At 66.1% G+C, this 57,277-nt stretch carries 50 protein-coding genes and 1 pseudogene (1 of these 51 cut by a window edge); 16 read left to right on the plus strand and 35 right to left on the minus strand.

Annotation, left to right across the window (positions count from 1 at the left end):
* The 3 genes and pseudogenes from EN857_RS35840 to EN857_RS24865 form a co-directional block, all read right to left on the minus strand.
* A pseudogene (locus tag EN857_RS35840) lies at positions 1-117 on the minus strand (cobalamin-binding protein); the annotation flags it as partial.
* Positions 118-214: 97 nt separating this feature from the next.
* A complete protein-coding gene (locus EN857_RS24860; protein ID WP_128346880.1) occupies positions 215-1,864 on the minus strand; it encodes an ABC transporter substrate-binding protein in 1,650 nt (549 codons plus the stop codon).
* Between the two features lie 41 nt (positions 1,865-1,905).
* Positions 1,906-3,456, minus strand: a complete 1,551-nt coding sequence (locus EN857_RS24865) for a trimethylamine methyltransferase family protein (RefSeq protein ID WP_127391777.1) — start codon at positions 3,454-3,456, stop codon at positions 1,906-1,908.
* 91 nt (positions 3,457-3,547) lie between these two features.
* Between EN857_RS24865 and EN857_RS24870 the strand changes: the two genes are divergently transcribed.
* Positions 3,548-4,450: a LysR substrate-binding domain-containing protein gene (locus EN857_RS24870; protein ID WP_127391776.1), complete on the plus strand. Its 903-nt coding sequence runs from the start codon at positions 3,548-3,550 to the stop codon at positions 4,448-4,450.
* A 110-nt stretch (positions 4,451-4,560) separates the two neighbouring features.
* Entirely contained in the window at positions 4,561-6,429 is a 1,869-nt protein-coding gene (mutL, locus tag EN857_RS24875) for a DNA mismatch repair endonuclease MutL (protein ID WP_127391775.1), read from the plus strand.
* Between the two features lie 172 nt (positions 6,430-6,601).
* On the opposite strand, the gene EN857_RS24880 is transcribed toward mutL, so the two are convergent.
* A complete protein-coding gene (locus tag EN857_RS24880) occupies positions 6,602-7,495 on the minus strand; it encodes a DMT family transporter (RefSeq protein ID WP_127391774.1) in 894 nt (297 codons plus the stop codon).
* 90 nt (positions 7,496-7,585) lie between these two features.
* Here EN857_RS24880 and EN857_RS24885 point away from each other — a divergent pair, with 90 nt between their 5' ends.
* Complete coding sequence (locus tag EN857_RS24885) at positions 7,586-8,512, plus strand: LysR family transcriptional regulator (RefSeq protein WP_135859292.1); 927 nt, start codon at positions 7,586-7,588, stop codon at positions 8,510-8,512.
* A gap of 16 nt (positions 8,513-8,528) precedes the next feature.
* On the opposite strand, the gene EN857_RS24890 is transcribed toward EN857_RS24885, so the two are convergent.
* A complete protein-coding gene (locus tag EN857_RS24890; protein ID WP_127391772.1) occupies positions 8,529-9,119 on the minus strand; it encodes a hypothetical protein in 591 nt (196 codons plus the stop codon).
* 114 nt (positions 9,120-9,233) lie between these two features.
* Between EN857_RS24890 and EN857_RS24895 the strand changes: the two genes are divergently transcribed.
* A complete protein-coding gene (locus tag EN857_RS24895; RefSeq protein WP_127285849.1) occupies positions 9,234-9,467 on the plus strand; it encodes a DUF2093 domain-containing protein in 234 nt (77 codons plus the stop codon).
* Between the two features lie 6 nt (positions 9,468-9,473).
* On the opposite strand, the gene lpxK is transcribed toward EN857_RS24895, so the two are convergent.
* The 6 genes from lpxK to EN857_RS24925 all read right to left on the minus strand — a co-directional run bounded on the left by lpxK (position 9,474) and on the right by EN857_RS24925 (position 15,049).
* Entirely contained in the window at positions 9,474-10,499 is a 1,026-nt protein-coding gene (lpxK, locus tag EN857_RS24900) for a tetraacyldisaccharide 4'-kinase (protein ID WP_127391771.1), read from the minus strand.
* A 1-nt stretch (position 10,500) separates the two neighbouring features.
* The gene (gene waaA, locus EN857_RS24905) at positions 10,501-11,817 is read right to left on the minus strand and encodes a lipid IV(A) 3-deoxy-D-manno-octulosonic acid transferase (protein WP_127391770.1); all 1,317 of its coding nucleotides are present in this window, start codon (positions 11,815-11,817) and stop codon (positions 10,501-10,503) included.
* Complete coding sequence (locus EN857_RS24910) at positions 11,814-12,572, minus strand: lysophospholipid acyltransferase family protein (RefSeq protein ID WP_245478410.1); 759 nt, start codon at positions 12,570-12,572, stop codon at positions 11,814-11,816. The genes waaA and EN857_RS24910 overlap by 4 nt, the downstream gene beginning before the upstream one ends.
* Positions 12,573-12,592: 20 nt before the next feature.
* Entirely contained in the window at positions 12,593-12,838 is a 246-nt protein-coding gene (locus EN857_RS24915; protein ID WP_127285845.1) for a DUF4170 domain-containing protein, read from the minus strand.
* A gap of 74 nt (positions 12,839-12,912) precedes the next feature.
* On the minus strand, positions 12,913-13,719 hold the full coding sequence (locus tag EN857_RS24920) for a 3'(2'),5'-bisphosphate nucleotidase CysQ (RefSeq protein ID WP_127391768.1): 807 nt from the start codon (positions 13,717-13,719) through the stop codon (positions 12,913-12,915).
* Positions 13,706-15,049, minus strand: coding sequence for a TldD/PmbA family protein (locus EN857_RS24925; RefSeq protein WP_127391767.1), 1,344 nt, complete (start codon positions 15,047-15,049; stop codon positions 13,706-13,708). The genes EN857_RS24920 and EN857_RS24925 overlap by 14 nt, the downstream gene beginning before the upstream one ends.
* 168 nt (positions 15,050-15,217) lie before the next feature.
* Between EN857_RS24925 and EN857_RS24930 the strand changes: the two genes are divergently transcribed.
* A complete protein-coding gene (locus tag EN857_RS24930; RefSeq protein ID WP_127391766.1) occupies positions 15,218-15,634 on the plus strand; it encodes a VOC family protein in 417 nt (138 codons plus the stop codon).
* A 35-nt stretch (positions 15,635-15,669) separates the two neighbouring features.
* On the opposite strand, the gene EN857_RS24935 is transcribed toward EN857_RS24930, so the two are convergent.
* From EN857_RS24935 to EN857_RS24950, 4 genes are all read right to left on the minus strand, one after another.
* Positions 15,670-17,091, minus strand: a complete 1,422-nt coding sequence (locus tag EN857_RS24935; protein ID WP_127391765.1) for a hypothetical protein — start codon at positions 17,089-17,091, stop codon at positions 15,670-15,672.
* Positions 17,088-18,755 (minus strand): CHAT domain-containing protein, encoded by a 1,668-nt coding sequence (locus EN857_RS24940; RefSeq protein ID WP_128346640.1) that lies wholly within the window; start codon positions 18,753-18,755, stop codon positions 17,088-17,090. The genes EN857_RS24935 and EN857_RS24940 overlap by 4 nt, the downstream gene beginning before the upstream one ends.
* A 117-nt stretch (positions 18,756-18,872) precedes the next feature.
* A complete protein-coding gene (locus EN857_RS24945; RefSeq protein WP_135859293.1) occupies positions 18,873-20,123 on the minus strand; it encodes an FAD-dependent oxidoreductase in 1,251 nt (416 codons plus the stop codon).
* A gap of 7 nt (positions 20,124-20,130) precedes the next feature.
* The gene (locus EN857_RS24950; protein ID WP_127394258.1) at positions 20,131-21,519 is read right to left on the minus strand and encodes a PLP-dependent aminotransferase family protein; all 1,389 of its coding nucleotides are present in this window, start codon (positions 21,517-21,519) and stop codon (positions 20,131-20,133) included.
* Between the two features lie 286 nt (positions 21,520-21,805).
* On the opposite strand from EN857_RS24950, the gene EN857_RS24955 reads away from it, so the two are divergent.
* Genes EN857_RS24955 through EN857_RS24970 form a run of 4 tightly spaced genes read left to right on the plus strand, consistent with a single transcriptional unit; the run spans position 21,806 to position 26,155 of the window.
* A complete protein-coding gene (locus EN857_RS24955; RefSeq protein WP_135859294.1) occupies positions 21,806-22,987 on the plus strand; it encodes an ABC transporter ATP-binding protein in 1,182 nt (393 codons plus the stop codon).
* A 5-nt stretch (positions 22,988-22,992) separates the two neighbouring features.
* A complete protein-coding gene (locus EN857_RS24960; RefSeq protein ID WP_187331445.1) occupies positions 22,993-24,036 on the plus strand; it encodes an ABC transporter substrate-binding protein in 1,044 nt (347 codons plus the stop codon).
* A gap of 7 nt (positions 24,037-24,043) precedes the next feature.
* Complete coding sequence (locus EN857_RS24965; RefSeq protein ID WP_127393393.1) at positions 24,044-25,324, plus strand: ABC transporter permease; 1,281 nt, start codon at positions 24,044-24,046, stop codon at positions 25,322-25,324.
* A 3-nt stretch (positions 25,325-25,327) separates the two neighbouring features.
* Positions 25,328-26,155, plus strand: a complete 828-nt coding sequence (locus EN857_RS24970) for an ABC transporter permease (protein ID WP_127284937.1) — start codon at positions 25,328-25,330, stop codon at positions 26,153-26,155.
* Here the strand turns inward: EN857_RS24970 and epmA are convergent.
* A complete protein-coding gene (gene epmA, locus EN857_RS24975; RefSeq protein WP_127284936.1) occupies positions 26,152-27,204 on the minus strand; it encodes an EF-P lysine aminoacylase EpmA in 1,053 nt (350 codons plus the stop codon). The genes EN857_RS24970 and epmA overlap by 4 nt on opposite strands.
* A 129-nt stretch (positions 27,205-27,333) precedes the next feature.
* On the opposite strand from epmA, the gene efp reads away from it, so the two are divergent.
* Positions 27,334-27,903 (plus strand): elongation factor P, encoded by a 570-nt coding sequence (gene efp / locus EN857_RS24980; RefSeq protein ID WP_127284938.1) that lies wholly within the window; start codon positions 27,334-27,336, stop codon positions 27,901-27,903.
* Positions 27,904-27,922: 19 nt separating this feature from the next.
* Here the strand turns inward: efp and EN857_RS24985 are convergent, their stop codons facing one another.
* The 3 genes from EN857_RS24985 to EN857_RS24995 all read right to left on the minus strand — a co-directional run bounded on the left by EN857_RS24985 (position 27,923) and on the right by EN857_RS24995 (position 31,074).
* The gene (locus EN857_RS24985; RefSeq protein WP_187331446.1) at positions 27,923-29,023 is read right to left on the minus strand and encodes a glycosyltransferase family 4 protein; all 1,101 of its coding nucleotides are present in this window, start codon (positions 29,021-29,023) and stop codon (positions 27,923-27,925) included.
* A gap of 118 nt (positions 29,024-29,141) precedes the next feature.
* A complete protein-coding gene (locus tag EN857_RS24990; RefSeq protein WP_127284934.1) occupies positions 29,142-29,798 on the minus strand; it encodes a glutamine cyclotransferase in 657 nt (218 codons plus the stop codon).
* Between the two features lie 37 nt (positions 29,799-29,835).
* Positions 29,836-31,074 carry a helix-turn-helix domain-containing protein gene (locus tag EN857_RS24995; RefSeq protein ID WP_127393507.1) on the minus strand — a complete coding sequence of 413 codons (1,239 nt, stop codon included), beginning with the start codon at positions 31,072-31,074 and terminating at the stop codon, positions 29,836-29,838.
* Positions 31,075-31,185: 111 nt separating this feature from the next.
* Here EN857_RS24995 and EN857_RS25000 point away from each other — a divergent pair, with 111 nt between their 5' ends.
* From EN857_RS25000 to EN857_RS25015, 4 genes are all read left to right on the plus strand, one after another.
* The gene (locus EN857_RS25000) at positions 31,186-31,935 is read left to right on the plus strand and encodes a DUF899 family protein (RefSeq protein ID WP_127393508.1); all 750 of its coding nucleotides are present in this window, start codon (positions 31,186-31,188) and stop codon (positions 31,933-31,935) included.
* Between the two features lie 91 nt (positions 31,936-32,026).
* The gene (locus EN857_RS25005; RefSeq protein WP_245493417.1) at positions 32,027-32,296 is read left to right on the plus strand and encodes a hypothetical protein; all 270 of its coding nucleotides are present in this window, start codon (positions 32,027-32,029) and stop codon (positions 32,294-32,296) included.
* Positions 32,297-32,476: 180 nt separating this feature from the next.
* A complete protein-coding gene (locus EN857_RS25010) occupies positions 32,477-33,937 on the plus strand; it encodes a phospholipase D-like domain-containing protein (protein ID WP_127393509.1) in 1,461 nt (486 codons plus the stop codon).
* Between the two features lie 24 nt (positions 33,938-33,961).
* Positions 33,962-34,762: an endonuclease/exonuclease/phosphatase family protein gene (locus EN857_RS25015; protein ID WP_127284925.1), complete on the plus strand. Its 801-nt coding sequence runs from the start codon at positions 33,962-33,964 to the stop codon at positions 34,760-34,762.
* Positions 34,763-34,771: 9 nt separating this feature from the next.
* Here the strand turns inward: EN857_RS25015 and EN857_RS25020 are convergent, their stop codons facing one another.
* The 7 genes from EN857_RS25020 to EN857_RS25050 form a co-directional block, all read right to left on the minus strand.
* A complete protein-coding gene (locus EN857_RS25020) occupies positions 34,772-36,739 on the minus strand; it encodes a glycoside hydrolase family 127 protein (protein WP_135859295.1) in 1,968 nt (655 codons plus the stop codon).
* Between the two features lie 28 nt (positions 36,740-36,767).
* Positions 36,768-37,625 carry a carbohydrate ABC transporter permease gene (locus EN857_RS25025; protein ID WP_127287052.1) on the minus strand — a complete coding sequence of 286 codons (858 nt, stop codon included), beginning with the start codon at positions 37,623-37,625 and terminating at the stop codon, positions 36,768-36,770.
* A complete protein-coding gene (locus EN857_RS25030) occupies positions 37,625-38,554 on the minus strand; it encodes a sugar ABC transporter permease (protein ID WP_127394074.1) in 930 nt (309 codons plus the stop codon). Before EN857_RS25030 ends, EN857_RS25025 begins: the two co-directional genes overlap by 1 nt.
* 394 nt (positions 38,555-38,948) lie before the next feature.
* Positions 38,949-40,190 (minus strand): sugar ABC transporter substrate-binding protein, encoded by a 1,242-nt coding sequence (locus EN857_RS25035; protein WP_127310637.1) that lies wholly within the window; start codon positions 40,188-40,190, stop codon positions 38,949-38,951.
* A gap of 65 nt (positions 40,191-40,255) precedes the next feature.
* Positions 40,256-41,299: a LacI family DNA-binding transcriptional regulator gene (locus EN857_RS25040; protein ID WP_127285823.1), complete on the minus strand. Its 1,044-nt coding sequence runs from the start codon at positions 41,297-41,299 to the stop codon at positions 40,256-40,258.
* Between the two features lie 343 nt (positions 41,300-41,642).
* Positions 41,643-41,930, minus strand: a complete 288-nt coding sequence (locus EN857_RS25045; RefSeq protein WP_127285822.1) for a hypothetical protein — start codon at positions 41,928-41,930, stop codon at positions 41,643-41,645.
* Between the two features lie 162 nt (positions 41,931-42,092).
* The gene (locus tag EN857_RS25050; RefSeq protein ID WP_127394144.1) at positions 42,093-42,986 is read right to left on the minus strand and encodes an NAD(P)/FAD-dependent oxidoreductase; all 894 of its coding nucleotides are present in this window, start codon (positions 42,984-42,986) and stop codon (positions 42,093-42,095) included.
* A 200-nt stretch (positions 42,987-43,186) separates the two neighbouring features.
* On the opposite strand from EN857_RS25050, the gene EN857_RS25060 reads away from it, so the two are divergent.
* Positions 43,187-43,834, plus strand: coding sequence for a TetR/AcrR family transcriptional regulator (locus tag EN857_RS25060; protein WP_127394145.1), 648 nt, complete (start codon positions 43,187-43,189; stop codon positions 43,832-43,834).
* A 116-nt stretch (positions 43,835-43,950) separates the two neighbouring features.
* Here EN857_RS25060 and EN857_RS25065 read toward each other — a convergent pair whose 3' ends face one another.
* Positions 43,951-47,310, minus strand: coding sequence for an AAA family ATPase (locus EN857_RS25065; RefSeq protein WP_135859296.1), 3,360 nt, complete (start codon positions 47,308-47,310; stop codon positions 43,951-43,953).
* Between the two features lie 275 nt (positions 47,311-47,585).
* On the opposite strand from EN857_RS25065, the gene EN857_RS25070 reads away from it, so the two are divergent.
* Complete coding sequence (locus tag EN857_RS25070; RefSeq protein WP_245478322.1) at positions 47,586-47,798, plus strand: Hpt domain-containing protein; 213 nt, start codon at positions 47,586-47,588, stop codon at positions 47,796-47,798.
* A 26-nt stretch (positions 47,799-47,824) separates the two neighbouring features.
* Here the strand turns inward: EN857_RS25070 and EN857_RS25075 are convergent, their stop codons facing one another.
* The 8 genes from EN857_RS25075 to EN857_RS25110 form a co-directional block, all read right to left on the minus strand.
* On the minus strand, positions 47,825-49,252 hold the full coding sequence (locus EN857_RS25075; protein WP_187331447.1) for a glycosyltransferase: 1,428 nt from the start codon (positions 49,250-49,252) through the stop codon (positions 47,825-47,827).
* Entirely contained in the window at positions 49,249-50,286 is a 1,038-nt protein-coding gene (locus tag EN857_RS25080; RefSeq protein WP_127311022.1) for a HEAT repeat domain-containing protein, read from the minus strand. Before EN857_RS25080 ends, EN857_RS25075 begins: the two co-directional genes overlap by 4 nt.
* A 2-nt stretch (positions 50,287-50,288) precedes the next feature.
* Positions 50,289-52,043 carry a YaiO family outer membrane beta-barrel protein gene (locus EN857_RS25085; RefSeq protein ID WP_135859297.1) on the minus strand — a complete coding sequence of 585 codons (1,755 nt, stop codon included), beginning with the start codon at positions 52,041-52,043 and terminating at the stop codon, positions 50,289-50,291.
* Positions 52,043-52,429 (minus strand): response regulator, encoded by a 387-nt coding sequence (locus EN857_RS25090; protein WP_127285144.1) that lies wholly within the window; start codon positions 52,427-52,429, stop codon positions 52,043-52,045. Before EN857_RS25090 ends, EN857_RS25085 begins: the two co-directional genes overlap by 1 nt.
* Before the next feature lie 250 nt (positions 52,430-52,679).
* Positions 52,680-53,060, minus strand: a complete 381-nt coding sequence (locus EN857_RS25095; RefSeq protein WP_127285145.1) for a response regulator — start codon at positions 53,058-53,060, stop codon at positions 52,680-52,682.
* A 5-nt stretch (positions 53,061-53,065) separates the two neighbouring features.
* Positions 53,066-55,507, minus strand: a complete 2,442-nt coding sequence (locus tag EN857_RS25100) for an ATP-binding protein (RefSeq protein ID WP_127393346.1) — start codon at positions 55,505-55,507, stop codon at positions 53,066-53,068.
* A gap of 189 nt (positions 55,508-55,696) precedes the next feature.
* On the minus strand, positions 55,697-56,500 hold the full coding sequence (locus tag EN857_RS25105) for an alpha/beta hydrolase (RefSeq protein ID WP_189379571.1): 804 nt from the start codon (positions 56,498-56,500) through the stop codon (positions 55,697-55,699).
* A 72-nt stretch (positions 56,501-56,572) separates the two neighbouring features.
* On the minus strand, positions 56,573-57,277 hold the 3' portion of the coding sequence (locus EN857_RS25110; RefSeq protein WP_127393194.1) for an Lpg1974 family pore-forming outer membrane protein. It continues 219 nt past the right edge of the window; 705 of the gene's 924 nt are visible here — the last part of the coding sequence; the start codon falls outside the window, past its right edge; its stop codon occupies positions 56,573-56,575.

Consider the following 57,277-nt stretch of genomic DNA (forward strand, 5'->3'; position numbering starts at 1 on the left):
AAGGATGTTGGTGCCTTCCTCGATCTCTTCCTTCAGCCCGTCATAAAGGTCGTCGTGCATCTGCTGCACGAGCTCGTCGTCGGAAAGCTCGGAAAGGATGATCTCGTCGTCGGACATTTTTTCTCGGCGCCAATTGCTCATGAGTGATTTACGGGCCGCCGGCACCTTTTGTCAGAGGTGCCGGCGCAGTTGCTTGCAAGTCTCGGGAGGTGTTTCAGGCGTCCAGCCAGACGTTCTGGAAATCCATTTCGTAGGTCTGGTGCATCGAATAGTTCTTCACCTTCTTGCTCATGTGGCAGTAGAGCTTCTGCCAGAAGGGTTGGATGATGACGCCGGAATCCTGCAGGATCTGCTCGACGTCCTTCATCACTTCCTTGCGCTTGGCGGGATCGGCCAGCGAGAGCGCCTCCTTGAGCTTGGCGTCGAAATCCGGGTTCGCGAACGCCGTCTCATTCCAGGCCTCGCCAGAGCGATAGCCGAGCGCCAGCACCTGGACGCCGAGCGGACGCATGTACCAGATGGTCATCGAATAGGGATACTTCGTCCAGTCGTTCCAGAAGGTCGAGCCCGGCAGCACCGTACGCTTCACCTTGATGCCGGCATCGCGCAACTGGCCGGCGATCGCATCGCCGGTGTTCTTCTGCCATTCGTCCTCGACGGTGATCAACTCATGCTCGAAGTCGGCCTGCCCGGCATCCGCCATCAGCTTCTTGGCGGCGGCGGCATCGCGTGTCTTCTTGGGCAGCGGATAGTATTCGGGATGGATCGGGCTGACGTGGTGGTTCTCGCCAACGGTGCCGCGCCCGGCGTAGCCGAGCTGCATGACGGCATCGTTGTCGACCGCCATCTGCAGCGCATTGCGCACCCGCTGGTCGTCATAGGGCTTGTGGGTGATGTTGGTGCGGGCGACGAGCGTGGTCGCCGTCGCGACCTCCGATTTCACCAAATCCATCTTGTCGAGGGCGTCGATGAAGTCGGCCGGCGTTTCGAAATCGAGGTCGATCTCGCCGGAATCGAAGGCGTTCAGCGTGGCGTTGAAGTCGGTGCCGTAGTCGATGAACTCGACACTGTCGAGCGGCGTTTCGCCACCCCACCATTTGCCGCTCTCGCGACGCTTGACGACCGCCTTCTGGCCGACATCGTAGGATACCAGCTCGAACGCTCCGGTGCCGATCGGCTTCTTGATCGGGTCGGCGCCATCCTTGTCGAAGTCGCGATGCACGACCAGCGCCGGATAGTCGGTGAAGCCCGGTATGATCGCGATATCGGCTTCGCTGAGCTTCAGCTTGACCGTATGGTCATCGACCTTGGTGATTGCGCCATCCCTTGCCTTGCCGGTCTTGGCGTCGACCAACGCGCCGACGCGGGCGGCCATGGAATTGCCGGAAGCCCCCTTCTCGCACCAGCGATTCAGGTTGAAGACCACGTCATCGGCGTTGAAGGCATCGCCATTGTTCCAGGTCACGCCCTTGCGCAGGTGCAGCGTGTATTCGGTGGCGTCGTCGTTGATGTCCCAGCTTTCGAGCAGCACCGGCTCGAAAGTGAACTGGTGCGTGTAGCGGACGAGCGGCTCCAGCCAGCAACGGGTGACGTTCGCCATCTCGGTCCAGTCATAGGTGCGCGGATCCTTCTGCGCCTTGACCGACATCGAGACGTGCAGCGTGCCACCTTTCTTGGGCTCGTCGGCCAGTGCTTCTGTCGGCGCGGCAAGGCCGATCATGCCATAGGCGAACGCCGTCGACGCGCCGAAGGCGCTGGCCAGCGCCAGGAATTCACGCCTGTCCATGCGGCCCGCCCGCGTTTCTTCTGCCATTGCCTCGATGGCGCCCGGCACGCGGTCGCCATTGCTTCTGAAGAGTGCCATTTTTTCCTCCCTTATGGTTCGTCAGGTCTTCGCCTGTTTTACTAACTAACGCTGTCCGGCAGTTTTTCCTCACGCCGCGCGATCAAATCCTTAAGACCCTCGGCGATGCCCTCGTCGAGCTTCGGCTCCTCATAGTCGGCCAGCATGTTGCGCGCCTTCTCACGGCCGCGCGTGTCGTGGTCCTTCGCGCCTTCGGCGTTCCATTGCTCGTACGAATTGAAGTCCATGATCGAGGGCATGAAGAAAGCGGACTCGAAATGTTCGAGCGTGTGCTGGGTGCCGAGGAAATGGCCCTGCGGCCCCACCTCGCGGATCGCCGCCATCGCTTCCTTGAAATCGTCGAAGGGAAGGCCGCCGGCATATTTGTACCAGCCGACAAGCTGCTCGCAGTCGGTGGCGAATTTCGAATAGCCGCAGGTCAGCCCTGCCTCCAGCCATCCGGCCGAGTGCCAGATGTAGTTGGCGCCGGCAAGGATGGCGGCATGCATCAGCATGTTCGCCTCGTAGCCGGCCTGGGCGTCGTTCAATTTGGAGCCGACATGGAAGCCCGAGGTGCGCCACGGCAGTTTATATTTCCTGGCCAGCGCGCCCATCAGATACATCATCTGCGCCGCCTCCGGCGTGCCGCCCATCGGCGCTCCGGTCTTCATGTCGACCGTCACCATGAACTGGCCGTAGATCTGCGGCGAGCCCGGACGCAGCAGCTGGGTGAAGGCGACGCCGGCCAGCGCTTCCGCATTGACCTGCGCCACCGCGCCGACGGCGGAGGCCGAGGTCGAGGCGCCGCACAGAGCGAAGGGGGCGAGGATCAGCGGCTGGTTGCTGCGCGCATAGACCTTCATCGCGTCGAGCATGGTGGCGTCCCACACCAGCGGCGAGTTGCAGTTGGTGATCGCCACCAGGACCGAATTGTCTCGGACATAGTCCTCGCCGAAGACGACGCCGGCCATCGCCATCGTGTCTTCGGCGCGTTCCTTCGACGTCACGATGCCCATGAACGGCTTGTCGGAGTGCTTCAGCGCCGAATGGATGATGTGCAAATGACGCTTCGGCACCGGGATTTCCATCGGCTCGCAGATGACCGAGCTCGACGAGTGCAGCGCCGGCGCCATGTAGGCGAGCTTGTGGAAATTGTTGAGGTCGGCGAGCGAGCCGTAGCGCCTGTTGTTGTCGAGATCGCGGATATAGGGCGCGCCATACATCGGCACGAATATGGAATTCTTGCCGCCGACGCGGACGGTGCGCTCGGGGTTGCGGGCATTGAGCGTGAATTCCGATGGAACCTTCGAGACCAGTTCCATCAAGAGCGCACGGTCGATACGCACGCGCGTTTCGGAGACATCGGCGCCGGCGGCCTTCCACAGGGCGATCGCCTCGTCGTCGCGGAACTCGCAGCCCACCTCTTCGAGGATCGCGAGCGATTCCTGGTGGATCAGTTCCACCGCCTCGTCGGGGACCATCTGATATGCCGGGATCTGGCGCACCAGCGTCGGAAACGAGGCCACGGGAGCGCCCCGTATCGCCTTGCGCCCCAGGCGGCCGCCGCTTCTGCGGTTGGCATGTTCGGTCACTGCAACGGCCGGTGCATTCATGGCAATTCATCCTCCAACAGCCCGTCAACTTAACGAGGCGAAACATCGCTGTGACGCTGGAAAATCCTGATCTCTTGTATAAACTCTGCTTATGCGAAGCCTGCGCCACCTGCTGCCCTCCGCCGGCAGCCTGATCGTCTTCGAGGCGGCCGGCCGGCTGTCGAGCTTCACCGCGGCCGGTCGCGAGCTCGGCATGACGCAGGCGGCCGTGTCCTACGCCGTGCGCGGACTGGAGGAGCAGCTCGGCGCCAAGCTGTTCCAGCGCCGCCATCGCCAGGTTCTCCTGACCGAGGCCGGCGAGCGGTTCCACGCCGACGTCTCGCTCGGCCTTTCCCATATCCGCAAGTCGGCGGAGGATTTGCGCCTGCAGGCGACCGGCGGCCATGTGACGCTTGCCGCCTCGACCGCCTTCGGCTCGTTTTGGATGATGCCGCGCCTGCAGCAGTTCCGCGACGAACTGCCGGGCGTCGATCTGCGCATCCAGACCGCCGATCGCGATCTCGACATCATCGCCGAGGGCATCCCGCTCGGCGTGCGCGGCGGCATGCCGCGCGACTGGCCGGACTATCATTCGATGTCGCTGTCCGACGAGGAGATCTTCCCGGTCGCAGGCCCCAGCTACCTCGCTAAATTCGGCAAGCCGAAAACGGTCGAGGAACTCGCCACGCACCGACTCATCCATCTGGAGGAGCCCTACCGAGAGGCCCCGAACTGGGACGAATGGTTCGCGTCAGCCGGAACCAGCCTGCGCAACGCCGAGCGCGGCTTGCGAATCAATGATTATGCGCTGGTGATCCAGGCGGTGATGGAAGGGCAAGGCATCTCGCTCGGTTGGCGGCATCTGGTCGAGCGCCTCGTGGCATCGGGGCTGCTGGTGCCGGTGACGGATCACGTGCTGACAACCGGCATCGGGTTCTACGTCATCTGGCCAAAGAACCGCGAACTCAGCGACAATGCGCGCAAGGTAAGGGACTGGCTGGTGACACAGGCGTGAGGTCGCCAGCTTCTGCGCGGCAGCGGAGCGCGAGGGGATCGTGACGGTAGCTGTTGCCAACTGTATTCCGCCCCTCCCCCAACGCTGTCGAATCCGCCTATAATCTTCGGATGCCCATCCGCCAGCTTTCCGAAACGATGATCAACCAGATCGCCGCCGGCGAGGTCATCGAGCGTCCGGCGAGCGTGGTGAAGGAACTGGTCGAGAACGCGCTCGATGCCGGGGCGTCCCGCGTCGAGATCGTCACCGCGGGCGGCGGGCTGAACCTGATCCGCGTCACCGACGACGGCTCCGGCATCTCGGAGCGGGAACTGGCGCTGGCAATCGCACGCCACTGCACTTCCAAGCTTTCAGACGACATCCTCGACATCCGCTCACTCGGCTTCCGCGGCGAGGCGCTGCCCTCGATCGGCTCGGTGGCGCGGCTGTCGATCCGCTCGCGCACGGCCGCCGGCGACAGCGCGGCTGAGATCGGCATCGAGGGCGGCCGGGTCTCGGCAGTGAAGCCGGCGGCGGCCAACCGCGGCACCACGGTCGAGGTGCGCGACCTGTTCTTCGCCACGCCCGCACGGCTCAAATTCATGAAGGGCGAGCGGGCCGAAAGCTCGGCGACCAGCGATGTGGTGAAGCGCATCGCCATCGCCTTCCCCGGCGTGCGCTTCACGCTTGCCGGCACCGACCGCTCGACGCTGGAATTGCCGGCGACCGGCGACGATCCGGAGGGCCGGCTGCAACGCGTGGCGCAAGTGATGGGCGCCGAGTTCCCCGACAATGCCATCCCCATCGATGCCACGCGCGATGGCGTGCATCTTGCCGGCCACGTCTCCATTCCATCCTTCACGCGGGCGAACGCGCTGCAGCAATATGCCTATGTCAACGGAAGGCCGGTGCGCGACAAGCTGATCGCCGGCGCAATCCGCGGCGCCTTCGCCGACGTGCTGCCGCGCGACCGCCATGCGGTGACGGTGCTGTTCCTTTCGCTCGATCCGGCGACCGTCGACGTCAATGTCCATCCGGCCAAGGCCGATGTGCGTTTTCGCGATCCGGGCCTGGTGCGTGGGCTGATCGTCGGCGCCATCCGCGAGGCGCTGGCCGGCGCCGGCATCCGCGCCGCGACCACGGGCGCTGCCGGCATGATGGCGGCGTTCCGGCCGGGCAGCGCTCCCTTCGGCCATGGCGGGCCGGCCAATGGCCACCGCAGCTACGAGGCGGCCTACCGCGCATCGGGTTTAGCCGGCTTCGAGCATTCGCCTCAGCGGCCGCTCGACATGGGATATGGCGACGCCCAGCAGCAAAGGACTGGCTTCGGCGAAAACGATCAGGCTGCGTTCGAGACCGGGCCGCTTCACAGCGCCGACGCGCGCGCCAGCCGGGGAGAGCCGGCCGAGACATTGCTCGGCACGGCGCTGGGCGCGGCGCGGGCGCAAGTGCACGAGAATTATATCGTCGCCCAGACCAGGGATTCGCTGGTCATAGTCGACCAGCACGCCGCGCATGAGCGGCTGGTCTACGAGGCCCTGAAGAACGCGCTGCACTCGCGTAGGGTGCCCTCGCAGATGCTTTTGCTGCCGGAGATCGTCGACTTGGCCGAAGAAGACGCCGAGCGGCTGGCCATGCATTCCGAGACGCTGGCCAGATTCGGCCTCGGCCTCGAGCGCTTCGGCCCGGGCGCGGTGGCGGTGCGCGAGACGCCGTCGATCCTCGGCGAAACCAATGTGCAGCAACTGGTGCGCGACCTCGCCGACGAGATCGCCGACAACGACACGGTCGAGACACTGAAGGAGCGGCTGCACCACATCGCGGCGACCATGGCCTGCCATGGCTCGGTGCGTTCGGGGCGGCTGCTGAAGCCCGAAGAGATGAACGCGCTGTTGCGCCAGATGGAGGCGACGCCCGGCTCCGGCACCTGCAACCACGGCCGCCCGACCTATATCGAGCTGAAGCTTGCCGACATCGAGCGGCTGTTCGGGCGGCGGTAGGATCGTACGGCGCAGCCCCGCCCCGCTGCTTCGCGGCGATCCTCCCCACAAGGAGGAGGTAAGCGCGGTGCCCTACCTTGCGGGGAGGTCGGATCGAAGGTCCGGGTGGGGGACATGAAAAGAGCCGCACGATGCGGCTCTTTTCATGACTCGGGAACGCTAGATCCCTGACTTACCGCTTCAAATTCACCACGATGACGCCGCCGAGCGCCAGCGCGCCGCCGAGGATGCCGAGCAGCGTCGGCACTTCGCCCAGCCAGAAAAAGCCGATCAGGGCGGACATCGGCGAGACCAGATAGAGGAAGTTCGAGGCACGCGCAGCCGGCAGGCGCGACAGCGCGGTCGCCCAGGCGGCGTAGGCGATCAGGCTGGGCACGATGCCGAGGTAGATGACGGCGCCGAGACCGGCTGTGTCGGCAACCGCCGCCTGCGAGATCGCTTCCGGCAGGAAGGGCGCCAGGCAGAGTGCGCCGAGCACCATGTTGGAGGCGGCGATGGTCAACGGATGATGGCGGGCAAAGAGCGGCTTCTGGACGATGGTGTTGACGGCCGAGCAGAGCGCGGAACCCAGCACCAAGAGGGCGCCGGTGTTGAAGTGCAGCCCCTGCCCGTCGGCCATGGCGATGATGCCGATGCCAGCGAACGAGATCAGCGTGCCGAGCCAGGCCATGCCCGAAAAGCGCTCGCCGAGCAGCGCCATCGCCATGATGGCGGTGAAGATAGGGCTGACGTTGATGATGAAGCCGGCGGCGCCCGCCGACACGGTCAGCTCACCGAAATTGAGCATCGCCGTGTAAAGCGCGACGAAGATGGCGCCGCCGAAGCCGAAGCGCCACAACTCGTCGACCTTGGGCAGCGCCGGGCGCTTGACAGCCAGGAAGATCGCCGCCGGCACGGCGGCGATGGCAAAACGCAGCGCGCCGAGCTCCAGCGGCTGGAAGGCCGCGAGGCCTGCACGGATCGCCGGGAAGGCGGAAGCCCAGCCGACCACTGTGAGCGCGACCGCGATGACCGCCGTGGTGTCCATTCGCTGTGTCTGATTCAACGTACCGGCATAGGCGGTCATCGCTATATCCTCGTTGCTTGGCTCCATGGGGCTAGAAGACCGCATCAACCGTCGATTGACAAACGACCAATTCGAGGGTCACCTGTGAGCATGGATCACAGCTCGAACCAGTTACTCCCGTTGGAGACCTTGCGCGCTTTCGATGCTGCGGCGCGAACGGGGAGCTTTTCGGCGGCGGCCGAGAGGCTGAACCTCACCCACGGCGCCATCAGCCGGCAGATCGCCAAGCTGGAGGACTGGCTGGGGCTGAAAGTGTTCGAGCGCAACGCGCGCGGCGTGACGCTGACCAATGAGGGCAACCGGCTGCATCTGAGAACCACCGAGGCCTTCGCGCTGATCTCGGTCAATTCCGACCGCTGGGTGGAGCCGCGCGGCACCGCGGTCGTGCGGCTGGCCTCGATCCCCTCGGTCAGCGGCCTGTGGCTGATGCCGCGCATGGCGGCGCTCGAGAACAGCCCGACCCGGCTGCGCATCGTGCTCGATGTCGACAACCGCCAGGCGGACCTCGCCGACGAAGGCATCGACCTTTCGGTGCGTTGCGGGCGCGGTCGCATTCCCGGTCGCGTCTCGGTGCAGCTGTTCGAGGAGCACATCTTCCCGATCGCTTCGCCGGAACTGGCGGAGGAAATAGGGCACGGCGACCCTGCCCGGCTGCTCAAGTTCCCGCTGATCAACGATTCCGACGCATCCGCCTGGCGCGCCTGGCTCGCGGCGCAGGATATCGACTACCGCCCTCGTCCACAGGATCGACGCTTCGAAGATTACAATCTGGTGCTCGACGCTGCGGCGCACGGGTTGGGCATCGCGCTGGCGCGGCCGCCACTGACGCAGGTGCAACTCAAGACGGGCCGGATCGTCGCCGTCGATGACCGCACCGCGCTCAATCCGGTGTCCTACTGGCTCGACCGGCCCGTCGGCCGCCCGCGCGCCGCCGCGGCAGACCTTGCGCGGCGCATTGCGGCACAGGCAGGCCTTGCGACTGAAAAACTCGAAGCCTTCCTGCAGGACGACGCGTAGAGCCGGTCAGACCCGGTCAGCGAAGCAGCAACAGCGCGATGGTGGTGATCGTCGCCGAGAGCAGCGCCGTTAAGATCGACATCATCCACAGCGGCAGCTGGCTGGGTTGCGACGATCGAGCGCTACCCGGTCGGGCGGCTGCGCCACGTGGCCTAGGCGCGTTGGAATTGGCAGCAACCAGCACTGAAGAGGAAACCGCGATCGTGGACACAGGCAATGACGGTGCCGCCGCAGCCCTCGTCATGCTGTCCGCTATCGCCGTCTGAGGCGAGGTCGGGCCGCGCGAAGCCTTTTCGGCTTCCGCCGCCGCCTTGCCTGGCCGAACGCCCGCCGAGGCACGATCCGCTTCCGGTTCCATGACCGCCCTGTAGGCATCCTCGATCTGGTCGGAAGACAGGCGTTGAGTCGCGTGGGCGGGCGACCTCGGCAACGAGCCGTTGAAAGCCTGGGCGGCGAACTGGGCCGAAGTGGCGGCCGACGGTGCCGGCGGTTGGACAAGCGCCTTGACCAGCGCCGCGGTTGCCGGATCGGCCTTGGCCGTTGGCACCGGCTGCGGCGTGAGCGCCTCCTTCAGCAGCGATGTCAGGCGGGTGGAGGAAATGTCCATGCCGGTTCCCATCAACCATTATGCTGATCGAGCGATACTCCACGAGCATTGCGTCAAGCTTGACCTTGCCTGCGATTTGTGGCGATTGAATCTCATGAACCCAAGCGTCATTTCATGATGAACCGTTTTGAAGGCCCGGGCGGCAAGGAAGCCCGCATCCGCTATCTCGACGGCGACTTCCAGGTCACCAGTCCAGGCGCATTCGTGCGCTGTGCGGTGACGGGCGAGAGCATTCCGCTGGATGAGCTCAAATACTGGAGCGTCGCCCGGCAGGAGCCCTACGTGAACGCCACCGCCTCGCTGCGCCGCGAGATCGAGATGCACCCGGAGCTGCGCAGCCGAAAGTAGGTCTTATCATCCCCGCAGCTTGCGCTGTCGCCAGGCATCCAGCGTCTCGTCGATGATGCGTTCGGGCGCATGGTCGAGCTCGAAGACGGCGTCAATCTCCAGTACGTCGAGCTGCTCCAGGAACTCTTGCGACGCGCCATGGCGCAGCCGGGCGGCGTCCTTGGCGGTGGTCGCCAGGCGAAGCCCATCGCGCTTGGCGGTCGCCGCCAGTTCGGCAAGCTCGTCCTCGGCGTAGAAATGATGGTCGGGGAAGGATTTGGCGAGCACGACCTCGCCGCCGGCCTCGCTCAGCGTGCGGAAGAACTTATCGGGATGGCCGATGCCGGCGAAAGCGAGAAAGCGCTTGCCGGCGAAGCGCTTGCGGGCGCGAGGCTCGGTATGCGCCTCGAAGATCGGCCGCCCGGCGCGCGCCGCCTGGCGCACCACCGCGTCGGCGGCCGTCCCCTCGCCCATCTTGAGCAGCGCGCTGGTGAAGACCAGCTGGTCGACGATGTTTGCTCGCAGCGGTCCGCCCGGGATGACGCGGCCATTGCCGATGCCGTAGCGGGCGTCGACGACCACCAGCGCGAAGTCGATATGGAGGCGCGCGCTCTGGAAGCCGTCGTCCATGATGAGGAAGTCGCAGCCGAGCTTTTCCTTCAGCAGCCTGGCGCCGGCGGCACGGTTCGGCGTCACCGCCACCGGCGCATGCTCGGCCAAAAGCAGCGGCTCGTCGCCGACGTGTTTGGCGGCGTCGTGATGCGCATCGACGATGTGCGGCTCACCGAAGGAGCCGCCGTGGCCGCGCGACAGGAAGCCGGGATTGAGCTGCATGCGCTTGGCTTGCCTGGCGAGCGCGATCGCCACAGGCGTCTTGCCGGTGCCGCCGACGGTGAAGTTGCCGACGCACAGCACCGGCGCCTCGACCTTTTCGCGCGGTGCCCGCCGCATGCGGCGGCCGGCGACGAGCGCATAGGCCGCCGACAGCGGCGACAGCGCCAGAACGCGCCAGTCCGGTTTTTCCCACCAGAAGGGCGGTGCTTCGGAGGTCACGCTACCTCCCGTCTGCGCCCTTCAGGCGCGACTTGACGATCAGCGGCTGGATGTAGGGCTCCAGCGACTTCAGCGTGCGTGCCAGCGCGCCGCGCATCTCGTCGACGGTGGCCGCTCCCGCCGCCATCATCTCATGGCGCGCCACCTCGTTGGTCAGCAGGAAATTGACGGCGCCGGCCAGCATGTCGCGGTCGCGCACCAGCTTGGCGCCGCCGCTGTCGAGCAGGCGCTGATAGGCCTCGCGGAAGTTCTGCACGTTGCGGCCGGCGAGCACCGCCGTCTCCAGCATCGCCGGCTCGAGCGGGTTCTGGCCGCCCTCGGAGGTCAGCGAGCGGCCGACGAAGGCGATTTCCGTCAGCCGCAGGTAGAGACCCATCTCGCCGATCGTGTCGCCGAGCAGGATGTCGGTGTCGGCCGTGATCCTGTCGCCCTTGCTGCGGCGGGCGAGCTTCAGGCCCATGGCGGAAATCTGCGCGGAAAGCGCTTCGGCGCGATCGGGGTGGCGCGGCACGATGATGGTGAGCAAGCCGTGGTGGCGCCGGTGCAAGGTCGCATGCACCTCAGCCGCCACCACCTCCTCGCCGTCATGGGTCGAGATCGCCGCCCAGGTCGGCCGTTCGCCGATCTGCCGCTTCAGCGAGGCGAGCGCGCGCTCGTCGACCGGCGGCGGCGCGGTATCGACCTTGAGGTTGCCAGACACCGTCACAGGCCGAGCGCCGAGCGTGCGGAAGCGCTCGCCGTCGACATCCGACTGGGCAACGACATGGGCAAGGTTCTCGAACAGGGCCTCGGCGATGTTGGCGCGCTTCTTCCACGACGTGAAGGAGCGGTCGGACAGCCTGCCGTTGACCAGCACCTGCGGCACGCGGCGGGCGCCGAGTTCCAGCATGGTCATCGGCCAGATCTCCGATTCGGCGATGATCGCGAGGTCCGGCCGCCAATGGTCGAGGAAGCGGCTGACGGCGGGCTTCAGGTCAAGCGGCACGTATTGATGGATGATGCGGTCACCCAACCGCTCGTCGGCGACCTGCGCGGAGGTGACTGTGCCGGTGGTGAGCACGATGTTGACGCCATAGTCGAGGATGCTCTTGACCAGCGGCACGACGGCGATCGTCTCGCCGACGCTGGCCGCATGGATCCAGATCACCGGTCCTTCCGGACGCGGGCGGCCGGCGACACCGTAGCGCTCGCGCCGGCGCACGCGATCTTCCTTGCCCCTGGAGGTGCGCCAGGCGACATAGGGGCCGATCAGCGGATAGGCCGCGGCGCCCGCGTAGCGGTAGGCCGACAGCATGGCGCGCGCCCAGCGCTCGCTCATTTCGAACCGTCCACGAGGCGATAGGCCTCGGCAGTTGCGGCGTTGATCGCGTCGGTGACTTCCTGGCGCTTGCGTTCCATCTCGGCGTCGTCGGCATCGGCCGGCACGAATACCGGCGGCCCGACGATAACCGCTGAGCGGCCGAAAGGCAGGTTTATGGTGGTTTTATCCCAGCTTTTTTCAAGCACCTTGCGGCGGCTGGTGGCGATCGCCGAAGGCAGGATCGGCCGGCCGGACAGCCGCGCCAGAAGCACGACGCCCATCCCGGCGTCGCGCGGCGTGCCATGCGGAATGTCGGCGATCATGGCCACATTCTTATCGGCGGCGAGCGATTTCTTCAGGGCAATCAAAGCCTTGGCGCCACCCTTGTCGAGATGCCTCGTACTGTCGCGGCCACCGGAGCCGCGCACCGCCTCGATGCCGAACTTCTCAAGCATCAACGCGTTGAGCTCGGCATCCGCGCTGCGCGAGACCATGGCGACCAGCTTCCGGCCTTTCGGGTAATAGGCGGGCGTCAGCAGGTGCTGGCCGTGCCAGAGCGCGATGATACCGGGCTCTAGATGCGCGTAGGCGCCGCCGGCGACCTGAGTCGACCCCTTGACCAGCGGGCTGGTCAGGCGAACCAGACGGACAAAATTGGCGAACAGGCCGGCGATGAAGCTTTTGACGAACCGCGACTGCGCCAGCGGCTCGCGAATCCTGCGCCAGAGCGTCTTGCCGCCACGCCTGACCGTATGGGCGGGCTGCCCCTTCACCGCTTCATGCTCCAACGGTGTCAACCGGCGGCCTTCACGTCTGGGTCGAGCAGCCGGTGCAGGTGAACGACGAAATAGCGCATATGGGCATTGTCGACGCTGGCCTGCGCCTTGGCTTTCCAGGCCGAGTGCGCGGACTGATAGTCGGGATAGATGCCGACGATGTCGAGTCCGTCGAGGTCGCGGAATTCGGTTCCGCCGAGCTTCTTCAACTCGCCACCAAATACCAGGTGCAAAAGCTGTTTCTTTCCGTCTTCCACGGCCATGTCGGTCCTTCACATATCGTGAGTTTGCAAAGGTCTAGACCAAAGCCGCCGACTTTGGAACCTTTGATGATGGTTCAACTTTCCAGCCCGGCGATGACGCCGGCAAGCACGTCGAGCAGCTTGCCGCTGCCGGCGGCCAGCGCGCCGTGGTGGATCACCGCGCCGGCATAGCGCGGCGGCCGGCCTTGTCTGTCGAGCAAGGCGCCGCCCGCCTCGCGCAGGATGAGGTCGGCGGCGGCGATGTCCCAGTCATGCGCGTTGGGCTTGACGAAGGTGGCGTCGAGCTTGCCGGCGGCGATCATCGCCAGCCGGTAGGCGAGCGATGGAACATAGGGCATGCGGTGCAACCGGCCCTGCCACGCCTCCGGCAGCAGGTCGACAAGCGGCTTCGGGCCGCCGATATCCACATTGTCCGCCAGCGCGCGCACGCGGATCCGCTCGCCGTTGAGGAAGGCGCCTTCGCCAGGCAGCGCCCAGTAGGTCTCATGCTTGGCCGGGCATTCGAGGACGCCGGCCAGCGTCACCCCGTTTTCCACCACCGCGACGCTCACGCACCAGGAGTGCAGGCCATCGAGAAAACCACGCGTGCCGTCGATCGGGTCAACGACGAAGGTGCGGTGCGCGGCAAGCCTGGCATGGTCGTCGGCGGTTTCCTCCGATAGCCAGCCGTAACCCGGCCGCGCCTTGAGCAAGGTCTGGCGAAGAAAGGCGTCGGCCGCGTGGTCGGCCTCGCTGACCGGCGAAGTGCCACCCTTCATCCAGACTTGCGGGTTGTTGCCGAAATAGCGCATGGCGATCGCGCCCGCCTCGCGGGCGGCGTCGCGCAGCAGAGCGAGGTCCTCGCGGGCCCCGGTCAGGACGGTCGGATCAGGCGCCGGCAAGGGTCATGCCTTCGATGAGCAGCGTCGGCGCCGCGGTGCCGAAATTGCGGTCGAGGTCGCTCGCCGGCACCATATTGAGGAACATGGTCTTCAGATTGGAGGCAATCGTCACTTCGGCGACCGGATAGGTGAGCTCGCCATTCTCGATCCAGAATCCGGAGGCGCCGCGGCTGTATTCGCCGGTCACCATGTCGACGCCCTGGCCAAAGACTTCAGTGACATAGAAGCCGCGCTTCAGCGACTTGATGAGGTCTTCCGGCGTCCGCTCGCCCGGCTCGATGGCGAGATTGGTCGAGGACGGCGAGACCGAGGAGCCGCTGCGCGAGCCGCGTCCGTTGGTGACAAGGCCGAGCTCACGCGCGGCCGAGGTCGACAGGAACCAGTGGTTGAGCACGCCCTTGTCCACCATCAGCAGTTTCTCGCCCTCGACGCCTTCGCCGTCAAAGGGGCGCGAGGCCTGGCCGCGGCGCCTCAGCGGCTCGTCGGTGACGGTGATCGCCGCCGCGGCGACCTGCTTGCCCATCATCTCGCGCAGGAAACTGGTCTTGCGCGCCACCGCGGCGCCATTGATGGCGCCGGCGAGATGGCCAGCGATGCCGCGCGCGACGCGCGGATCGAACACGACGTCGACCGGTCCGGTCGCCGCCTTGCGAGCGCCGAGGCGGCGCACGGCGCGCTCGCCGGCCTTGCGGCCGATCTCTTCGGGCGCATCGAGATCGGCGAAATGCTGGCGCGACGAGAACTCATAGTCGCGCTCCATGCCGGTGCCCTCGCCGGCAATGACACTGGTCGAGCGCGAGAAGCGCGAGGCGACATACTGGCCGACGAAACCGTGCGAGGTGGCAAGCACCAGGCCGCCCAGCCCGGCGCTGGCGCCGCTGCCGGCCGAATTGGTGACGCCCTTGACGGCGAGTGCGGCCGCTTCCGCCGCAAGTGCCGCCTCCTTCAACGCATCGGCCGAAACCTCGGTGGCGTCGAAGAGGTCGAGGTCGCGGGGCTTGCCGGCCAGAAGGGCAGGATCGGCAAGGCCCTGATAGGGATCCTCGGGCGATACCCTGGCCATGGCGACGGCGCGTTCAGCCAGCGCCCTGGGGTCCGAGGCCGAGGTCGCCGAAACGCTCGCCACCCGCTGGCCGACGAAGACGCGCAGCGAGACATCCTCGCTCTCCGACGATTCGGTGCCCTCGACCTTGCCCAGCCGCACCGAAACGCCCGCGGAGCGACCACGCACCGCGACAGCGTCGGCGGCATCGGCGCCGGCGCGCCTTGCAGCCTCGACCAGGGCCGCGACGCGGTCGGTCAGTTTTGCTGCGTCGAGCTTGTCGGTCATGCACTTGATCCTGTTTCTTCGCCGTGGTTGGGAAGCTGCCGCACCATCTATTGTTCCCCTGCCGCTTGTGCAATGGCGGAAGGACAATCACAGTGCCGCGACCAAATCGCACCCGAACCGGCCGAAACCACCGCCCAATGCATCGCCAAACTGCCAGGAGCCTTCGCCATGACGCCTTTCCATCTCGCCTTTCCGGTGCGTGATCTCGATGAAACCCGCGCTTTCTATGGCGAGGTGCTGGGCTGCGCCATCGGTCGCTCCTCGGCGAGCTGGGTGGATTTCGATCTCTTCGGCCACCAAATGTCGGCGCATTTGCGGCCGCAGGCATCAGTGGCGGCGCACGAGGGCAAGGTCGACGGTGTCGCGGTGCCGATTCCGCATTTCGGCGCGGTGCTGCTGATGGACGAATGGGAGCGGCTGGCAGCCAGGCTGGAAGCGCGATCCGACATAGACTGGCTGGAGCGCCCGATGGTGCGCTTCAAGGGCGAGCCCGGCGAGCAAGCGACGCTGTTCATCCGCGACCCCTCCGGCAATGCCCTGGAATTCAAGGGCTTCCGTTCGCTGGAGCAGATCTTCGCGCATTGAGCCGATCGGGCCACGCCACAAGCTGAGCCGCGCCGCTACTTCGCGTCCGTCTCGTACTGGCCGGCGATGAAGATTTCGAGGAAGCGCCGCCCGTCGCGGCGGGAGGCCTCCTGACCGGCGTCGTAATTGGCCATCGCCGTTTGCCTTTGCCTGAAGATTTCGTAGGCGCGGCGGGCGAGCGGCATGGCGGCTTCATAGCCGTTGGTCTTGGTGACAATCATGCGCACCGCCGTGGCCAGGACATATTCGGTCACCTGCGGATCGTCCCGCGCGACGTCCGCCGCGGCGGTGGCGGCTTGCAGCAGATCGCGCACCGCGAGCCCGTCGGGGGCACCGTCGCCGCGCGCCAGCACCGCGATCGCGATATAGAAGCGCGACAGCGCCGCGTTGACCGCATCGCCCGACAGGGCCGCATCCGCCTCGCTCTTCCTGAAGGTCTCCTCGGCGCGCCGGTAGTCGCCGCTGGTGAAGGCAAGTCCGGCCTGCTGCGACAGCAGCGCAAATCGCTGTTCCGGCGTCGCCGCGAAATCGCCGGCTATGTCGATGGCGGCCGCGGCCGCCTGCCGGTCGCCGGTCGCCACGGCTGCAGCGGCGAGACGGCTGAAGACGCTCCAGGTCAAACGCCGCCAGCCAGCGTCGGTCAGCGCGAGATCGCGCAGTTTCGGCTTCGACTGGCCATCCCAAGGCGAGGCGACGAGCAGATCGGCGGCGCGGCGCAGCGCCGTCACAGCCAGGGTATTGCGCCCCTCGAAAGCATAGGCGGTGCCGGAGATCGACTGGCAGTGGGCGTTCTGGAAATCGACATCATCCCCGGCAAGACCGGTATCGCCCGGCAGCATGGCCCGCGATGCGAGGGTCAGAGCGAGTTCGGTATTGCCGACAGCCAGCGCCTGGTCGGCCTTCCCGGCAAGATCGAGCGCCAGTTCGGCAGCCGACGGCAGAGCCTGCCCGGCATCGGCGCCGGTGGCGCTCTTCGCCCACGACCGGGCTTGGTCCTCCAGTTGCTTGCGCTGCGCCTCGCCGAAGCGCTCGCCCATCCACAGCGCGGTGATGGTCACGGTCTCGATCGCTTCCTTGTAGCGGCCGAGATCGGCCAGCGCATAGGCGCGCGACACCAGCAGCGAATTCTTCATGTCTGCGTCGGGCTGCTGCGCGCCGAGCAGCAGCGACAGGCCTTCGTCCGCCAGTTGCAGCGCAAACGCCGGGTTGCCGTCGAAGCGGGTGGTGTCGGCATACATGGCGTAGATGATCGCAAAGTCGGGCGTGAGCTCGCCCCTGCGGCGGGCGTCGCGCAGCGCCTCGCTGAACATGCCGCGCACTTCGGGGTAGCTGTCGTTCTTGCGGTAGGCCTCGGCGGCCTTCTCGGCCACGGCGAACGGATCGATGCGGTCGGCCAGGGCGACACCTGCCTGGAGAGACAGCAGCGACGCAGCGATGAAGCGCAGAACCGTCTTCAATAGCCGCCCTCCCCGACAAGGACGAAGGGCGCCCAGGCGGACGGGTGCGCAAGCGAGGGATCATCCTTGTCCTGCATGATGTCGAGCATGGCGAGGCGGAGCGCCTCGGCTCGGCGGAGCCTTGAGCCGCTGCCCAGCGCCGCAAGCGTCTGCGTGGTCAGACGTGCGGCGGCATCGTCGCGGACCGGCCAGTGGGAGACAAGGATCGCCCGCGCGCCGGCGTAGAGGAAGGCGCGCGCCAGGCCGGACAGGCCCTCGGCGTCAGGCCGGCCGTCACCGCCGGCGGTGTTGCAGGCCGAGAGGATGACCCATTGCGCCGACAGTTTGAGCTCCGCCACTTCGGAGGCGGTCAGCAGGCCGTCATCGCGCGCGGTGGCGACTTGCGGCGGGGTCAGCACCAGGGCTGGCTCGGCCAGACCGCGCAGGTCGCCGGAGAGCAGGCCGTGAGTGGCGAAAGCCAGGACGTCCGTCGTCGACAGGTCCGTCTGCTTGACGATGGTTTCGCTCGCCCTCGCGCCGACAAAGAGGTCCGTTTCCGGCGCGCCGAGAATGGCGGCGAGCTTGCGCAACTCCGGGCCGGTCTCAGGCAGCGGCGGCAGGTCGCGCACTGCGTCGACATTGGCGAGGCTGCCGCGAAAGAAACTTGCGGGAGGGGCGGAAGCGACCTCGACCGTCTCGCCGCCCAGCACAGGCGCGCCGAAGCCGCGAAAGGCAATGCGCTTTTTGCCGCCGCGCGGCGGCGGGTATTTGCGGATGACGGCCAGGCTGTCGACGGACGGCAAGGTGGTGAAGGCATAGTGCCTCGCCAGCCAGTCGGTCCGGCGCAGCGCCTCCGGGTCGGTGTCTTCACCGGTGGGAGCCGAGGCGACGAGTACCGACAAGGGAAGGCCGGCCAGCGGACCGTCACTGACGACGAAGACGTGGCGCGCGGCCTTCAGCGCCGGCTCGACCGGTCGGATCAGCTCGCCATAGAGGATGCTGGCCGTCGTGCGATCGAAGGGCGCGACACGCGGCTTGTCCATGCCGGGGACCAGTGTCCTGGCGCCGCGCGCGGCCGCCGCCGGATCGAGCTCGGCCCGCAACCTGGCGATGTCGCCGCCAAGGATCTCCGCACCATAGCCGGTTTCGGTCCAGGCGGTGTCATGCTTGCCGATCGCCCAGACGAAGATGTGATCGTGCCCGGCAAGCATCAGCAGCAGGCCCTCGTCCTCATCGAGCAGGGCCTGCACGTCGGCCACCGACAGCGGTTTGGGATGGGCAAGGTCGGCATAGCGCGGGAAGGACCGCGCCAGCGTGGCGTCGACGCCAACCAGTTCGGCGCGCAGAGAATCGATCTCGCCGCGCAGGCGCACCAGCGCGTCGGCGCCGCTCGCACCGGCAGAAGTCGCCTGCCCCAGCGCCTTTTCCTTCCCGCTGATCATGGCCACGATATCCTGGCGCTGGCGCACAATGCCCGCCAGCTCCGGCGAGCCGGCAGCGGCGCGCAGGCCAAGCTGCTGCAAGGCATTGCCCGCGGAGGACAGCAGCGCCCATTGCGCGGCCTCGAACGCATCCTCAAGGTGGCGGTCGGCCGCCGGCGCGACTGCCGGGGCGCCGACGGACGCCAGCCCGGCCACCAGAAGACAGATGCGCGCCAGGCGCCAAGGCGCCCGCGGCGATTTCAATTCAGCCAGCCCCAACGACAACCCCTGCCCGCCGATCGCCACGCCGGAATACGCGGCGATCGCGCCATCATTGTGATGGGGAGGATTGGATGCAAGAGGGCGGAGCGTTGGCCTCTATCAGGCGCTGAAGCGATCGGCGGCAAAAGGACCCAGCCGAGAGGCATCCACCGTGCCGCCGATCAGTGCCGCAACCAAACGTGCCGTGATCGGCGCCAAGGTCAGGCCGAGATGACCGTGGCCGAAGGCGTGGATCACCCTGGAACTGCCGCGCGAACGGCCGATGACCGGCCGGGAATCGGGCAGTGACGGACGAAAACCCATCCATTCGGACGAGTTTTGGCCAAGGTTGGGGAAGAACTGCCTGACGCCGCGATCGAGCAGCGCCAGCCGGCGCGGATTTGGCGGCGCGGCAAGCCCGCCGAGCTCGACCGTGCCAGCGACCCGCAGCCGGCCAGCCATCGGCGTCATGTAGAAACCGAGATCGACAGGACAGACCGGGCGATTGAGCGGCGGAGCATCTGTGGGGAATTCGAGATGGTAGCCACGCTCGGTGTCGAGAGGGATTTTGTCGCCGGCCTGCGCTGCCAGGATGCGCGAACGAGCGCCGGCGGCGATTACCACCGTGCCCGCCTTGATTTGAATATCGGGACCGCTCAGCCTGATACCGCCTCCCTCGGGCTGCAACCCGGTGACCTCAGCCTTGGCCCTCATCGCCCCGCGCGTGGTCGCGGCATCGAGCAATCGGCGCATCAGCGTCCCGGGATCGGTGACGTTCATCGAGTCCGGGAAATAGAGGCCCCGCGCTCCCGTCGCCGGAAGGCCGGGCTCCAGCGCGGCCACCTCTTCCGCATCCAGCACCTGCTGATGAACGCCAAACCCGGCGCGCAGCGCCCTGCCCCCGGCACCAGCGGCGAAATCGCTTTCGCGTCGATAGAGATAGAGGCAGCCTTTGCGGCGTAAGAGGTCCTGCAGGCCCGCCTCCTGCACCATTTCCTCCCAGGCCGGCAAGGCTTCCGCCAGCAACCCGGCGAGCGCCACTGCATTGGCGCGGGTGGCCGCCGGAAGCGATTGCCTGACAAAGCGCACCAGCCATGGCGCCAACTGGAAAAGTGCTGCCCAGCGCATCGAAAACGGACTGTCCGGATCGAGCAGCAGTTTCGGCAAGGCGCGCAGGACGGCCGGATTGCCCACGGGCATGCAGGCGTATTCGGCGAGCGTCCCGGCATTGCCGAACGAGGCGCCCGAGCCCGGCTCGTTGGGATCGATCAGCAGGACCTCACGGCCTTCGCCAGCAAGCCGCAACGCTGTCGCCAGCCCGACGACACCGACGCCAATGATGGCGATCTCGACTGTCCTGGACGCTGCCACCGATGACCTACACAAAACCCGGCAGTTGCAGATGACCGGCCGCGAGCAACTCGGCCATTGTGCTGAGCGCCGTGCGCAGATCCTCCTGCGAACGTGCCGCGCCGACATTGATGCGCACGCCGTGCTGGACCGGTTCGCGGCCGACCGCGAAGGCATCGCCGGGCAGCACGGCGACGCCGCGTTCCAGGCAAGTGCGGGCAAAGCCCGCGCCGCGCCAGGGTTCAGGCAGGCGCAGCCAGGCATGGGTCGACGTCGGATGCGCCTGGATATCGAAGCGGCCGAGGATTTCGCTGAGGATGGCCTGACGCTGGCGCAGCTCCTGTTTCTGGATCTCGATGATGCGGGCGGCCGAGCCTTCCTCGATCAGCCTTGCGCCGATCAGCGCCGTCAGCGGGCTGATGCTCCAGCAGTTGATGCGCAGCGCCGCCGCTACCTGGCCGGCGATGGGGCGCGGGGCGATGACGAAGCCCAGGCGCAGGCCTGGCGCCAGGCATTTCGACAGCGCGCCGAGATGGATCGTCAGCTCCGGCTCGAGACTGGCGAAGGATGGCGGCGGATCGTCGGCAAGCGGCCGATAGACGTCGTCCTCGATGATCAGCACGTTGTGGCGCCTGGCGACCGCGGCGAGATCGCGCCGGCGTTCCTCGCTCAGCGTGATCGTCGTCGGATTGTGCAGCGTCGGCACCAGGAAGACGGCGCGCGGGCGCAGTTGCGCGCAGGCGGCGTCGAAAGCGTCGGGACGCATGCCGCCGCGGTCCATGGCGATGCCCCTGAGGTCCAGCCCGTGCACGCGGCACAGCGCATTGATGCCCTGGTAGGTCACCTCGTCGGCCAACACCACCTCGCCTTGCCGGGTGACGGCGCCGAGCAGGCAGTCCAGGCCATGCTGGGCCCCGGCAGCCAGCACGACGCGGCCGGGGTCGCCATCGCCGGCAACGGATGTGAACCAGTCGGCCACCGCCACTCGCGCCCAGAGCGGTCCTTCCGGTGGATGGTAATCCTGCAGCGCGGTGTAGTGTCGGTCCTTGGACAGGCGCGGCAAGAGTGCTGCTACCGCATCGAGATAGGCCGATGTGGCGGGCCGGTTTACGGAAAGGTCGATGATGCCGCTCTGGTCGCTCGGCGCCGACACGAAGCCCGGTTTTTCGCCGGCGTCACGGGCGGCGACCGTCGTGCCGCGCCCGGGCCGCGCTTCGAGCAGCCCCTGCTCCTGAAGGGTCGACAAGGCCCGCGTGACGGTCGTGACATTGATGCCCAGCGCCCGCGCGATCTCGCGCTGCGGCGGCAACCGGTCACCGACAGCGAGCGTGCCGGCGGCGATGCGTTCGGCGATCGCATCGGCAAGACGGCGGTAGACCGGACTTTCGTCGTCGGCGAGGCGAAGATCTTGGAGCATACGGGATTCGACTACGGCTGATGTCTCACTGTTGGCGCATCTAGCATAAGACAATACTCCGTACAATAGAGCTTGTCTGACGCACAATCGCAAGACGCCCTGCCAGAAATCTCACACAATTCGTTAAAAATCGACTTGACGGACAAAGTTGTCTGCATCTATGGTCGATTTCAGGTTAATTGTGTGACCATACAAGTCGCACGACCTGCCGGGCAGCAGGCCGGTTTCCGGGAGGACGAGGCATGGATCGCAAGCCGCATCTCAGCCGCATCAAGGATTGCGGACTATGAGCGCCCGCCAGGCCGCATTGCCGGCCGCGGCGGCCACGATCGCGCCCGCCACGCAAGCAGATCCCGTCGGCAAGGGTTTCGTCGAATTCGCCGATGTCGAAAAATCCTACGACGGACGGACCTTCGCGGTGACGCGGATGAACCTCACCGTTGCGCGCGGCGAATTCCTGACGCTGCTTGGTCCTTCCGGCTCCGGCAAGACAACGACACTCAACATGCTTGCCGGCTTCGAGCGGCCGACGCATGGCACGATCACGCTTGAAGGCCAGCCGGTCGACCGCTTGCCGCCCTATCAGCGCAACATCGGCATGGTGTTCCAGAACTACGCGCTGTTCCCGCATATGACGGTCGAGGAGAACGTCGGCTTCCCGCTCTCGGTCCGGCAGGTCGGCAAGGCCGATATCGCGTCCAGGGTAGCGAGCGCACTCGACATGGTGCGGCTCAGGCAATTTGGCGACCGCAGGCCGACCCAGCTTTCCGGCGGCCAGCAGCAGCGCGTGGCGCTTGCCCGCGCCCTGGTGTTCAAGCCGAGCCTGGTGCTCATGGACGAGCCGCTCGGCGCGCTCGACAAGAAGCTGCGCGAACACATGCAGCTCGAGATCAAACAAATCCACACCATGCTCGGCGTCACCATTGTCTACGTCACGCATGACCAGAGCGAGGCACTGACGATGTCGGACCGCGTCGCTGTCTTCAACAATGGCGGCATCGTCCAGCTCGGTTCGCCCGACGATCTCTACAACGCGCCGCAGAGCTCTTTCGTGGCGAGCTTCATCGGCGAGAACAACACGCTCGAAGGCGTGGTCGATCGCGTCTCCGGCGCAGAATGCCGCGTCAGGCTGAATGGCGGCGGCGAGCTTACCGCACTCGCCATCGGCGTCGCGCAGGGCGCTCCCTGCCACGTCGCCATCCGCCCGGAGCGGCTGACCCTGACGCCGACGGCGGCCGGCGGCAATGCCCTGCCCGCCACTGTGGACGGGCGTATCTATCTCGGCGACCACCTGCGCCTTTTGGCCAGGCTCGCCAGCGACCAGGTGCTGACCGTCAAGGTCGGCCCCGAATCGACGATGGCAAACGGCGAGACCGTGACGGTCTCCTGCGCGTCCAATGATTGCCGCGCCTTTCCGGCCGATGCCGGATCGGGCGGTGCCATTCCAAAACAGGGGAAAACGAAATGACACTCATGAGGAAGACTCTTCTCGCGCTCGCGGCCGCCACGGCCTCGATGACCATCGCCGGCGCCGCCTTCACCGACGAGCTGTCGATCATGGCGAGCGGCGGCGCCTGGCAGGACGCGCAACGCAAGGCCTGGTTCGAACCTTTCAGCAAGGAGACAGGCGCCAAGATCCTCGAGCAGGAGTATCTCGGCGATCTCGGCAAGGTCAAAGCGATGGTCGAGACCGGCAACGTGCCGATCGACCTGGTGACGGTCGAGACGGCGACCGTGCTGCAGGGTTGCGACGCCGGTATCCTCGAACGCCTCGACTATTCCAAGATCGGGCCGCGCGACAAGTTCATCGAAGGCTCGGCGCTCGATTGCGGTGTCGGTCTCGACGCTTACGGCGACATCCTCGCCTACGATCCGACCGTGCTGAAAGAAGCGCCAACCTCGGTTCTCGACCTGTTCGACACGACCAAATTCCCCGGCAAGCGCGCCATGCGCAAGTTCCCGGCGCAGAACCTCGAATGGGCGCTGATGGCAGACGGCGTGGCGCCGGCAGACGTCTACAAGGTGCTGGCCACGCCGGAGGGCGTCGACCGTGCCTTCAAGAAGCTCGACACGATCAAGAAGGACATCGTCTGGTGGGATGCCGGCGCGCAGCCGGCGCAGCTTCTGGCTTCCCAGGAAGTGGTGATGACCACCGCCTGGAACGGCCGCATCCAGAACGCCATCGACAACGACAAGAAGCCATTCAAGATCGTCTGGAACAACCAGATCCTCGAATACGACATGATCTCCATTCCAAAGGGCGCCAGGAATCCGGAGCTGGCCTACAAATACCTCGCCTATATCAGCCAGCCGGAAAACAACGCCAAGCTCGCCAGCTACATCACCTATGGGCCGGTGCGCACCGACGCGGCGTCCTTCGTCGCTCCCGACGCGCTGCCGAAACTGCCGAACGCTCCGGATCACTTGAGCGGCGCCTATCTGGTTGCCGACACCGAGTTCTGGGGCGACTATGGCGAGGACCTCGTCAAGCGCTTCAACGCCTGGCTTGCGCAGTAGGCGAGAGATGTCGGCGCTCCAGCCCAGCGAACTCGACCGGCCCGCGCTGGCCCGCGGCCGGTCAGCCGCCGACGCCGACCTGAAATCGGTGTCGGCGGCGCTCCGGCGCGCCGAATTCGGCGACCGGCTGCGCACGCTGCTGCTGGCGGCGCCTTTGCTCATCCTCCTGGGGCTGAGCTTCGGCATCCCAATCGTGCTCCTGCTGTCGCGCGCCGTCTATGATCCGACAATCGCAGATGCTTTGCCCAAGACGACCGTGGCCCTGGGCGGCTGGAACGGCCAGGGCCTGCCGGGTGACGATGCCTTCGCGGCGCTCGCGGCGGACCTCAAGGACAATCAGGCCAAGGGCACGGCCTATGAGCTGGCAAAAAGCCTCAACGCCCGCCTGCCCGGCGCGCGCAGCCAGGTGCTGAAGACGGCGCGCAAGCTCGAAAGCGCCGACGGCCAGGCCGCGCTCGACGCCGTGAAATCGCTGCCGTTCTGGTCAGCGCCGTCGACCTGGCCGACGATCCGGAACGGCACTCACAGCCTCACCTCGTTCTATCTGCTCAGCGCCCTCGACCTGCGCTGGAATGCCGATGGCAGCATCGAGCGGGTGCCGCCGGAGCAGGCGATTTTCGTGCAGGTGTTCCTGCGCACCTTCTTCGTCGCCGCCGCGGTGACGCTGGCCACGCTGCTGCTGGGGTTTCCGCTGGCCTATCTCATCGCCAGCGTACCGAAGGGGCTGGCGGCCATCCTGATCGTTGCGGTGCTTTTGCCGTTCTGGACTTCGATCCTGGTGCGCACAGCCGCGTGGACGGTCCTTTTGCAGAAATTCGGGCTGGTCAATGACTTCCTGCTCTTTATCGGCGTCGCAAGCGAACGGCTCGACCTGATGTACAGCCGTATCGGCCTGATCATAGCCATGACCCATATCCAGCTGCCGTTCACGCTACTGCCGATCTACAGCGTCATGCGCACGATCCCGCCCTCGCAGATGAAGGCCGCCTATTCGCTCGGCGCCAAGCCCTTCACTGCCTTCCGCCGCGTCTACATTCCGCAGGTGTTTCCGGGCGTCATGGCCGGCTGCCTGCTCACCTTCATCTTGTGCCTGGGCTACTACATCACGCCGGCGCTGATCGGCGGCGCCAGCGACCAGCTGATCAGCAATTTCATCGCCAACTACGTCAATGTCGAATTGAACTGGGAGATGGCGGCGGCGCTGAGCTTCATCCTGCTCGTCTTCACGCTGGCGCTGTTCGGCATCTTCGCCCGCATCCTCGGCCTCGACCGCCTAAAGCTGGTGTAGCCCATGCTGTTGTCTCCCTACCCCACAACCGGCGAACGCATCCGCATCACCCTGCTGTGGATCTGGTGCGGGCTCGTCATCCTGTTCCTGCTGGTGCCGATCCTCATTCCGGTGCCGCTCTCCTTCAACAGCGGCGCCTTCTTCATCTTCCCGCTGGAAGGCATCTCGACGCGCTGGTACGAGGTGGTGCTCGGCACCCAGCGCTGGCAGTCGGCGATCGGCAACAGCCTGATCGTCGCCTTCGGCACGACGCTGATCGCAACCACGCTCGGCACGCTGACGGCAATCGCGCTCTCGGACGAGAAATTCCCGGGGCGCCGCATCGTCATGCCGCTGCTTCTGTCGCCACTGATCGTGCCGGTGGTGATCACCGCCGTCGGCTCGTACCTGTTCTATGCGCGCATCGGCCTTGCCAGCACCTATGCCGGCATTATTCTCGCGCATACCGCGCTCGCCAGTCCCTTTGTCGTAGTGACGGTGGGCGCGAGCCTTACTGGCTTCGACCGCAATCTGATGCGCGCCGCCGCGATCTCGGGCGCTAAGCCGCTGACTTCGTTCTTCCGGGTGATGTTGCCGCTGATCCTGCCCGGCGTGCTCTCTGGCGCGGCCTTCGCCTTCGTCACTTCCTTCGACGAGGTCGTGGTCGTGCAGTTCCTGGCCAGCGCCGGCCAGCGCACCATGCCGCTCGAAATGTTCATCGGCCTTCGCGAAAAGCTCAGCCCGGCGATCACCGCCGCCGCGACGCTGATGATGGCGCTGTCGATCGTGCTTCTGGTGGTGGCCAATCTTTTGGCGCGGCGCGGTCAGAAACGGCCGGGCACCGCACCCTAGATCGGTGCCCCGGCCACCGGCGTCCAGATCACATCGTCGATCCTGGTCGCGCCGGTCGCCAGCATAGCCAGCCGGTCGAAGCCGAGCGCCGAGCCACTCGCCTGCGGCATGCTGGCAAGCGCCGCCAGGAAATCCTCGTCGATCGGGTAACGCTCCTGGTAGATGCGCTCCTTCTCGTCCATCTCGGCGGCGAAGCGGCGGCGCTGTTCCGCCGGATCGGTGAGTTCACCAAAAGCGTTGGCGAGCTCGACGCCGCAGCAATAGAGCTCGAAGCGCTCGGCGACGCGGGGATCCTCGGCGCTCGGCCTGGCAAGCGCGGCTTCCGAGGCCGGGTAGCCATAGAGGATGGTGGCGCGCCCCTGCCCGAGCGCCGGCTCGACCTTCTCGACCATCACCCGGCTGAACAGGTCGGCCCAGCTGTCGTCGGGGGCGGTGCGTATGCCTGCCCTGATCAGGGCTGCGTGAAGGGCGGCGCGATCGGTGCCGCCATCGGTTGCCACCGTCGCGAGAAGATCGATGCCGGCATGGCGCGAAAAGGCCTCGGTGACGCTCAGCCGCTCCGGCTCGGCGAAAGGGTCGGCCTCGCGGCCGCGAAAGCGGAAGGTCCTGGCACCCGCCTTCTCCGCCGCCAGCGCCAGGAATTCGGCGCAGTCGCGCATCAGGCTCTCATAGGTCTCGCCGACCCGGTACCATTCGAGCATGGTGAATTCCGGATGATGCAACGGGCCGCGCTCGCGGTTGCGCCAGACCGGGCCAAGGCTGAAGATGCGCCGTTCGCCGGCGGCCAGCAGCTTTTTGCAGGCGAATTCCGGCGAGGTGTGGAGATAGAGCGGCTGGCGCGCGCCGTCCGTCCCGATCGCCTCGGTGGCGAATGCCGCAAGATGCGCCTCGTTGCCAGGCGAAACCTGCAGCGCCGAGGTCGTCACCTCGATGAAATCGCGCTCGCCGAACCAGCCGCGCAGCGCCGCAGTGATGGCGTTGCGGGCGATCAGCCGCGGCCGGCGATCGGCATGGACATCGGGCGTCCACCAGGGGGAAGCGCCGGTCATGGGCGGGAAAATCGCCGGGAAGGCTGGCGGTTCGGCGCGAGATGCGCTAGGGCGCGCGGGATGGCCGCCGTTGCCGATTTGTGGCAAGCAGCATTCTCAGGCCAAGAAACTCGATTGGGATTGAACACTGTGGTCAAGGTCATCGCCAGCTCCTTACGCAAAGGCAACGTCGTCGATAAGGACGGCAAGCTCTATGTCATCCTCTTTGCCGAAAACATCCACCCTGGCAAGGGCACGCCGGTGACGCAGCTCGACATGCGCCGCATCGGCGACGGGGTGAAGGTTTCGGAACGCTACCGCACCACCGAGCAGGTGGAGCGCGCGTATGTGGAGGAGCGCGAGCACACCTTCCTCTACTCGGACGCCGAAGGCTTCCATTTCATGAACCCGGAGACCTACGATCAGGTGGCGGTGACGGAAAGCGTGGTCGGCGACGCCGCGCCCTACCTGCAGGAAGGCATGCCCGTGCAGGTGTCACAGTTCAACGGTATCGCAATCGCGCTGGTGCTGCCGCAACGCGCCACCTTCGAGGTGGTGGACACCGAGCCGGTCACCAAGGGCCAGACGGCGTCCTCGTCCTACAAGCCGGCGGTGCTTTCCAACGGCGTGCGCACGGCAGTGCCGCCGCACATTTCCGCCGGCACGCGCGTGGTGGTGATGACGGCCGACGGCTCCTACGTCGAGCGCGCCAAGGACTGAGTTCAGGACGAGTCCAGACCTACCAGAGCTCGCCGGCGACCAGGCGGGCCGCTTCCTCGTGACCGCGCGACAGGGCCGGATCGGCGCCGAAGATCCGCGCATTCGACGACCATGACTGCAGCCGGCCCGGCGCCTTGCCCCGGCTGATCGCCGCGATCAGGTCACGGCGCGAGCACGCGCCCGGGATGACGAGGCCGGCATCGGCCTTCTCCACCAGATGAGCGAAGCCGCAGGTCTCGGTGAGGATGATCGGCAGCCCGTTGGCCAGCGCCTCGACGATGACCGTTCCGGTGGTCTCGATGCGCGCTGGGTGAACAAGCAGGTCCGCCGCCGCCATGATGGCGGGGATATCATCGCGAAAACCGAGGAATCTTATGTTGCCGCGCAGCTGCCGCGGCACGCCGCGCAGCACATGGCCCGCCATCGGAGTGCCGGCGGCGATCCCTGCGACCAGCCAGACGCAGTCGGGGAATGCCTCAAGAGCGCGCGCCACGCGGTCGAACCCCTTCACCCATGCCGCCCAGCCGATCGACAGCCAGGTCTCTGCCCCCGCCCCGATGCCTAGTTCCGCCCGCATGCGCTCGCGCGTTCCGTCGCTCCGCAAATGCGGCATCCGCCGCGCCGGGTCGAGGTTCGGCGAGATCCGCCGGAAGCGGCCGTCCGGCGTCTTCCAGATGCTTTGGTATTCGCTCTGCTGGCGCTCGCTGAGCATGATCAGGCTGGTGCGGGCGCCGGGCGCGAAACAACCCTGCTCGAGCTGCATCTGGGTGCGGTAGCGCGGCGAGAAGGTGCGCCAGGCACCTTGTTTGACCTTGGCGTAGGAGCGATCGCCGGAATAGTAGATGTCGAGCATCGGCAGCTTGTTGAAGCCGACGATGCGGTCGAAGTCGCGCCGCTGCGCGGCGAGTGCCGCGCCCAGCGCCACGTCGCGGCCGGGATTGGTGGGGTTGGTGGTCTTGACGATCCGGACCTGGCAGCCCGGATCGATCGCGCCACGTATTTCCGTGGTCAGGATGGTGACGTCGTGGCCGGCGGCGGCGACGTGCCTGGCAATCGACAGGCAATCGCGCTGCAGCCCGCCGAAAGACGACAGATTGCTGATCGCCATGCCGAAACGCATGAAGATACTTCCCCAAAGCCTTCCTGCTTTTATCTTTTCTTTCAGAGGCCTGGCAAGCTCGAGGCGCGCTTCGAGCGCCTCGATCACGAAGTTCTGAACGCGTCTTCGGCTTCGCCGGCTATTTGTTCGCCGCCGTGGAGGGGTGCACCGGGCGGCGTACCGCCCGCACCTTGCCGCTGTTGCCGCCGCCGCAGAAGAAGCAGCCGCCGCCATCCGACTCAAGCCCGGACACGCCGGTTCCAGCCGGCATCTCCAGCATCTCGAGCACCTCTCCAGTGCCGGGATCGATACGCCGCAGATCGCTCTCATCGCCTTCCCAGGTGCCGTGCCACAGCTCGCCGTCGACCCAGGTGACGCCGGTGACGACGCGCTTGGACTCGATGGTGCGGATCACCTTGCCCGTTTCGGGATCGATCTGATGGATCTTGCGGGCACGGTATTCACCGACCCAGAGCGAGCCTTCCGCCCAGGTCAGGCCGGAGTCGCCGCCATTGCCGGGGGCCGCAATGGTGGCGACCACCTCGCCGGTCTGCGGCTCGATCTTCTGGATGCGGTCCTCGGCGATCTGGTAGAGGTGCTTGCCGTCAAAGGCGGTTCCGGCATGCGCGGCGACATCGATCGAGCGCAGCGTCGCCCCGGTCTCGGGATCGAGCGCGTTGAGCTTGTCGCCGGAGGCGAACCAGACCTTTTCGCCGTCGAAGGTCACGCCGGCGACGGTCTTGACGCCGGGAAAGGGCCCGTATTCACGCAGGATTTCGGCGGCGGCTCGTTTCATCTTGATCTCCATCGATTTGAACAATCTCGCCACTAACCTAGTCGCTGGGCAACGGACCTGGGAGTAACAACACAGTCGGGAATGCCGGCATCGGCGGCGTCATCCAGCGCCGGGCCCTGCCGCGGCCGACCGGCTGCACCTTGTGTTGCCCCGAAAGCTCTTCCAGCGCCCGCTGCACGGTGCGCGCGCTGGCGCCGAGCGCGATCGCCAGCGCTGAGCTCGACCATGACTCGCCGTCGGCCAGGAAGGCGAGCACCGCGCCGTGCTCTTCCTCGACAGGGGGCGCCAGCACCACGACCTCGCGGGCGCGCCGCGGGGCCAGCTCGAAGCCCTGGGCCGTGGCGTTGATCTCGGCGAATGCGCCGAGCTCGGCGAATGCGCCGAGCTCGGCGCGCAGCCGGCCCATCTCGACCCGCAGCCGGGCGCGATGCGATTCATCGGCATGCCTGGCGCGAAAAGCGCGTCTGAGCAACGCCTCCCGCGATGCGTCCGCCGGCCAGGCTTCGGCAAGCGTGCGCGCCAGCGCAAACAGCACCGGCCGCGTCGCCAGTTGAACCACCGCGCCCGCCTCGCGCACGACATTGCGGCAGGCATCGACGACCAGCGCCTGCGAGGCCAGCAGCGCCTCGACCTCTTCGAGCAGGAGCAGTCTCTCGGAACCTTGCGCGATGAGCCGCGCGGCGGGCATCTTCAGCACCAGCGAAGCGTTTTCCACCTCGGTCGTGAGCGCCGGTATGTTCGCCTCATAGGCGGCGAGCGCTGCCCGGCCGAGCGCGGCCCGCGCCGCCTTTGTCCTCAGGCGCCGGACCGCGATGCCGGCGGCCGCAAGCTCATGCGCGACGCGCGCGACCGGCGGCAGTGGCGCGGGGTCGAAGCCGGCAAGCAGGCGTTCGGCTTCGTCGAGGCGGCCGATCAGGATGAGGCGGCGCGCTTCCAGGCTTCCCGCATAGGCGGCATTGACACGGTCGCCATGCGCTTGAAGTGTCGCTCGCGCCGTCCGCAGCGCCTTTTCCGGCCAGCCGAGATCGCGTGACACAAGCGCGATCTCTGCCTCGGCGACGACGCAGCGCGCGCGCGCCACCGTTTCCTTCGGGCTGAACGCGCGGGCAGCGCTTTTGAGCAGCGCCTTTGCCCGCTCGAGATCGCCGAGCTGGGCCATGGCAATGCCGCGCAAGGCCAGCGCCGGCGCGTCGTCGCGCAGTGCGACCCGCTTCAAGGCGCCGAGCGGATCACCCGCCGCGAGCGCGCGGCCGGCTGCGGTGATCAGCGAGTCCATGCAGGGCCCGCCGGCGCAAATCCCGTCACACTTGTAACTCTCATCATCGCGCCATCCGGCCCTATGTCTGTCCTCGCACCCCAACCAAACCGAAAGAATGGGACAAGAGCAATGACCCAACACATGAAGACACCGCCGATCGTTTCGCAGGAGGCCTGGGAAGGCGCGTATGAAGAGATGCTCGTGAAGGAGAAGGCGATGACGCGGGCCCGCGATGCGCTCGCCGCCGAGCGCCGCCGCATGCCATGGATGGCGGTCGAGAAGGATTATATGTTCGACGGCCCGAACGGCAAGGCAAGCCTGCTCGACCTATTCGAAGGCCGCCGCCAACTGGTCGTCTACCGCGCATTCTTCGAGCCCGGCGTCTATGGCTGGCCGGAACATGCCTGCCGCGGCTGCTCGCTGGGCGCCGACATGGTCGGCAACGTTGCCCATCTCAACGCCCGCGACACGACGCTTGCCTATGCCTCGCGCGCGCCGCAGGCCGACATCGCGCGGCTGAAGAAGCGGATGGGCTGGGAGATGCCCTGGTACACGATCACCGACAGCTGGGATAAGGATTTCGGCGTCGACGAATGGCACGGCCACAACGTGTTCATCCACGACGGCAGTCGAATCTTCCGCACCTATTTCATCAACAATCGCGGCGACGAGGCATTTGGCACCGTCTGGAGCTATCTCGACGTCACCCCGCTCGGCCGCCAGGAGGTATGGGAGGATTCGCCCGAGGGCTATCCGCAGACCCAGACCTACAAATGGTGGAACTGGCACGACAACTACGAAGAGGGCGCCGCCCCCGACCAGAGATGGGTCGAGGTGTCGGATGTCGGCGAAGCGGCCTTCCGCAACAAGGACGCCTGAGCGCGAAGCGACTCTGGCGGTGCTAGCCGCACCGCCAGAGCCGATCCCCGATCGGGCCTTGACGGCCCTTACACCTTGGAAAGTGGATACAATGAGCAGCGAAAACGACGGCGCCCTTGCGGCGGCTGATTCCCCTCGCCCCAACGACTTGAGCGGCTTCGGCCTCGCCGACTGGCTCTGCCTGGCGGCAGCACCGACCTTCGCGGTCATGGCGCTGCTGACCGCCGCCTATGGCGGCCACGACATGATGTGCATGCCCGGCCCCGGCGCCTCCATGCTCAGCGGCATGGTGCCGATGTATCTGCTGATGGCCGGCTTCCACCTGACACCCTGGCTGCGGCTGGTGGCGAGGCGCAGCTGAATTCTGCCGCGTCTGCGGACGCCAATCGTCACTTCGAGTTCATCGCCTTCTCGCGCATGACCCGCCACAAGCACGAGATCACCACCGGTTTGCGCCTAGCAGGTCTCGCCAAGAGCGTGTCCTCGACCTGTCCCACCAACCGCATTGCCTTCCGCTTCCGCACGCACAATAGTCGGACCGATGCTGCAGGCAATCGCGAGTCACTGGTCCGAGCTTATCCTGATCCTCTCGTTGGCGATGGCGGCCGTCGGCATCGTCCACGCCATCATGACCAAGGAAGACGTGCGCGCCGCCACCGGCTGGGTCGGCGTGATGCTGCTGTCGCCCTTCCTCGGCGCGATCATCTACGCCATCGCCGGCATCAACCGCATCCGTCGCGCGACGATCAGCGCCATGCGGCCGCTTTCCGGCGAGGCGGCTCTGGCCAAGCAGGAGCGCGACATCGCCGCCGAGGATTTGATCACGGCCGAGTACGGCCAGCGCTTCGTCGGGCTGAAGACGTTGGGCGACAGGGTGGCACGCCGCGCTCTGACTTCAGGAAACGCGATCGCCGTCCTGGAAACGGGCGACGAGGCCTATGCCGCTATGTGCCACGCCATCGACGGCGCGGAGCGCAGCGTGCTGCTCGAGACCTATATCTTCGACAATGACGCCGTCGGACAGCTGTTCGTCGAAGCGCTCGGCCGCGCCGTCCGGCGCGGCGTCGCCGTGCGCGTGCTGATCGACGCCGTCGGCGTGCGCTACTCCGTGCCCAGCATCCTCAAACAGCTCAAGGAGGCGGAGGTCACCACCGACCTCTTCAACGGCAACATCGTCATGGGCCTGAGACTGCCCTATGCCAATCTGAGAACGCACAGGAAGATCCTCATCGTCGACGGCACGGTGGCGTTCACGGGAGGCATGAACATCCGCAAGGGATTCTCCGCCGAATTCGCCGGTTCCGACAGTTCGCGGGACACGCATTTCAAGGTCACAGGGCCGGTGGTGGCCGACCTGTTCGCGGTCGCGGCGGAGGACTGGCGCTTCGCCGGCAACGAGGCCCTGAAGGGCGAGACCTGGCAGGTGGCGGCACCCTTGTCGGCGCCCGGCCAGCCGATGCTGGTGCGGGCGGTGGCGAGCGGACCGGATGCCTCGAACGAAACCAACCACAAGCTGCTGATGGGGGCGTTCTCCGTCGCGCGCAAATCGATCCGCATCATGTCGCCCTATTTCCTGCCGGACCGCGAACTGATCAGCGCGCTGACCACGGCGGCACGGCGCGGTGTCGAGATCGACATCGTCGTCCCGGCGGTGAACAACCTCTTCCTCGTCGACCGCGCGATGACGGCGCAGTTCGACCAGGTGCTGAAGCATTATTGCCGGGTCTGGCGCCACGAAGGCGCCTTCGACCATTCGAAACTGATGGCGATCGACGGCGTCTGGGCCTATATCGGCTCCTCCAATCTCGACGCCCGGTCGCTGAGGCTGAATTTCGAGATCGACATGGAGGTTCTTGATGCGGACTTTGCCGCCGAGATCGAGGCACGCATCGGATCGGCCATCGCCTCCGCGCAGCCGGTGACGCTTGAGACGTTGAAGGCCCGCCCCTTCTTCATCCGCGTCTTCGACCGGTTGCTGTGGCTGGGATCGCCCTATCTATAGCGCAAGGAACAGAGCAGCAGGACCATGGAGATAAACGGACGCAACCTGCCGGAGACCGTGCTCCTGTCGATCCGCCACAGAAAGGCGCGGAAGGCAAAGGCGACGCCGCGCAAGCGGGTCGACGGCCCCGAGATGGTGGTCGCTTCCTACAACGTCCACAAATGCATCGGCACCGACCGCAAATTCGATCCCGAACGGACCGCGCGCGTCATCCGCGAAATCAGCCCGGACGTCATCGCCCTGCAGGAGGCCGACAACCGTTTCGGCGACCGCGCCGGCTTGCTCGATTTGGCGCGGCTCGAACACGAAACCGGGCTGGTGCCGGTGCCGGTGTCCGGCAACGGCAAGGGCCATGGCTGGCGCGGCAATGTGCTTTTGTTCAAACGCGGCACGGTGCGCGACGTCCACCAGATCAAGCTGCCGGGGCTCGAGCCGCGCGGCGCGCTGGTCGCCGAAATCGATCTCGACGAGAAGCGGTCGCTGCGCGTGATCGCCGCCCATCTCGGCCTGCTGCGCCGCTCGCGCTCCGAACAGGCGCGCGTCGTGCTCGACATCATGAGCAGCGCCGACGAGAGGCCGACGCTTTTGCTTGGCGATCTCAACGAATGGCGGCTCGGCAACCGCTCGGCGCTCAACACGCTGCACACCACATTCGGGCACACGCCGCCGGCGGTGCCGACCTTTCCCTCAGGCCTGCCGGTGCTTGCGCTGGACAGGATCATGGGCAACCGCAACGACATGGTCTCGGCGGTGGAAGCGCACGACACGCCGCTGTCGCGGGTCGCCTCGGATCATTTGCCGCTCACGGCTTTCGTGCATCTGTAAGATCGGCCTTCAGCCCTCCCGCAGCCAGACCAGCATCTCGCCGGGATCGCGGTTGTCCCAGGCGTAGTAGGGAACTGCCTTCACCCTCGCTTCTTCCGTCGCCGGCGGCTCGGCGCGGTAGAGGCCGTTGCGCCAATCCTCCGACGCCTCCCTTCTGCCGGTGGCCGACAGCGTGACGATGCCACCGAGCAGGTTCGGCTCGTGATGCGCCTCGATTTCCGCCGTTCGCGGCAGGCTGATGCGGTGCAACTGGCCGGGATTGTCGGTCGCCTCGACGCAGTAGATCAGCGGGCCGCGCGCCAGCGCGACACGGCCGATGTCCTGGCGCACCTCCGGATTGGCGAAGAGGCGGGAGATCGACATGTCGAGGTCGAGCTCGACATGGTCGCCCTTCTGCCATTCGCGCTGGATCGCCGCGTAGCCGTCGCTCGATGCGGCATCGAGAGCCATCGCCTTGCCGTTGACCTTGAGCGCCGCCTTGCGACACCAGGCCGGCACGCGCAGGTGCAAGGTGAAGGCGACCGGCGCCTGCGGCTCGACGCGGATCGAGACGGCGCCGTCCCAGGGATAATTGCTGGTCTGGACCAGGCTCACCGGCTTGCCCGATATCTCGAAGCGGGCGGTCGAGTCGCCATAGAGATGGACCGCCAGCGCGTCGTCGGCGAGGCCGTAGAAATAGCTGCCGATCGACGCCACCATGCGGCCGATATTGGGCGGGCAGCACGGGCAGCGGTGCCATTTCCAACGATTGTGCCGGCCGCGGCTTTCCAGCGGGTTCTCGTAGAAGAACAGCGAGCCGTCGAGCGAAAGGCCGGAGATCGAGCCGTTGTAGAGCGCCCGCTCCATCATGTCGGCGTAGCGCGCGTTCGGCCCCATGCCGAGCATGCGGCTCGACCAGAACACCAGGCCGACCGCGGCGCAGGTCTCGGCATAGGCGGTCTCGTTGGGCAGGTCGTAGTCGCTGGTGAAGCCTTCATTGTGCGCCGACGGGCCGAGGCCGCCGGTGACGTAGAGGCTCTTGGTGGTCAGGTCGTCCCACAGCCGGTCGAGCGCCGCGCGCAGCGTATCGTCGCCATATTCGGTGGCGACATCGGCCATGCCGGAAAACAGGTACATCGCCCTGACCGCGTGACCAACGACCTTGTCCTGCTCGCGCACCGGTCTGTGCGACTGGTTGTATTCGTAGGTCTTGAAATGATAGGCCTTCGGGTCGGCGCCGCGGGCGCGCGCCTCCTCGTCGAAATAGTGCGGCAGTTGCCCTCGCTGGTCGATGAAGTACTTTGCCAAATCCATGTATTTCTGCTCGCCGGTCGCCCGCGCCAGCTTGACCAGCGCCAGCTCGATCTCCTCATGGCCGCAATAGCCCTTCCTCTTGCCGGGCCCGGAACCGAAAGTATTGGCGATGTGGTCGACATAGCGGCACATGATGTCGAGCAGCTTGCGCTTGCCGGTGGCCTGGAAGTAGGCGACGGCGCCCTCGATCAGATGGCCTGCGCAGTAGAGCTCGTGGCAGTCGCGCAGGTTCGTCCAACGCAGGCCGGGCTGGATGCGCTGGTACCAGCTCGACAGGTAGCCGTCGGGCTGCTGCAGCCTGCCGTAGAGATCGATGACGGCGTCGATCTTCTTCTCCAGCGCATCGTTGCGACGCCGGTAGAGCGAATAGGCGGCGGTCTCGATGGTCTTGCCCCAGTCGGAGTCCCAGAACATCTGCGTCGTCACCGTCGAGCCGGTGAAGCCGGGATTGGCGGCCTCGTCGGGCGACGGCGAATGGAACGGGATGACGACGCCCGGCGACGGCCGGTCGGGGTCGATCTGCTCCAGCATGCGGGCCTCGACGCAGCGCTCGTAGAGGATCTCGGCGGTGCGCGCGGCGACCGCATCGACCCGATCGCCCCAGAAGCCGCGCACGTCGACCTGCGGCACCGGCAGCGGACGGAAGGCGAGGCTCAGCCTGCCGGTGTTCTGGGCGTTGGTCATCGGCTTGCTCCATTCAATTTCGCTGTCGTCATTTCACGGCGCCGGCCATCAGGCCGCGGATGTAGAAGCGCTGCAGCGCCAGGAAGAGGATCAGGCACGGCACCATCATCACGGTGACGCCGGCCTGCACGGCACCCCAGTCGATGGCGCCGAAGCGGCCGGACTGCAGCGCCGTCATCATGATCGGCAGGGTGAACTTGGACTGGTCGGTCATCAGCACGAGCGCGGCCAGGAACTCGTTCCAGGCGCCGAGGAAGGCGAACAGCGCGATGGTGACGATGCCCGGCCAGACCAGCGGCAGCATGACCTGCAGCAGCATGGTGACGTTGTTGGCGCCGTCCATGCGGGCGGCCTCCTCGATCTCGCGCGGCACCGCGTCGAAGGCGTTGCGCATCATGAAGATCGAGAACGGCAGCTGCAGCGTGACATAGACGAAGACCAGCCCGGTCAGCGTGTTGTGCAGGCCGACCTTGGTCAGCACCAGGAAGATCGGCGTCAGGATCGACTGGAACGGGATCATGATCGTCGACAGGATGATGACGAACAGCAGGTCCTTGAAGGGAAAGCGGAAGCGCGAGAAGCCGTAGCCGGCAAGCACGCTGACGATGACGGAAAACACCACCGTCATCACCGAGACGTAGATGCTGTTTTGCGCCGGCAGCCAGAGCCCGTCGCCGAAAGTGTTGAGCGTGCCGTAATTCTCGACCGAGAAGCCGGTGGTCGGCCATGGCGGCAGCGGCGGCTGGCGCGCCTCCTGCGACGGCTTGAAGGCCGACAGCACCGTCCAGACGATCGGCGCCAGGAACAGCAGCGAGGCGATGATGCCGGTCAAGTGCTCGGCGATGCCGAGCCGGATGCGGCTGTTGCGGCTGCGCGCCTGCGCCATCAGTCGACCCCCTCCGGTTTGCGCAGCAGCCAGAGCTGGACGAGGCTGAGCACGACGAGGATCAGAAGCAGAATCATCGAAAGTGCGGCGCCGTAGCCGAGCTTGAACGACACGAAGGACTGGTTGAAGATCCAGTAGACGGCGGTCAGCGTCTGGTTGCGCGGGCCGCCGCGCAGGATGATGTAGAACTGGTCGAAGGCGAGGATGGAGCCGGCGACCGACAGGATCAGCGCCAGCGCCAGCGTGCGGCGCATCAGCGGCAGGGTGATGGCGCGGAAGCGCGCGAACGGCCCTGCCCCGTCGATCATCGCCGCCTCCTGCAGTTCCGACGGGATCGACTGCAGGCCGGTCATCAGGATGATCATGGTGAAGCCCGCGACCTTCCACACGACCATGGCGATGATCGACCAGAATGCCGGCTGGAAGGTGGCCAGAAGGTTGAACTTCTTCTCGGTCAGGCCGAGCGCGTAGGCGGCCGGGCTGAACAGGCCGGAATCGACGTTCAAGAGCCACGACCAGAGCAGGCTCGCCGAAGCGAAGCCGATGACGGCCGGCATGAAGAAGGCGGTGCGGTAGACATTGGTCATCGCCCGCGGCCGCTCGATGAAGATCGCCAGCGGAAAGGCGACGGCGAAGATCGCGATCGTGACCACCAGCGTGTACCAGCCGGTGAAGCGCAGCGCGTTCCAGAAGCGCGTGTCGCGCAGGATCGCCCAGTAGTTGCCGAGGCCGATGTAGGAATGCTCGCCCATCAGCGGCCAGTTGTGCAGCGACATCCACGCCGTCATGCCGAGCGGCACGATGAAGAACACCGTGACCAGCGCCACCGCCGGCGCGACATAGAGCAGCCCGATCCACTGCCGACGCCCGGCGCCGACCAGCTTTCGCGGGCGCGCGGGGGCTGCGGTTTCTGCGGTTATGGTGGTCATGGGTAAGCACTCACTTCCCCTTCTCCCCCTGTGGGAGAAGGTGGATCGGCGCGCAGCGCCGAGACGGATGAGGGGTGCGCGAAGGATCGCCGTCCTTGCCAAGCTGGAGCACCCCTCATCCGTCGCCTTCGGCGACACCTTCTCCCACAAGGGGAGAAGGGGGAGCCTAACTGCCTGCGTCCCGCGGCATTCCGGTTAGATGAGTGCTTTCTCAACGCGATAGTCCTGCTTGGCGCTGCGTCCCCCTCCCCTCGAGGGGAGGGTCCGGCCGAAGGCCGGGGGTGGGGTCCGCCGCGACGCGCGCCGACGGGGAGATGGCGTCGAGCACTGCCGGGGCGACCCCACCCGGACCCTGCGGGTCCGACCTCCCCTCAAGGGGAGGTTGAGGGCGGCGCTACTTCTGCGGCGCCTGGTCGATGATCGACTGCATGGTCTCCTGCGCATTCGAAATCGCGCCGTCGACATCGTCGCCGAAGAAGACCTCGTTGACCATCTGCGTCCACGGACCGTTGGCGGAGTTGATCAGGTCGTTGAAAACCACCGTATAGGGCGTCTTGCCCTTGGCCATCGCCTCGGCGGCGATCTGGTAGCGCGGGTCGAGGTCCTTCAGCGCCTCCTTGGCGATGTCGCCGCGCACCGGCAGGCTGCCGTATTTGGCGAGCAGCGTCTGGCCTTCGAGCGAATAGGCGAAGTCCAGAAATTCCTTCACCACGGCGAGCTTCTTGGTGCCCTTGGTGACGACGAAATTGTCGCCGCCGGCGAAGGACGACCAGCCGCCATCCTTGCCCGGCAGGAAGGTGACGCCGTAATCGACATTCGGGTACTGCGTGTTGAGCGCGCCGATGGCGAAGGCGCCGGACGGCGAGATGCCGATGTTGCCGGCGGCGAAGGCGGCGAAGAAATTGGCGCCCGTGTCGGTCTGCGCGCCGGCTGGCACCAGATCCTTCTTGACCATCGAACGGTAGAGGTCGATGGCGCCGCGCAGCTGCGGGCTGTCCAGCGTCGCCTTGGAGCCGTCCTCGGAGAGGATGTCGCCGCCCGAAGCCCAGATCAGCGGCGTGAAGGTGAAGATGTTGCAGCCGCCGCAATTGCCGGAGAAATAGAAGCCCTTGATGTCGCCGCCGAGCGCGTTGACCTTCTCGGCGTCGGCCTCGATCTCGGCCCAGTTGGTCGGGCCCTTTTCCGGATCGAGCCCGGCCTGTTTGAACAGCTTCTTGTTCCAGATCAGCACCGAGCTATCGGCAGAGAACGGCAGGCCGTAGATGCGGCCCTTGTAGGTGCCGGTCTTCACATGCGCCGGCGACAGGCTGGCGAAATAGGGCAGCGACTTCGCCCAGTCGGTGATGTCCTCGAGCTGGCCGGCGGCCGAGAAGGACGGCGTGTAGATGAGATCGAGCGAGAGCGCGTCGGGCGCGGTGCCGCCGGCGGCGGCCGCCCCGTATTTCGGGATGATCTCGGCATTGGGGATGATGTCGAGCTTGATCTGGTTCTCGTGGCCCTTGTTGAAGGCATCGACGATGCGCGGCATGAAGTTCGAGCCGTCGGCGCGCACCCAGATGTTGGCGGTGTCGGCGGCGAAAGCAGGCAGAGCAAAAATGCTCGCGGCGAGCGCGAGCCCGGCAATCATGGTCTTCATGGTTCTCCTCCTCATTGGTTCTCCTCCCTATTGCGGCGCTCTCCCAGATCGCGCCGCGCGTTCTCCTAGCCGCCCACTGGGCGGCCGCATGACTGACGCACCACCAGCCGGCACGGCAGTTTTCGAATGCCCGGCGCGGCCGCCTGGCCGCCGACGAGCGAAAGCAGAGCGAGCCCGGCCTCGCGGCCGAGCGTGGCCAGGTTCATGTCGACCGAGGTCAGCGGCGGGCGCGTCGCCTCGGCCACGATCTCCCAATTGTCGAAGCCGATGACGCCGACATCCTCGGGCACGCCGATGCCGCGCTCGCGCAGCGCATCGATGACGCCGCGCGCGATCTGGTCGTTGCCGCAGAAGACGGCGTCGGGCATCTCGCCCCTGCCCGCCTTGCCGTCGAAGAGCTTTGCGACGGCCTCATGCCCCCAGCCTTCCGACCAGGCGCCGAGCAGCGGTTCGGCCACCGGCAGGCCGTGCTCGGCCAGCACCTCGCGATAGGCACGCGCGCGCTCATGCACGACGGCAAAACTCGCCGGCCCGCTGACATGGGCGATGCGCCGGCGTCCGAGCCCACAAAAATGCTCGACCGCCAGCCGCGCGCCGCCGGCATCGTCGGAGACGAAGGCGACCGAGCCCGGATCGGGCTGGGTGAAGGCATAGATCACCGGAATGCGCAGATTGGAGAGGTCGATCGGCAGATGGCGGTCGATGCGTTTTCCGGTGGCGATGATGCCGTCGACGCGCTTGTCGAGCATGGCCTCGACATGGAGCTGGCCAAGGCGCGAATCGTCTTCGACATTGCACAGGAAGACCGAGACGCCGGCATCGACCAGCGCATCGGAGACGCCGGCCATCAGCGGCAGCGAGAAGCGGCCGTAAGTATCGTTGGTGAGCAGCCCGACGGTGAAGGAGCGTTTTCGCAGCAGGCTCTGCGCCAGGCTGTTCGGCCGGAAGCCAAGCCGCTGCGCCGTCTCGCGGATACGCTCGCGCGTCTCCGCCGTCATCCGCCCCTGCCCGTTCAGCGCCTTCGAGGCCGTCGCCACGCTGACGCCGGCGGCCAATGCCACCTCACGTAGGGTGACCGGGGCTGGCGCTGGCAAGGCGTCGGAGGACATGTGTCGAGGCGCATCCCTGAGTTGGGAAAAGGTTTTCTCTTATCGCCCTGCGCGGTGATGACGGGTGAGGTCAGCGAGCGCGGAGCGATTTGGGAAAAGGTTTTCTCACAGGGAGGTTAGGGGAAGGTGGGGAGGTTGGCAAGGGGGATTTTGTGTCCTTTGGACCGCGCTAGCAGGTTGCAGCGGCAACACAATCTGAAGGAATGCTGTGGCACAAGCGGTCAACCCCGTCATGGGCGCTTTCGATTGGCGCCGTGGAGGCCGGTCATGGTCTGGCGCGGGGAAAGCGCTGCGCTCGGCTGCACACGTTCCACCCCACCCCGCTGAGCGCCAGTACCTGGCTCTACGTCCCCTTCACGATTCTCGGCTTGGTCGGTCGGCGGGATTGAGTCGCGCTCTCGATGGTCAAGGCCAGCCGCTTCTCGTCTTCGATGGCGCGATCGACTGCCTCGATTTCCTCCTGGAGCGCCTTCAGTTGGGCACCGTAGCTGGAGCCATCGCTGTCCCCGATCTGGAAGCCACTTGCCCGCATTGCGTCGCGGGTATGGTGCACGTTACGGACGCCTTCGCGTCGGGTCGCGACGAGGATTTCCCTGAACTCTCCAAGACGTTCAACGTGACTGCGAGTCATTGCGTTCTCCTATTTCGTCGTCATCGTCGCCGACGGCGATGCAAAACGGCCAAACTTACGGCGCAGAAGGTCTAGGAGACTAAAGGAGATACTCTCGACAAAGCATGAGCGCGGAAGCTCAAATTTGAATGTCTTGCAACAAGGTGATTCCAGGCGCGCCTCTCAAACCAGCATCGACTGCTGGGCGAAGATGCCCGCCATCGCGCCTTGCCACGATGCCGTGGTGACCGAGGGGATCATGGGGTTAGTGAGGTCGCCCGCGGCGTAGATGCCGGGCATGCTGGTTTCGCGGCGCTCATCAACCTTGAGGACGATGCCAAGGGGCGTGGCGGCCGTGGCGAGGCCCAGTGATTCATGCAGGCCGGCGGACGGCTTGTTGCGCGGATGCGCGAACAGAATGTCGACAGCGACATCACGGCCGGAATCGAGCTTGAGGGTGGGATTACGGCCGCCGTGACGGGTGATTTCAGTGATCCGGCCATCGAAGACAGGCGTGTTGCGACGCTCCAGATCGGCCCGGATATCGGCCGGGATGTCGTGGCCATCGGAGAAGACCGTCAACCTGTCAGTCCAATCGTGGAACAGCCTGACCTGATTGTGCGACTGCGGGCCGGACCAGACGAGGCCCCAATGCTGGCCGGCGACTTCAAAGCCGTCGCAATAGGGGCACGGCACGATGGACGTGCCCCAGCTTTCGGCAAACCCCGGCACATCGGGCATCTGGTCCGTGATGCCATAGCTCAGGATCAGCCGACGTGCCCCAAGGCGTTCGCCATCGCCCAGGAGGACGGAGAAATCGTCGATGCCGCCGGAGACTTCTTCGGCCCGAGCGTTGACCAGACTGATCGCAGGATAACGCGCCAACTGCCGGCGCGCCTCGGCCAGGATGTCCAGCGGCGGCCTGTGATCGTGACCAAGCATACCATGCGAGTGTCCGGCGAAGCGGTTGCGCGGCAGGCCAGTGTCGAGAACGGTGACCTTGCGGCGGGCACGGCCGAGTTGCAGGGCGGCGGCAAGGCCAGCAAAGCTGCCGCCGATGATGATGACGTCATCCATGGTGATGGGCTCCGTGTTGCGTATGAAGCGGGTTGGGCTGAGGCTGGCACGCAGAATCGTCCGGCGATGCGCATTCGATATCGGTAGGCGGCCAAGGTAATGCTGATTTGGAGGACACGATAGAATCCACTCTTGGAATTTCCGAAACTGCGTAGTATCGTAATTCATGAATTACGATACTGTCAAGGACTGTAATTGAGATGACCGAAAATAGTCGAGGCCGGCGTGGCCGGCCCGCCAATGAGGCGCTTGGCCAAACCATTGTCGACACCGCAGGCGAACTCTTTGCAGAATTGGGTTTTCAAGCGACGACCTTGGACAAGGTCGCCCAGCGAGCGAAGATATCGAAGCTCAGCATTTACAAGCACTTCGAGAACAAAGAGGCGCTGTTTGGCGCGGCCTTTGCGGTCCGCTGTCAGCAGTTAATCCCACAGGCACTTTTTGAAGGCGTCGATGGCTCGGCCGAGGATCAGCTTATGGCGGTGGGATCGTCGATGCTTCGCACGCTGCTGCGCCCCGATGTCCGCAACGTCGAAGCCATAGTCATGGCCGACACGCCGAACCAAAAGTCGTTGAGCAAGCTCCATTACGAAGCCGGCCCCGCCCACATCGTCGCCCAAATCGAGACCCTGTTACGTCAGTTGCACGCGAAGGCGGTGCTCAACGTGCCCGATCCTCTCCGGTCCGCCCGCTTGTTTGCCGCACTTTTCAAAGGCTCCGATCTTCTAATTATTGCACGCTTTGATGAGGCGAGAGCAGAGGACGATGACGAAATCGAATCCTATTGCCGGTCGGCTGTCGCCATGTTCATCGCGGCTCACGGTCGCAACGAACACGCGGGCGGATAGCCGGGACGAGGCCGCGATGGACTACTCGCTCGATATTTTGAACGCGTGGCACTGACTCAGCGCGAGATCGGTGTCCGGAATGCGCCAGCACCGGACATTGCATGGCTGGCATGTGATCATGCCCCCAGCTTGTCGAGCAAGGTCTTGGCCTCTTTCAGATCGAGCGTGTCGAAGCCCTCGGTGAACCAGCCGTAGGTCGGCGCGAGCAGGTCGTGCGCCTCGGCGCGCTTGCCTTGTTCGGCCAAAAGCCGCGCAAGCGATGTGGCGGCGCGGAGCTCCCAGGATTTGGCACCTTGCTGGCGAGACCGTTCGATCGCCTGGCGGAACGAGATTTCGGCCTCGCGGCAATCGCCTGGTTCCGCGGCAGCGCATAGGGCACCCCGGAGCCGCAGCAATTCGGCATGGCACCACTGCTCGCGGGTCCGGTTCACCTGGTCGAGGGCCCGATCGATCAGGCGCACGCCGTCGGACGCGCGATTGACGCTGCCTAGCACCTCGCCGAGCAGTCCCATCGTGTACGCCTGCGTCACCTGCGTTCCGACGGCCTGCATCCGGGCCAGGCTATCCTCGATCTGGGCGATCGCCCGCTCCCTATGGCCCTGCTTCGCCCAGAGCCATCCCTTCTGCTGGGCGGCCATGGCAGTCCAAAAGGGATACGCCTGCTCGGTCGCGAAGGTGAGCGCACGCTCGTTTTGCTCCTCGGCTTCGGCCACCTCGCGCCGGAATATTCGTAACCACGCTGCCCATGTCAGCACGTAGGCGCGGCTGAAGGGGTGCGCCAATCGCTCGGCCAAGGCAAGAGCGTCTTCCATCCGGGCCAGCGCCTGGTCGGGGTAGCCGAGTTGCCAAAGCACCGCCGACCCACGACACAGGCAAATCGGTCCGGGATCCTGGCCGTAGAGGGCGAGATGGGCTCGATGTCGCTGTGGGCGATACGATTCGGAGGCCAGCTCCAGATGTTTGCGTGCCTCCCTGAAGGCGCCGCGCCAGGAAAAGCCGACCCCCCGGGCATAATGGGCTTCGACCACCCACACGGGATCGTTACTCTGCCGGGCAAGGTCGAGCAGCCGTCCGCTCAGCTCGTGCGCCGACGTCAGTTCGGCGCGCGTGGCCGAGTAGATGGCCAGGCCGAGCAGAACCGGGAAGATATCCGCATCTTCCGGCATCAGCTCGCAAAGGCGGCGCGCGCGAGAATATGCCTGCTCGACCTCGGGATTTGCGTAGCCGCTTTTGGCGGCGAGCACGCGGCCCAGCACCGTTAGCGCTGCGAGCTCGCGCCGCTGGCGCTCCGGGCCCGCAGGGAGCGTTTCGATCAGGTTCAGCGCTTTCTGCAGATGGTTCTGGGCCTCATCGTTGGCCGAACGGTCGTTGGCGCTCTCTCCCGCGCGCTGCCAGTAGCCGATGGCCTGAAGCGAGAGGCCTGCAGCCGTATAGTGCTGAGCCACGATCTCCGGCTCGTGTTCGACGACCTCGCCGAAATGGGCGATCCGGGTGTGCAGTTGCTGGCGCCGACTGCGCAGCAAGGTGGCATAGGCGGCATCTCCCACCAATGCGTGCTTGAAGGTGCACGTCGCGTGCGGCGGCCGGCCGCGCGCAATCACGAGCTCGGCGCTGATGAGCTGGTCGAGGGCGCCCTGCAGTTCCCGTTCCTCGCGCTGCGCGACAGCCGCCAGCAGCTCATAAGAGAATTCGCGGCCGATGGCGGCGCCAATCTGCGCGACCTCCCGCGCCGGCATCACCAGCCGATCGAGCCGCGCCACCAGAGAATCCTGCAGGGTTGCAGGGATCGCCAACGGTGGCAGCGGACCCGAGAGCGCGTAGCGGTCGCCTTCATCGGTCAACACGTCGGATTCGATGACCGCCTTGGTCACCTCCTCGAGGAACAGGGGCACGCCGTCTGTCTTGGCCACCATCTGCTCGAGCAGCCCGCCCGGCAGCGCCTTGCCACCGGTCAACCGCTCCACCAGCGCCGCGCCCTGCCGGCGGCTCAGGCGGTTCAGCGCGAGCGAGGTGACCCGCGGGTGGCCGATCCACCGCGGCTCGAACTCAGGGCGGAAACTGAAGATCGCCAAGACTGAAAGGCGGGGGATCTGCGGAACCAATCGGTCGAGAAGCTCCAGCGACGTTGGATCAATCCAGTGGATATCCTCGAAAACCAACAGCACGGGCTGGCGGGCCGCCAGGCCAACAAGCTGCCGGATCAGCGCCTCGAGGGTGAGCTCCTTCTGGCGCTGAGGGCTGAGGTTCAGAGGTGCGTAGCGGCTGCCCACCGGGAGCGAAAGAAACGCCGACAACAAAGGGGCGTCATCCCGGACCTTGTCTGTAGAGCGCGCCAGGAGGCGCTCCAGCTTGTCGAGTTTCACGCTCGGCGGATCGTCTGGGTGGAAGCCAGCCGCGCGGGTGAGCTGGACGATCGACGGGCGAAGGGCGCTGTTTGCGTGGAACGGCGAGCACTGGCAGCGGATGCGGATGTGCGGCCGGTCGCGCAGACGCTCGCGGAGCGCCTGAATCAGGTGCGACTTGCCGATGCCGGGCTCACCGGAGAGCAGGACCACCTGCCCCTCGCCGGACGCGGCCTTGCTCCAAAGCTCCGCGAGCAGAGCAAGCTCGTGCTCGCGCCCGACCGTGGGGGCGAGGCCGCTCGTCGCGCGCGCTTCGAACCGGGTCTCGGCGGCACTCTCGCGAAGCACTCGCCACGCGCGGATCGGGGCGTCGAACCCCTTCAGCTCGTGGAAGCCCAGGTCGGCGAACTCGAACAGCCCGCCGAGCAGTCGGCGCGTCGCGAGCGGGATCACGATCTCGCCGGGCGCCGCCAATGCCTGCAGCCGTGCCGCCAGGTTCGGCGACTCGCCGACCACCGCTTCCTCCTGCGCCGCTCCTTCGCCGATGAGATCGCCCACCACCACCAGCCCCGTAGCGATGCCGACGCGCACCGCAAGCGCGCCTTGTGCCGGGGTCGCGAGCCTTGCGATCGAATCAACGACCGCCAGCCCGGCCCGCACGGCTCGCTCTGCGTCGTCCTCATGCGCCTTTGGATAGCCAAAATACACCAGCACGCCGTCGCCCATGTATTTGGCCACAAACCCGCCAAAGCGACGCACGGCCTCCGCAACGCACTTCTGATAGGCCGCAATCACCTCCCGCAAATCCTCAGGGTCCATTTGCGCGGAGAGTGCTGTCGAGCCGACAAGGTCCGAGAACATCACGGTGACCTGGCGGCGCTCAGCGGTGTCCTTCGCTGCGTTGTCGATTGCCAGAGGCGCATCGGATAAAAGCGGCGTCGGTGCGCCTGCTTGAGCGCGCAAGGCTGCGATGGCGTCGAGCAGCTTACGACGGTGTCCGACAAATCCGACGCCAAGATCCTTCAGATCCTCGGCCGTCAATATCGGCAGGATCGTCTCGTCGATCTTATTCTCGCGGAAGGCGTCCTCATACTGTTCGAGGTCAAGCCTCCGCAGCCAACCTCCGACGTCCATGGCGGCGCCCCTGGCTTGCCCACCCACCGCATGATCCACCAGGGGAGACAGCCTGTCTAGGAGCAGGTTTTGAATGACCGGTTTGGCTCAAACCAGGACATCATGCCGCCTGAACCAGGCCACAGCGATGAGCAGCCCCAGCCCGCCATTCCAACCCACCCCGCTTTCTGCTTGAATACCCTCTCACCCAGCCGCGGAGCACCCCCATCTCCACCGATCCCTTCGCTCCCCTCCGCCAGCGCTTCCTCGCCCGCTGCGCCGATCAGCTCACCGAGCTGAAGGTCGCACGTGAGACTCCCCTGCCCGGCAACGATCCGCTGATCCGGCTCGCGCACTCGCTGGCGGGCGCGGCCGGCACGTTCGGCTTTCCGGAGATCAGCGCCAAGGCATCGGCTCTGGAGACGCTGCTCACCGAGCAGGCGGATGGCGGGGCGGTTGGCGCGGCGCTCGATGCGCTGATCGCGGAGGTCGAGCGCACATTGCAATGACGCGGCCGGTCGCCGCCCAGCCGCGCCTATTTCTTGGCGCCGCCGAGGCCGGTCCGGGTCATCTCGCCCCAGCCCTGGTTGCCGCGCAGGAACTGCCACCAGCCCTTCACGCGCCAGAAATTGTTGAGCTGGCGGTAGCCGAAATTCTCGATCACGGCGACCGCCGTCAGCACGGCAAGGTCTCGCGCACGTGGGAAGCGCTGCAGTTCGGCTTCTTCGAGCACCAGCGAACAGACGCTGACGCAGACGCCGTAGGTGAAGACGAGCGAGGTGAAGGCGAGCAGATATTCGCCGGACAGGATGCCGAGCAGCCAGAAGGCCGGGATCAGGATATAGCCCAGCACCTCGGCCACCGGGCCGAGCACGTCGACGATCAGGATGTGGCCGAAGCCGAGGAAGCCGACGCGGCCATAGCGCGGGTTGAACAGCATCGAACGGTAGCGGAAGAAGCATTCGAGCGCGCCGCGCTGCCAGCGCGTGCGCTGCCTGGCCAGCACGCTCAACGTCTCCGGCGCCTCGGTCCAGCACACCGGCTCGGGGACGAACTGGATGCGGTATTTGCGCTTGGTATCGCGCATGTGGCGGTGCAGCTTGATGACGAGGTCGAGGTCCTCGCCCATCGAGCCCTTGGTGAAGCCGCCGACCGCCACCACTTCGGCGCGGCGGAACATGCCGAAGGCGCCGGAGACCAGCATCAGCGTGTTGATGCGGCTCCAGGCCAGCCTGGCCATCAGGAAGGCGCGCAGATATTCGACCACCTGCAACAGCGGCAGCAGGCGCCACGGCAGGTGCACCTCGCGCACCCTGCCCGCCTCGATCGTCGAGCCATTGGCGATGCGAATGGTGCCACCGACCGCGATGGTGCGCTCGGGGTCGTCGATGAAGGGCTGCGCGGCGCGCATCAGCGCGTCGGGCTCGAGGATGGAATCGCCGTCGATGACGCAGAAGACCGGCGCGCGGCAGACATTGATGCCAGCGTTCTGGGCGTCGGCCTTGCCGCCATTCTCCTTGTCGACCACGAACAGCCGCTCGGTCATCGGCGAGGAATAGAGGCCGCGGATCGGCTGGTGCGCCAGTTCCTCCTCGTAGGGCCGGTGGAACTTCACCAGCCTGAAGGCGTCGATCAGGCGCTGCAGCGTGTCGTCCTTCGAGCCGTCGTTGATGACGATCACCTCGAAATTCGGATATTCGAGCGCCAGCATGGAATGGACGCTCTCGACCACGTTCAGTGCCTCGTTGTAGGCGGGCACCAAAAGCGCGATCGGCGGCGCGACGTCGCCGTAGCGGTGCCAGAGCAGCGCCGAGCGCGCCACCGGCGGGCGCATGGACAGCGCGTAGGCGGCGACGATGAGCTGCAACAGGTAGATCGCCGTTTGCGCCAGCCCGGCCCCGATGATGAACCAGGACAGGATTGAGGCTGTCAGAACGATCTGGTGGCTCCAGTCGGCGATCATGTGGCAGGGCCCTCGGCAAGGATGAGCGAGGCGGTGCGCTGGCTGCGCGAGACGTCGCTGGCGGCCATCGCGCGCAGCATCTTTTCGCCGGGCTGGCCGAAGGAGCGCAGCGCGTTGGCGGCGGCATAGCGCACGGTCCACACCTCGTCGTCCATCAGCCCGGCGAGCGTCGCAGCGAGTTCGCTGAGGCCGAGGCGGCCGGCGGCGTCGGCGGCGTCGGCGCGCACGTCGAGGTCGTCGCTCGCCATCGCGCTCGCCAGGATGGACGGCGCGTCGGCATGGCCGGTCAGGCCGAGCGCGCGGAGCGCGGCGGCGGCGACCTCGGGTGAGGCATCGCCGGCGAGGCTGGCGAAGAAATCGGCGAAGCCGAAGCCGCCGGCGCGGGCCAGCGCTTCGATCGCGGCCGCCCTGACGACTGGCACGCCGTCCGCGCGCGATGCATGCACCGCAAGCTCGTTGAAGCGCGTCCGCGGAAAGCGCCTGAACAGCTCGATGACGCGCCGCGAGCGCTGCCCCGCCACGCCGATATTGTCCAGTACGAAGTCGAGCAGCGGCAGGCTGCCGAGATCGCTGAGCGCGATGGCCGCGGCGATCCTGACTTCGCGCGAGCGGTCCTCGGCCAGCGCCGAAAGCAGGCGTGCCGACGCATCCTCCGAATCCAGCGCCGCGAGCATCTCGGCGGCGTGGATGCGTTCGGCGACGTTGCCTCGTTCAAGCTGCCTGCCGACACGGGCCGGCATGCCGCATTCCTTGAAGGCGGCAAGGACGTCGTCGTGCTCCGCGCCGCGCAGCAGCGACAGGAATTCGAAGCCGGCATTGATCGCCACCCCGGCCGGCACCGCGAGGATGGCCGCCTTCAGGGCCTCGCGGTCGCGGTTTTCGGTGAAGGCGATCAGCGCCGTCAGAAGCTGGCGCCGCTGATCGGCGTTGGCCGTGCCGCGGCGCTCCTGCAGCACCCGGCGCAGGATCAGGATCAGCATGATCGCGATGGAAAGCGCGCCAAGCAGGATGGAGAGGTCCCAGACGTACCACATGGTCAGAACCGCGCGGTCAGGCCGAGCCCGACGATGGTTCGGTCGAATGTCGGGCGTTGCTCATGCGCGATGCTGGCGCGCAGCGTCAGCGGATCGGTGACGTCGAAGGAAACGCCGCCAAAGACGGTGCGCGTCGGCACCAGCGTGCCGTCGGAGATTTCCGGCGCGTCGGCGTAGCCGCCGAAGACGTTGAAGCGCTGCGTCACCGCGAGGTCGGCGCGCAGCACATAGCCGTCGGCGCGGGTGCCGATATCGTCCTCGGCATGCACCCAGCGGGCGGACAGCCCGAGCCGGCCGTCGAAAATGTAGCCCTGCACCCAGGGCGAGACGGTGGTGACGCCGGTATCGGCGAAATCGTCGTAGCGGGCGTCGATGTTGAGCGAGACCGGTCCGAACGCTTTCGCCGGCGCCACGACCTGCCAGGACGCGCCAGCGCCGATCGAATAGCGCGCCAGGAAATCGGCATCCGGCGTTGCGGCTGCCAGCGCATAGGCGGAGAAGGCGGGCGAAAATGCCTGGTCGATGCGGCCCTCGACCTGGACGTCGGTGTGTCCGTAGCGGGTCGCCACCCGCGTGCGGCCTGAAAGGGTCGTCGCCGGCGACAGCCGATAGGCAAGGCCGGCCGCGCTGTCGGTCCAGTCGCCGAGGCCGCCCGTGAGGTCGCTGACCTCCGTGCCGATGTCGAGCCGCCATTTGCGCGGCGGCGGCACCGCCAGCCGCTGCTCGATCTCGGCGGAGCCGGGCTCGATGGCGAGCGCCTGGTTGTAGGCTGCCCGCGCGGCCGCGTCGTCGCCCTCGGCGCGGCGGACGTCGCCGATCCCCAACAGCGCCTCCGCATTGCGCGGATCGATCGCAAGCACGCGATCGAATGATTGCCCGGCCCGCGTGTAGTCCGCTTCGAGAAGAGAAATCCTGGCGTCGAGGTTCAGCGCCTCGACATTGTCCGGCGCTGAGGCCAGCACGTCATCGACTATCGCGCGGGCGCGCGGCACGTCGCCTTGCCAGATCGCCAGGCGGACCTTGCCGAGTCGGGCGTCGAGCAAGCCGGGCTTGATCGCCAGGGCCCGGTCGAAGAACTGCCCGGCCTCGTCGAAGCGCTGGCCGGCGCCAGCGACCAGGCCAAGGGCGACCAGGACGTCGGTGTTCCTCGGCGCCAGCTTTAGCGCCCGGCGATAGGCCCGCTCGGCCTCGGCCAGCTTGCCCGCGGCCTTGAGCCGCCTGCCCTGCTCCATCAGCCCGGCGACGGGATCGGGCCGCCACAGCGGCGCCGTCTTCGCGGACGCTGCCGTCGCCGGAGCCGGCTTGGGCTTGCCGCCGGCCGCCTGCTTTGCCTTGCGGATGGTCTCGACCAGCGTGGCGGCATCGGCATTGCCGGGCTCGGCGCCCGCCGCCTTCTCGGCCAGCGGCAGCGCGGCATCCAGATTGCCGGAGCGGAACTCGACCTCGGCCAGGCCGAAGCTGGCATCCATATAGGTCGGGGCGAGCGACAGCGCCCTGGAGAAGGCGTCGCGCGCGGCCGGCAGATCGTTGCGGCCGAGCTCGACAAAGCCGAGCTGCACCAGGGCATCGGCATTGTCGGGCTTCAGCGCCAACGCGCGCTTGAGCAGATCCGCCGCCTCGTCGAAATGCTGGGCCTGCCTCGCCTTGACGCCGGACGCGTAAAGCTCGTCGACCGTCTGGGCCCATGAAACACCGGGAGGCGCGGCCATTGCCAGGAACATGCATGCGGCAAGGGCTGCGCGCCGGCTTTGCCGCATCAGCGTTTCTTCCGCGCGATCAGGCGCGCCAGCCGGGCCAGCAGCTCCTCGGGGATGAACGGCTTCACAAGATAGTCGTCGGCGCCCTTTTCGAGCGCCGAGACGATGTCCTTTTCGGCCTTGCGGGCGGTCAGCATGACGACGGGGGTTTCGGACAGGTTGGGGTCGCCCTTGATGCGCGCAAGCACCTCGATGCCGTCCGCCTTGGGCATCATGGCGTCGAGCACGATGATGTCGGGCCCGTCGCGCTCCGCCTTCGAAAGCGCTTCGGCCCCGTCCACCGCCTTGATGACCTCGTATCCCTTCGCCCGCAGCCTGAATTCCATCAGCTCGAGCAACAAGGGATCGTCATCGCAGATCAGAACTCTTGCCTTCGCTCCATCCACCTGTGCTGCTCCGGTTCCATCGCCCCCCGGAGTGATCAATCAACGAACCGCCATCCGCCAATGTGGTCCACGCCCATAGTTCCGCGCGGGCCGCAGGCCCGCAACACCCGTGCGATCATAGTTATAGCCGATTCGCGACGGCCGCATTTCGCTACAATCAGTAGATGAATAAGTCGGCATGGTATATGAGCCGTAAACGGCGCCGCACAGCTTCCCGCCGATGCGGCCGCCGGGAAGCCCGAACAGCCCGTCAGCGCGCGCGCAGCGCCAGCAGCTTCCCGACCTCAGCGGCGAGCGCCAGCGGGTCGAAGGGTTTGGCGATGACCCCGACCGCCCCCATGGCCAGATAATGTTCAACCTGATGCGTCTGGGTGCGCGCCGTGATGAACGCCACGGGAATCGATGCCGTAAGCGGCGAGGCGGCCAGCCGCTTCAGCGTCTCCGGCCCATCCATGTCCGGCATCATCACGTCGAGCAGGATGAGGTTGGGCTGCCAGTCGGCGGCGACCGCCAGCGCTTGGGCGCCCGAAGAGCAGGACCGCACCTCGAACCGAGGCTCGAGCTCCAGCGACATCTGCGCGATTTCGCGGATGTCGTCCTCGTCGTCCACATAGAGGATCCTTGCCGACATCAATGTCACTCCCCTGCTTGCGCGGTGGATTTCGCCGCGTTGCGAGACGCAACCAACATGCGCCGGACCAGCTTGGCGACATCGATCTCCGACGCCCTGGTCTTGGTCATCATCGCCTGCACCCGGTCGCCGAGTTTCTCGTCCATCTCCGCCGCCGAGAACACGATGACTCGGGTTTCCTGCGGCAGATCGATGAGCAGGTCCAGCCCCGACCCGTCGGGAAGCGCGATGTCCAGGATGACCAGGTCGAAGCGATGCTTGGCGACCGCCCGCCGCGCCTCCTGCAGCGTTTTCGCCGAGGCGATCAAGACGTCCGGACCCAGCCCCGCCGACATCACGGCAAGCACGCCCTCGTCGTCCTCGACGTGGAGGATCCTCGGCCTGCGCTCGACCTTGCCGGCGACGATCTTGGAGAGAGCGGCGTGAAGCCGCTTCGAGTCCACCGGCTTCTCCAGCCAGTCGACGATGCCGACGGCGGTGCCGTTGAGTGAGCGCTTGGCCTCATCGGCGACGGCGGAGATGACGATGACCGAGATGTCGGAATTCACCGGTGACGCCCTGATGTCGTGGAAGAGCTTGATGCCGGATTCACCCGCCAGCCTGATGTCGAGCGTCAGCGCCACATAATCACGGGAGCGCAGCAGCGCCATGGCGGTGTCGATGTCGGGGGCGACGTCGCTGGAAAAGCCCTCCGCATCGAGCAGTGCTGCGATCACCGCCGCGACATCGGTCTCGTCCTCGCAGATGAGGACACGCAGGCGGCCATCGCGCGGCCGCGACCGGCGCTCCGTCGAAACCGGCTTGTCAGGCTGCCTCTGCGCCTCGGCGAGGTCGACATGGAACGAGGTTCCCTTGCCTTCCTCGGTCTCGAAGGAAACGGCGCCGCCGAGCTTTTCGACGATGGTCTTGACGATGCTCAGGCCGAGGCCGGTGCCGCCCTGCTTGCGGGTGCTGGAGGCATCCGCCTGCTCGAACTTGCCGAAGATGCGGCTGCGGAATGCCTCGGGAATGCCGGCGCCCTGATCGATCACCGAGATGCGCAGCATGTCGCGATCGCGGCGCTCGAGTTTCACCGTCACGGTGCCGTCGGCGTTGGAGAACTTGATCGCATTCGACAGCAGATTGGCCATCACCTGATGCAGGCGATCCTCGTCGATGTTGGCCTCGGCGCGCGGGGCATCGTCGACCAGGACGATGCGGATCCCGCCGTCGGCCCGGTAGTTGGAGCTGGCGGCAATGGCCTGCTCCAGCAGGGGGCGGACGGGCATCTGCTTGATCTTGAAGGCGATCACGCCCGATTCGATCTTCTCCATGTCGAGGATGTCGTTGATGAGAAGAACCAGCCGCTCGCTGTTGTTGTGGGCGATGTTGATGAGGTTGGCGACCTTTGGCGGCAGCTCGCCCGCCACGCCGGCCGCGATCAGGCCGAGCGAACCGCGGATCGACGTCAGCGGGGTGCGCAATTCGTGGCTGACCGTCGAGATGAAATCGTTCTTGAGCTGGGTATTGCGTTTCTGCTCGGTGATGTCGCGATTGTAGGTGATGACGCCGGTGATCTTGCCGGCCTCGTCGCGGAACGGCGCCTTCAGCGTGTAGAGCCAGCCCTGCTTGCCGTCCGGGAAAATCGCCGGCTGGTCGATGCGCAGCGTCTGGCCGGCCTCCAGCGCGCCCATCTCGTCCTGCCGGAAGCGCTCCGCCACATCCTTCGGGTAGAAATCGAAATCCGTCTTGCCGATCAGGTTCTCGACCGAGGTGGCGTTCACCATTTCGGCGGTCGCCGGATTGGCGGCGATGAAGCGGCCGTCGACGTCCTTTATGTTCAGGCAATCCGGCAGCTCGCGAACCATGGCCCGGTAGATCATGTTGGACATGACAAGATCGCGCCGCCGCTGCTGGCGGTCGAGCAGCACGCTGACGATGATGGTGCTGAGGAAGCGAAACACAAGCGACGGGAACGTGCTCTGCTGTACCATGCCGGCGACGACTTGCGGGGGAATGACCAGGAGCGTGATCAGTCCGGCGAGAGCGACCGACACGCCGAGGCCGAATATGTGGAAGATGGTGCGCGACCGGGCCGCGACGATGTGATGCCAGGCAATGCCGACGACAGCCGTGATGAGGATGCCCACGATCCCGATGCTCGCGCCCTGGCCGCCGAGATGGATGCGATAGGCAATGGAGCCGGCCGTGGCGATGACCATGGCCGGCCATCCGCCGAAGAAGGCGGCGGCGGCGATGAAGGCGGCGCGCAGATCGACGATGAAGCCGGAGACGGAGAGCGCCGTCGCCATGGAAATGACCGCGCCCGTGCACATCACCACGCCGAGAACCAGCGACTGCCTGCGCTGCGAGAGACGCCCGGTAAAATCCGCCACAAGATCCCAGGCGACCACCAGGATGGAGACCAGGGCAAGATTGGTGAGGAGTGAGCGCCAGATATCGGTCATGACTTTCCGGCTCCTTTTTTCCGATAGATACCGGCAAAACCTATCCGAGGTCTAAAGAGCCGTGGACCGGTCTGAGCGACAATGGGACAGGCCGAAACGCCGAATCGGCGACCAGTGCGAAGCGTCAGGCCGACGCGATCATCGCCCAGCGAACGGCATATGTCGACGACCTCCGGCCGCGAAGGGGCTTCAGGCGAGGTGGCGGAAGTTCGACGGCGGCTGCGCCACCCAGGCCTCGATCTCGCGCGTGACGAAGGCGGCGGCCTGGTGGTGGATGAAGTGGCCGGCACCGGGCAGCGCCAGCACGGAAGAGACGTTGTCGACCTCGCGGAACGTGCCGTCGAAGGCGCTGGCCGGAACATAGGGATCGTCGGTGCCGAACAGGGCAAGGGTCGGCGCCCTGATCAACGGCAGCGGGCCGATGTCGGGCACCCTGCCCAGCGGAATATTGGCCCTGTAGTAGTTCAGCACCGCCTCCGGATCGGATTGCCGAAGCGACGCCACGAGCGCCTGTCTATCGTCCACGTCGGCAACCCAGCTGGCAAGCTCGTCCGGCGTGGGCAGGGCTGCCACACCGGCTTCCTGGAAGCGGCGCACGTAACCGAAATATCCGGAATTGGCTGGATCGGCTATGGCCCGAAGATAGTTGCGCGGATGGGGACTGGAGAGAGTTATGAGGTGGCGTACCGCCGACGGCACGCGCATGGCCAGCCACCAGGCGATGGTTCCTCCCCAGTCGTGGCCGACGATTGAAGCCTGGGAGAGTCGTTCCGCCATGAGGATGGACAGCACGTCTTGAACGAGGTTCGGCAGCAACGCGTAGTTTGCATGTCCCCTCGGCCTGTCGCTTAGCCCGAATCCGCGCAGATCCGGCGCCAGGACCCTGAAGTTGCCGCATAGAGATTCGATCTGACGGCGCCAGCCAAGACCATGGTCGGGAAACCCGTGCAGAAAAACGATCGGCGGGCCGGAGCCCGCCGCGATGTAATGCAACCTAACGTTCCCGTTCGATGCGAACCTGGACTCGAAAGCCGTAACCGAAGCCACCCTGACCGGCCGCTGCGATCACATCTTGACTTCGAGGCGCAGGAACGGACCCTGGAATATCTGGTTCTCGTGGTCGGCATTCACAAGAAGGTTGTGCCATGCCTCGATCTTGTAGCCGGCGGTCAAGGTCGTGTTCGGCATCGGCGTCCAGCTCAAGCCGGCCGACGCATCGAGGTTAGAGACCGTTTCGCTCGAGCTCTCACTGAACAGCGTTGCGGAAGCATGCATGTCAGGGTTTGTCTGCGTGACACTGCCACCAACACGGTTGGTGCGGCGGCCCCACATCACGGAGCCTGAAACGGCGCCCGTCAGGCCCCAGTTTTCGCCGACCGGGTAATAAGCCTCGGCACCAACCCTTGGACCGATGCCCCAGTATTCGGACGAGCCAACCTTGTCGGCGGAAATGCCCTTGTCGGCAGGATTGTCAGGCGTAAACGTCTCGGAGAAGTCGAACACCTTTTCGTCCGCATGTGCGATCCGCAGGCCGCCAAAGAAGCGGATGTCAGCCTGCTGTGCCTTGACGTGCTTGCCGACGTCGAAATCGAACGCCTGAAAGGCGTAGCCGTCGCCGTAACGAGCGCTAATGGTACCGTCTGGATCGGTGACAGGCCCCTCGCCAAGAAGGACCGACCGGTGCTTGCCGACATGAAAGGTGCCGGAAAGACGCCAATCCAGCCCCGGGGAAATCTGCTTGGTCAACGCTACTGACCCGGAGATGTCGCC

This window comes from Mesorhizobium sp. M4B.F.Ca.ET.214.01.1.1 (assembly GCF_004791545.1).
Taxonomy (GTDB): Bacteria; Pseudomonadota; Alphaproteobacteria; order Rhizobiales; family Rhizobiaceae; genus Mesorhizobium; species Mesorhizobium abyssinicae.

Excerpts from the sequence above, each read along its gene's own strand:
- EN857_RS24860 (WP_128346880.1), bottom strand. The coding sequence starts at position 1,864 with ATGGCACTCTTCAGAAGCAATGGCGACCGCGTGCCGGGCGCCATCGAG.
- EN857_RS24865 (WP_127391777.1), bottom strand. The coding sequence starts at position 3,456 with ATGAATGCACCGGCCGTTGCAGTGACCGAACATGCCAACCGCAGAAGC.
- EN857_RS24870 (WP_127391776.1), top strand. The coding sequence starts at position 3,548 with ATGCGAAGCCTGCGCCACCTGCTGCCCTCCGCCGGCAGCCTGATCGTC.
- mutL (WP_127391775.1), top strand. The coding sequence starts at position 4,561 with ATGCCCATCCGCCAGCTTTCCGAAACGATGATCAACCAGATCGCCGCC.
- EN857_RS24880 (WP_127391774.1), bottom strand. The coding sequence starts at position 7,495 with ATGACCGCCTATGCCGGTACGTTGAATCAGACACAGCGAATGGACACC.
- EN857_RS24885 (WP_135859292.1), top strand. The coding sequence starts at position 7,586 with ATGGATCACAGCTCGAACCAGTTACTCCCGTTGGAGACCTTGCGCGCT.
- EN857_RS24890 (WP_127391772.1), bottom strand. The coding sequence starts at position 9,119 with ATGGACATTTCCTCCACCCGCCTGACATCGCTGCTGAAGGAGGCGCTC.
- EN857_RS24895 (WP_127285849.1), top strand. The coding sequence starts at position 9,234 with ATGATGAACCGTTTTGAAGGCCCGGGCGGCAAGGAAGCCCGCATCCGC.
- waaA (WP_127391770.1), bottom strand. The coding sequence starts at position 11,817 with ATGAGCGAGCGCTGGGCGCGCGCCATGCTGTCGGCCTACCGCTACGCG.
- EN857_RS24915 (WP_127285845.1), bottom strand. The coding sequence starts at position 12,838 with ATGGCCGTGGAAGACGGAAAGAAACAGCTTTTGCACCTGGTATTTGGT.
- EN857_RS24925 (WP_127391767.1), bottom strand. The coding sequence starts at position 15,049 with ATGACCGACAAGCTCGACGCAGCAAAACTGACCGACCGCGTCGCGGCC.
- EN857_RS24930 (WP_127391766.1), top strand. The coding sequence starts at position 15,218 with ATGACGCCTTTCCATCTCGCCTTTCCGGTGCGTGATCTCGATGAAACC.
- EN857_RS24950 (WP_127394258.1), bottom strand. The coding sequence starts at position 21,519 with ATGCTCCAAGATCTTCGCCTCGCCGACGACGAAAGTCCGGTCTACCGC.
- EN857_RS24955 (WP_135859294.1), top strand. The coding sequence starts at position 21,806 with ATGAGCGCCCGCCAGGCCGCATTGCCGGCCGCGGCGGCCACGATCGCG.
- EN857_RS24960 (WP_187331445.1), top strand. The coding sequence starts at position 22,993 with ATGAGGAAGACTCTTCTCGCGCTCGCGGCCGCCACGGCCTCGATGACC.
- EN857_RS24965 (WP_127393393.1), top strand. The coding sequence starts at position 24,044 with ATGTCGGCGCTCCAGCCCAGCGAACTCGACCGGCCCGCGCTGGCCCGC.
- EN857_RS24970 (WP_127284937.1), top strand. The coding sequence starts at position 25,328 with ATGCTGTTGTCTCCCTACCCCACAACCGGCGAACGCATCCGCATCACC.
- epmA (WP_127284936.1), bottom strand. The coding sequence starts at position 27,204 with ATGACCGGCGCTTCCCCCTGGTGGACGCCCGATGTCCATGCCGATCGC.
- EN857_RS24985 (WP_187331446.1), bottom strand. The coding sequence starts at position 29,023 with ATGCGTTTCGGCATGGCGATCAGCAATCTGTCGTCTTTCGGCGGGCTG.
- EN857_RS24990 (WP_127284934.1), bottom strand. The coding sequence starts at position 29,798 with ATGAAACGAGCCGCCGCCGAAATCCTGCGTGAATACGGGCCCTTTCCC.
- EN857_RS24995 (WP_127393507.1), bottom strand. The coding sequence starts at position 31,074 with ATGGACTCGCTGATCACCGCAGCCGGCCGCGCGCTCGCGGCGGGTGAT.
- EN857_RS25000 (WP_127393508.1), top strand. The coding sequence starts at position 31,186 with ATGACCCAACACATGAAGACACCGCCGATCGTTTCGCAGGAGGCCTGG.
- EN857_RS25005 (WP_245493417.1), top strand. The coding sequence starts at position 32,027 with ATGAGCAGCGAAAACGACGGCGCCCTTGCGGCGGCTGATTCCCCTCGC.
- EN857_RS25010 (WP_127393509.1), top strand. The coding sequence starts at position 32,477 with ATGCTGCAGGCAATCGCGAGTCACTGGTCCGAGCTTATCCTGATCCTC.
- EN857_RS25015 (WP_127284925.1), top strand. The coding sequence starts at position 33,962 with ATGGAGATAAACGGACGCAACCTGCCGGAGACCGTGCTCCTGTCGATC.
- EN857_RS25020 (WP_135859295.1), bottom strand. The coding sequence starts at position 36,739 with ATGACCAACGCCCAGAACACCGGCAGGCTGAGCCTCGCCTTCCGTCCG.
- EN857_RS25025 (WP_127287052.1), bottom strand. The coding sequence starts at position 37,625 with ATGGCGCAGGCGCGCAGCCGCAACAGCCGCATCCGGCTCGGCATCGCC.
- EN857_RS25030 (WP_127394074.1), bottom strand. The coding sequence starts at position 38,554 with ATGACCACCATAACCGCAGAAACCGCAGCCCCCGCGCGCCCGCGAAAG.
- EN857_RS25035 (WP_127310637.1), bottom strand. The coding sequence starts at position 40,190 with ATGAAGACCATGATTGCCGGGCTCGCGCTCGCCGCGAGCATTTTTGCT.
- EN857_RS25040 (WP_127285823.1), bottom strand. The coding sequence starts at position 41,299 with ATGTCCTCCGACGCCTTGCCAGCGCCAGCCCCGGTCACCCTACGTGAG.
- EN857_RS25045 (WP_127285822.1), bottom strand. The coding sequence starts at position 41,930 with ATGACTCGCAGTCACGTTGAACGTCTTGGAGAGTTCAGGGAAATCCTC.
- EN857_RS25050 (WP_127394144.1), bottom strand. The coding sequence starts at position 42,986 with ATGGATGACGTCATCATCATCGGCGGCAGCTTTGCTGGCCTTGCCGCC.
- EN857_RS25060 (WP_127394145.1), top strand. The coding sequence starts at position 43,187 with ATGACCGAAAATAGTCGAGGCCGGCGTGGCCGGCCCGCCAATGAGGCG.
- EN857_RS25065 (WP_135859296.1), bottom strand. The coding sequence starts at position 47,310 with ATGGACGTCGGAGGTTGGCTGCGGAGGCTTGACCTCGAACAGTATGAG.
- EN857_RS25075 (WP_187331447.1), bottom strand. The coding sequence starts at position 49,252 with ATGATCGCCGACTGGAGCCACCAGATCGTTCTGACAGCCTCAATCCTG.
- EN857_RS25080 (WP_127311022.1), bottom strand. The coding sequence starts at position 50,286 with ATGTGGTACGTCTGGGACCTCTCCATCCTGCTTGGCGCGCTTTCCATC.
- EN857_RS25085 (WP_135859297.1), bottom strand. The coding sequence starts at position 52,043 with ATGCGGCAAAGCCGGCGCGCAGCCCTTGCCGCATGCATGTTCCTGGCA.
- EN857_RS25095 (WP_127285145.1), bottom strand. The coding sequence starts at position 53,060 with ATGTCGGCAAGGATCCTCTATGTGGACGACGAGGACGACATCCGCGAA.
- EN857_RS25100 (WP_127393346.1), bottom strand. The coding sequence starts at position 55,507 with ATGACCGATATCTGGCGCTCACTCCTCACCAATCTTGCCCTGGTCTCC.